Raw genomic sequence first — 57,671 nt, forward strand, 5'->3', positions numbered from 1 at the left:
CGCGCACTTCGCCGGTGGCGCTGGGTTCCTCCACGCTGGAATTCGTGCCCGGTCCGATTCGGGGTGGCGACTACCGCTTCGCCATCGGAAGCGCCGGCAGCTGCACGCTGGTGTTGCAGACGCTATTGCCGGCGCTGCTGCATGCGGATGGTCCGTCGACCGTGCAGGTCAGCGGCGGCACGCATAATCCGCTGGCGCCGCCCGTGCATTTCCTGCAGCGCGCGTACGGCCGCATCCTGGAAAAAATGGGGGCGCGGATCGACATCGAGCTGCTGCGCTTCGGCTTCTTTCCGGCCGGCGGCGGCGAGGTGCGCTCCACCGTGCAACCATGCGCACGCTTGCAGCCGATCGAGCTGCTGGTGCGTGGCGAACGCATCGACGGCCATGCGGAGAGTTTTGTCGCCGGCGTGCCGGCCGGCGTGGCCGAGCGCGAACTGGAACGCGTGGCGTCCGGCATGGGCTGGAGCGGCAAGCAGTTGCGCCTGCGTGGCCTGCCGGCAGAGCAGGGACCGGGCAATGTGCTGCTGCTGACCCTGGAGCACGAACACGTGACGGAAGTGTTTGCGTCGTTTGGCGAAAAGTCGGTGCTGGCCGAAACGGTGGCCAAGCGCCTGCTGAACGAGGTGCGGCGCTATCTGAAATCCGAGGCGGCCGTCGGCGAGCACCTGGCGGACCAGTTGCTGCTGCCGATGGCGCTGGCCGGTGGCGGCGCATTTACGGCCACCGCCATCTCGCAGCATGCGCTGACCAATGCCGATATCATCGCCCGCTTCCTGCCGGTCACCATACGCTTCGAGCAGCATCAACATGCCGCCCTGTGCACGGTGGAGCGTACGATTTAAAAGACATACTGCGCGCTGGTGCCCAGCAACCAGTTGCGGCCAGGGGCCGCTTCATAGTAGCGCTTGTTGCTGTCGCCGACGATGACCGAACCCACATAGGTCTTGTCGAACAGATTGTTCAGGCGCGCGAACTGCTTGAAGCGCCAGTTGCCCAGGCTTTGTTTGGCGTTCACGCGCACATTAAACACGGTGTAGCCGGGCGCCGGTTTTTCCTGGTTGCTGTCTTCCGCATACACCTGGTTGCTGGCTACGGTTTCAAACGCCGCGCCGTAGCGGTCGAGGTTATCCTTCCATGCCAGTTCCGCAAACAGGTTGGCGCTCGGCACGCCGGGCAGGCGGCTGCCCTTGGCGACGGCGCCAAACGCTTCGTCATACACGGCGTGCAGGCTGGTCAGCGCCCAGCGGGTCGTGAAGCCGTAGGGCAGGCTGGAGTCGAGCGACACTTCCACGCCCTGGCGCACGGTCTTGCTGGCGTTTTTATAGCTGGTGCGTCCACCGCTGGAAGCGTCGACCACCAGTTCATCGTCCGTATGGACCTGGAACACGGCCGCATTGACCCGCGTATTGTTGCTGATGCGCGCCTTGAACCCTGCTTCCAGGTTGGTGCTGGTGGCTGGCTTCAGCTTGAAATTGAAGCCGCTGCCGCTGCCCGAGTAAAACAGTTCGTTCAGGGTCGGCGCTTCGAAGCCGCGCGCCGCGCTGGCATACACATTCAAATTGGGATTGACCTGGTACAGCACACCCAGCACCGGCGTCGTATGGCTGAATTCCAGGCTGCCGCTGTCGTTACCGTTGCCGAGGTAATGGTCGTCCACCGCCACTTTCATCTTGCTGTGCCGCACGCCGGCGCTCAGCATCCACGGGCCGCTTTGCCATTCCGCCTGGATATACGGGTCGAGGCTGGACACTACATTCTGCTCGTCGCGGCGCAGCCTTCCCTTCAGGCCGAACACATCGCCGATATAGTTTTCATAGCCGGTGCGGTCGTCCTTCGAGCGGCCGTAGTCGATGCCGAAGGTGGTGCTGAGCTTGCCGCCCGCCAGCTGGTTAACATGGGTCCAGTTGGTGTCGATGCCATAGAAATCACGCTTGAAGTCGACCACGCCGCCCGAATGGGTGGCGGGCGCCTGGAAGCCCTTGGTGAATGCCTGGTACTGGATCACGTCGCGGTTGCCGCCATACGCCATCACGCGCAGGCGGTCGTCGCCGAAGCGCTGTTCATACGTGGCGCCGATCTGCTGGTGATCGATGCTCTTGCGCGTGTTGTAGCGCTCTGCCAGGGTGCGCTTCGGGTTTTGCGGGTCCGTGGCATCGATTTCGCCGGCGCGCGGGTCGCGTTCGAAGGTGGCCCAAGTGGCACCCAGCGGATCCTGCGTGCCGCCCTGGTGCAGGCTGTTGGCGACGATGGTCAGCTTGCTGTCGGCCGTGGGCTTGACGGTGATCTTGCCGAAGGCCTGTTCGCGCGTGGCGGCGCTGTGGTCGCGAAAGCCATCGGTGCGAAAGCGCGAACCGTCGAGCACATAGCCGATGCCGTTCGCTTCACCTTGCGCATTGAGGTCGACTTTATTGGTGCCGTAGCTGCCGCCGGTGACATTCAGCTCCACCGAGGCGGGGCCCTGGCCGTCCCTGGAAAACAGCTGGATCACGCCGCCCGAGTGGTTGCCGTAGATGGCCGAGAATGGTCCGCGCAGCACTTCGATGCGTTCGGCCGTGTCCAGGTTGAAGGTGGCCGCCTGGCCCTGGCCGTCGGGCATGCTGGCCGGGATACCGTCGCTGATCAGGCGCACGCCGCGCACGCCGAAGGCCGAGCGGGCGCCGAAGCCGCGCGACGAGATCTGCAAGTCCTGCGCATAGTTCTGGCGGTTCTGCACCACCAGGCCCGGGACAAAGGCCAGCGCTTCGGAGGCGTTGACGCGGATCTGGCCATCCTGGATGCGCGCGCTGTCGATGACGTCAATCGAGGCTGGCAGGTCGAAGCTGGGGTGGCCGATGCGGGTGGCGCTGACCACCACCACATCGGCTACCGGCAAGGTAGCGACTTGCGCGTCAGCCTCAAGCTCGGCCGCCAGGGCGCTGGCAACCGGCCAGGCGCCCAGCGCGAACAGGGCGGCGACGGCGTTCAAACGGAATCGGTACTGCTTCATGAATTCTCCAGTGAGTTGCGGCTAGTGTGCTGCGTGGTCGATGTCGACGCTGGTCTTGAGCCGCGGCGCGGCAGGCGGGCGGCTTTCGACAAAGCTGCGCACGGCCCAGATTTCCTGTGCCGTCAGCACATCGCGCCATGGCGGCATGTAGACAATGCCCGCGCGGACCTTGCCCGCCTTTACCGCCATCATAAAGTAGGCATCAACATCCTGCAGGCAGCGTGCCTGCAGTGCGCCGTCCTTCAGTTGCTGGCAAAAGGCGTTCAGGCGGCGCAGATCCGGCGCCTCGGCCGACGGCTGGGTCGCCTCGGCGCCGTGGCAGCGGGCGCAATTGGCCTGGAACACCTGCCTGCCCAGGTCGATGGCGGCCGGGTCGCCGCGCGAGGGGTTCGGTTCGGTGGCGCATACGGCAAATGGCAAGAACAGCAGCAGAAGAAAAAGTCGGTGCATGGCGAGGCTCCGGTTTTACCAGCCCGGCGGGCAGCCGGTGCAGCCCTCCAGGTTGGCGTCGGGGAAAATGGCAAAGCGCAGGATGGCGCGCTCGAGGTTGGCGTTTTTCAGGTTCGAGCCCCAGAATTTCGCTTCCTGCAGGTCGGCGTCGACCAGGCTGGCGCCCACCAGGCTGGCCAGGTTCAGGCGCGCCGCTTCCAGGCTGGCGCCGCGCAGGTCGGCGCCGTCCATGTCGGCCCGCATCAGCCGGCTCGTCTCCAGGTTGGCGCCGGCCAGGATGGCCTTCCTGAATGAGGCGCCCGGCGCATTGAGCGAATAGGCCATCGCCCCCGTCAGGTCGGCACCATCGAGCAGGGCACCGGCCAGGTTGGCGCTGCGCAGGTTGGCCCGCATCAGGCGCGCACCGCGAAAGTCGGCGCCGTGCAGGTCCTTGCCGACCAGGTTGGCGCCGCGCAGGTCGGCGTTGGCGCATTGCGCGTATGGCCACAGGTGGCAGCCATTGATGATGGTGACCTCGGGTGCGGCTTCGCCGTTGAGTATCTGTGCGAAGGCGGACTGCGGTGCCAGGCACAGGGCCCAGCACAGCAGCGCGCCGGTCGCCGCCAGGCGGACCGGCGCGGACCTCATTTGCTTGCCACCTTGTTTGCCACTTTGCTGGATGGCGCTTTCGGCAGCTTGAACACCCAGTAGCTGCCGCCCTGCGTCACCTGCTTGGTCAGCTCGGCCATGTCGCCGCCCCACAGCGGGACCGCGCCGCCATAGCCGCTCGACAGGCCGATATACTGTTCGCCATCCTGTTCCCAAGTGACGGGCACGGACACCACGCCGGAGCCGGTCTGGTACTTCCACAGTTCCTTGCCCGTCTTCGCGTCAAACGCTTTCACGAAGCCGTCCGAGGTTCCCGTGATCAGCAGGCCGCCGGCGGTGGTCAGAGTGCCGCCCCACAGCGGGAATTTTTCCTTGTTTTCCCAGACGATCTTGCCGGTCTTCGGATCTATGGCGCGCAGGGTGCCGATATGGTCTTCATACAGGCGCTTGATGCGGAAGCCCTGGCCCAGGTAGGCCGAACCGGCCTTGTAGTGGATCTGCTCGGTCCAGTAATCCATGCCCCAGTGGTTGGCGGGGATATAGAACAGACCGGTGTCCGGCGAATACGACATCGGCATCCAGTTGGTGCCGCCCAGGAAAGGCGGCGAGACGAAGACGGCCTTGCCCTTGTCGGCGCCCGCTTCCGGCAGCGGCGGGCGCTTGCCGTTTTCCACCGGCCGGCCGGTTTTCAGGTCGATGCTGGTGGCCCAGTTGATGCCGTCGACAAAAGGCCAGGCATTGATCAATGACGTCGGCTTGTTCGGATAGCCGGCGCCCAGGGCCAGTTTCGTGCGGTCGGTTACATAGAAATAGCCATTGCGGTCGGCGTGCGCGGAGGCCTTGACCAGCTTGCCCGTTTTGGCGTCCTTGTAGTCGAACAGCACCACCGAGTTATTGCCCGAAAAATCCCAGGCGTCGTTCGGCGTGTGCTGGTAAAAGCCTTTCAGCTCGCCCGTGCTGGCGTCGACATAGGCCTGGCCCGAGGTGAACAGGCTGTCCCAGTTGCGCGGGTCGTCGCCTTCCTTGGTGCGCTCCCAGGTATTCCAGGGCGCGGGGTTGCCGGCGCCGATGACGATGGTGTTGGTCTCCGGGTCGAACGACGCCGTCTGCCATGGCGCGCCGCCGCCGTGTTCCCACGCTTCGCGCAGCTTGCCGTCCTTGTCGCGCGGCCAGCTGGGCGCCTTGGCGTCGCCGGTCGGCGTGCCCGGTTTGCCGTCGGTGCGGCCCACATGGCCTTCGACCAGCGGCCGCGCCCATACTTCCGCGCCGGTGTCCGGATCGCGCGCGAACAGCCAGCCCTGGGCGCCGAATTCATCGCCCGAGTTACCGTGTATGAGCAGCACGCGGCCGCCTTTTTCGCGGATCACGAACGGCGCGCCCGTCATCGTGTAGCCCAGCTTCTGGTCGCCGAATTTCTCGTTCCACATCACCTTGCCGGTGTTCTTGTTCAGGGCCACCATGCGCGCGTCCAGCGTGCCGAAATAGACCTTGTCGCCATAGATGGCCGGGCCCCGGTTGACCACATCGCAGCACGGGCGGATATCGTCGGGCAGCCGGTGTTCATAGGCCCACAACTGCTTGCCGGTCTTGGCGTCCAGCGCGTAAATGCGCGAGTACGAGGCCGTCACATAGATGATGCCATCATGGACCAGCGCCTGCGCTTCCTGGCCGCGCTGCTTTTCGCCACCGAACGAGAAGGTCCAGGCAGGCACGATCTGATCGACATTCTTCGTGTTGATTTTTTTCGCCAGGCTGTGGCGCTGCGCTTTCAGGCCCAGGCCGTAACTGAGCACATTGGCGGTGCCCTTGTCGGCGTTGGCGATATCGTCCCAGGTGACCTTGGCGTCGGCCGCCGAGACGGCGCCGGCGATCAGGGCGAGGATGGCGAAAGCGATTGGACGTGGAAATACTGGCTGCATGCTGGTCTCCCTTGCTGGTTTTTATGGTTGGTCATGCGACGTGGTCGCTGATGACCAATTGAGCAACATGCATGCCAGGCTTTTTTCATGGCGCTGGTGGTGGCGTGTGCGCCGTCCTGCCACAGTCCTGGACGCCGCGTTGTCCTGTTTTGCAACAGGGTGGGCGGGCCGCCCGTGGCAGGCAGCTGCTGGCACAAGGGTTGCTGAAGCAGGGAACAAGGCCGTCTTGCGCCTTCTTGATAACGACAACAGGAGACCACCATGCATCAAGCACCACGCCGCCATTTTCTTTGCCAGCTGCTCGCCGTCGGCGGCATGGGCGCAGCCTCGCTCGCCGGCGCACAATCGACCGCGCCGAAAGTCGACGAGGACAGCGACCAGGCCAAGGCGCTCGGCTACCGCCACGATACGAACACGGTTGATAGCAAAAAATACCCGCAACACAAGCCGGCACAGCACTGTGCCAACTGTTCTTTCTTCCAAGGGAAAAAGGACGATGCCTGGGCGGGGTGCGCCATGTTCGGCCGCAAGCAGATTGCCGGGCCGGGCTGGTGCCTGGCGTGGGCCAAGCTTCCTGGTTAGAGCATAAAAAAGGCGCTGCCACGGCAGCGCCTCCCGGTGATGGATGGGCGGCCTTACAACGGCATCTCGCGCCGTGTTTCCAGGTAGGCCTTTACCGCCCAGATCGCCTCCTGGCTGAATACCCCCTCGAATGGCGGCATGTAGACGGCGCCATTGCGCGAGCGGCCATGGCGCACCGTGTCCAGCACATATTGATCGATCTCCTGCGCACAACCATCTTTTTTCTTGGCGTCGGGCAAGGCCGCACAGTCATTGTCGAGCTTGCGCAAGTCCGGCGCCATGCCGCCCGAGACGGCTTCCAGCCCGTGGCAGCGGGCGCAGTTCTGGGTGTAGGCGGCGCTGCCGATCCGTATCGCTTCCGCATTGTTACGGTATGGGTTTTCCGTGCGCCACTCGGCGCCCAATTGTGGCAGTGTGGACGTGTCGACCGCCTGCGGCGTCATATTGCCGTGGGCCCAGACGGCCGCGGCCGCCAGCATGCAGGCGAGGCCGCCGGCTGCAAGGCGCACCGTGCGCAGGCGCCGGATATTGCTGGTGGTAGAAATACGTGGGGTCATGATGGTCTCCGTTGTGGTTATGCGCTGATTGCGTCATGACCAGGGTAGCAATCGGTATGCCATCGCGCGCATCGCCATGCGCCTTGCCGCTGCGGCTGTTCCGTTGCTCAGAAACGGAACAGCTGCAAGACGCCGATGATCCCATTTGACGCAGCCTGCACGGCGGCACGTGACTATTGCCGCTGTTTGAAGGCTGGCACGGCATTTGCAAAACAAGAGATCAGGATCACCTGACACAACACTCCAAGGGCCGCCTCGCGGCGGCTTCATCGAAGCTAAAACCAACGAGAAAGAGGACGACATGAATCTGGCAGACATCAGCAAACTGGGCGTAGCCAATCCCTTCAAACAGCGCTACGACAACTATATCGGCGGCAAATTCGTCGCTCCCGTCAAAGGCGAATACTTCGGCAATATCACGCCGATCACCGGCCAGGTCTTCTGCGAAGTGGCCCGTTCCACTGCCGAAGACGTGGAGCTGGCGCTGGACGCCGCCCACGCCGCCAAGGAAGCGTGGGGCAAGACCTCGCAAACCGAACGCGCCAATATCCTCAACAAAATCGCCGACCGCATGGAAGCGAATCTGTCGCTGATCGCCACCGCCGAAACCATCGACAACGGCAAGCCGATCCGTGAAACCACGGCCGCCGACATCCCGCTGGCGATCGACCACTTCCGTTACTTTGCCGGTTGCATCCGCGCCCAGGAAGGTTCCGTTGCACAGATCGACTCGGAAACCTATGCCTATCACTTCCATGAGCCGCTGGGCGTGGTGGGCCAGATCATTCCGTGGAACTTCCCGATTTTGATGGCTGTCTGGAAGCTGGCGCCGGCCCTGGCCGCCGGCAATTGCGTGGTGCTCAAGCCGGCCGAGCAGACGCCGGCCTCGATCATGGTCTTGATCGAACTGATCGGCGACCTGCTGCCGCCCGGCGTGCTCAATATCGTCAACGGCTATGGCCTGGAAGCGGGCAAGCCGCTGGCATCCAATAAACGCATCGCCAAGATCGCATTCACCGGCGAGACGGGTACCGGCCGTTTGATCATGCAATACGCGGCGCAGAACCTGATACCCGTCACCCTGGAACTGGGCGGCAAGTCGCCGAATATCTTCTTTGCCGACGTGATGGACGCCGACGACGCCTTCTTCGACAAATGCCTGGAAGGCTTCGCCATGTTCGCGCTGAACCAGGGCGAGGTGTGCACCTGTCCGTCGCGCGTGCTGATCCAGGAATCGATCTACGAAGCCTTCATCGCGCGCGCCCTGGAGCGCGTGGCCAAGATCAAGCAGGGCAATCCGCTCGATGCGACCACCATGCTGGGCGCGCAGGCGTCGCAGGAACAGCTGGAAAAAATCCTCTCGTATATCGACATCGGCAAGCAGGAAGGCGCCGAAGTGCTGGCCGGCGGCGAGCGCAATACGCAGGGCGGCGACCTGGAACAGGGCTATTACGTGCGTCCTACCGTGTTCAAGGGCGACAACAGCATGCGCATCTTCCAGGAAGAGATCTTCGGGCCGGTGGTGTCGGTCACCACCTTCAAGGATGAAGCGGACGCGCTGCGCATCGCCAACGACACCTTGTACGGCCTGGGCGCGGGTCTCTGGACGCGCGACGGTTCGCGCGCCTTCCGCGTCGGCCGCGCCATCCAGGCCGGCCGCGTGTGGACCAATTGCTACCACCTGTATCCGGCCCACGCCGCGTTCGGCGGCTACAAGCAGTCGGGTATCGGCCGTGAAAACCACAAGATGATGCTGGACCACTACCAGCAGACGAAAAACCTGCTGGTGTCGTACAGCCCGAACGCGCTGGGTTTCTTCTAAGGAGTCATCATGACCATGGAACGCGTGACGGCCACCCCGGCCGCGCTCGACATGCTGGCCACCCTGCGCGGCAAGCATGGCCCGCTGATGTTTTTCCAGTCGGGCGGCTGCTGCGACGGCAGCGCGCCGATGTGCTACGCGGCCGGCGAGTTCAACCTCTCCGACACCGACGTCTACCTCGGCAATCTGGACGGCACGCCGTTCTACATGGGCATCGAGCAGTTCGCCTACTGGGAACATACGCAGCTGATCATCGACGTGGTCGATGGCAACGGCGGCATGTTCTCGCTCGATAACGGCACGGGCCGGCGCTTCCTCACGCGCTCGCGCCTGTTCACCGATGACGAGCTGGCGCAGCTGCAGCACCCCTCGAAGGGTGTGACGAACTAGTTTGTTGCCACCTGGGTCCGGAACTGCGCGGGCGTCATCTCCCCGCTCGCCCGGACGCAGTTTCAGCTGACGGCTGCGGCCGTCGGCTTTTTTTACGCCTGCCTGACCCTATTACTGGAGACCATGATGCCTACCATGGCGCGCTGCCGGCGCGCGATAACGCTCGCCTTGTGCCTGGCGGCGGGCGTGCTGGCGCTGCTGATCGGCGCCACCTCCGCCCATGCCGGCGTGATGACGCAGGCCGAACTGGCGCGCCGTTTTCCGGCGCCATTGACAGTCGGCGAGCGCGATGCGGAACTGCCGGTCTGGCCCCTGTTCCGCCAGGGAGGCAGTGGCGGCGAGCTGGCCGGTTATGTATTTGAATCGGTCGACCTGGCGCCCATCCCCGGTTTTTCGGGCGTGCCCGTCAATCTGCTGGTGGCGATCGATCCTTCCGGACGCTTTCTCGGCGTCGAGGTGCTGTCGCAGCATGAGCCGGTGTTCCAATATGGCCTGGGCGAAGCGCCGCTATTTGAATTCGTCAGGCAGTACCAGGGCATCTCGCTGAAACAGCATATCGGCATCGAGACCAATGGCCGGCGCGCGCATGCAGCCGATGCGTCGCGCGTACAGATCGACGGCATCTCCAAGGCGACCGTTTCGGTGCGCATCATCAATGAAAGCGTGCTGGCGGCGGCCTTGCTGGTGTCGCGCCGCAAGCTGGGGTTTGGCGCCGGCAAGGGCGCGGCCGGCATCGCCCGCGTGCGCACGGACCTGCCGGATGCAATCGGGTTCCAGCGCTTGCTCGAAGACGGGCTGGTACGCCATCTGCGCGTCACCAACGCTGAAATGGAAAAGCTGTACGCCGGCAGCGATGGCGCGCGGCTCGATGAAGAAGCGCTGCGCCAGCCGGATGATGTTTTTATCGACCTGTATCTCGCCTGCGTCTCCGTGCCCGGCGTGGCGCGCAGCCTGCTGACGGAAGCCAGCCTGGCAAAACTCAAGCCCTGGATAGAGCAGGGCGACCAGGCCATCCTCGTCATGTCGTCCGGCCGCCACCGCGTGCCGGGTGACGATTTTACGCGCGGCGGTATACCCGAGCGGCTGCTGCTGCGCCAGCATGAACTGGCGATCGACATGCGCGACCTCGACCTGGACCTGAAACTGCTGCCCGGTATTTCCGTTCCCGCGGACGCCAGCCTGACGGTCTTTCGCGTGCCTGCCGAGGCCGGCCTCGACCCTGGCGCCGCCTTTGACTTTACGGTACCGGTCACGCGCAGCAAGGGCCAGTTCTATCCGGAGCGCATAGTGCGCCAGCTGCCGGTCAGCTATCGCGTGCCGTCGCGCTTCCTGATCGCCGCGCCGGGCGATACCAGCTGGCATGCGGCATGGATGGACCGGCGCGGCGATCTGCTGATCCTGCTCGTCGGACTGGCCGTGCTGGCGCTGGCGTTGTCCATGCCGCGCAAGCTGAGCAGCGATGGTCGCCGTTTCGGCTGGTTCCGTTTTGCGTATCTGTTATTTACCATCGGCTTTATCGGCTACCATGCGCAGGCGCAGCTCTCCATCGTCAATCTGACCGGCATCGTGCAAGCGCTGGTGGCCGGCCGCAGCCTGTCATTCCTGCTGCACGATCCGATGACGGTGGCATTGTGGGCCTTCGTGCTGGTCTCGCTGCTGCTGTGGGGACGAGGCACATTCTGCGGCTGGCTATGTCCGTTCGGCGCGCTGCAGGAGTTGACCGGCAAGCTGGCCAGGTGGTGCAAGCTGCCGCAAGTGAAAATAAGCCGCACAGTGGATAAACGTCTCAAGCGCGTCAAATACGGTGCGCTGGCGCTGATCGTCGCCAGCGCGCTGACAGGGTTGGCCATCGATACGCTGGTGGAGCTGGAGCCGTTCAAGACGGCCATTACCCTCAACTTCGTGCGCGCCTTGCCATATGCGGCGTATGCGCTGGCGCTGCTGGCGGCCAGCGCCTTTATCCACAAATTCTTTTGCCGCTATCTGTGTCCGCTGGGCGCGGCGCTGGCGCTGCTGGGACGTTTTCGCCTGCTCCACTGGCTGCCGCGCCGCAGCGAATGCGGCACGCCGTGCCAGACCTGCCGCCATCGCTGCGACTACCAGGCGATCAAGCCCGATGGCGCGGTTGTGTATGCGGAATGTTTCCAGTGCATGGACTGCGTGGTGATCCACGAAAGCGAGCAGCGCTGCGCACCGCGCCTGCTGGAACTGAAGCGCGCCCGCACCATCCCCATTCATGCCGATCCAGGAGGTGCCACATGAAACGCCGCAGTTTCTTGAGCGCCTCGCTGGGCGCCATCGCCGCAGGCAGCTGCGCCTGGCCGCGTCATGCACCCGTGCATACCGGTATCGCACTGGCTTTTGGCACCACCATCCAGATCGCGCTCGTGCATGAGGACGAGCAGGTGGCGCGCATGGCGATCAGCGACGCGCTGGCGGCGGCGCAGCGGGTCGACCGCCTGATGAGCATTTACCAGCCGGCCAGCCAGGTCTACCAACTGAACCGCGATGGCGTGCTGCATCGACCCGATCCGCAGTTGCTGGCGGTGCTGGCGCAGGCGCGCGCATTGTCGCAGCTGACGGACGGCGCCTTCGATATCACCGTCCAGCCTTTGTGGCGCGCCTGGCGCGAGGCGGTCGCGCGCGGCGCCTTGCCGGCCCCGGCGCAGCGGCGGCAGGCCAAAGCGATGGTGGACTGGCGCCAGCTTGTTTTCGATGAGCGGCGGGTAGTCCTGGCGCCCGGCATGGCGATCACCCTCAACGGCCTGGCGCAAGGGTATGCGGCCGATATGGCGCTGGCGGCGGTGCAGGCGCATGGCATCCGGCATGCGCTGCTCGATACGGGCGAATTCGTGGCGCGCGGACGCAAGCGCGCGCATCAACCGTGGGCACTCGGCGTGCGCGATCCGCGCGACGATCAGGCGCTGGCGGCGACCCTGTTCATCAACGGCTGCGGCGTGGCGACCTCGGGCGATTACGAAAGCGTATTTACGCCCGATTATCTGCACCACCATATCTTCGATCCTGCGGCGGGGGACTCGCCGCAGGAACTGGCCAGCGTGACCGTGATGGCGCCGACCGGCATGCTGGCCGATGGCTTGTCGACCGCCTGCATGGTGCTGGGCCGTGAAAGGGCGGCGCTGCTGGCGGCCAGCCTGCCCGGCGTCGACCTGCTGGCCATCGACAAGCAGGGCCGCGAATGGCGTTCACCCGGTTTTCCACCGGAAGCATCATGAATGGCGCGCTACAATGGCTACCTACTTCAGGCCGGGAATTTTCCGATAAATCGTATTGCGCGATACGCCCAGCGCGCGCGCCGTGGCCGAGACATTGCCGCCGTTCGCCGCCAGCGACTTCGCGATCACCGACTGTTCCATCTCTTCCAGGTTGGCGCCCTGGGCCAGCAGGCGGTCGGTGCCGGCCTCAATGCCCGCTGCGGTATCCGGATGTTGTTCGATATCGTCGAGGAAGTCGTCGGGCATATGGCGCAGGCAGATTTCCGTCTCGTCGCCGGCCATCACGATGGCGGTGCGCAGCAGATTGGTCAGCTGGCGGAAGTTGCCGGGCCAGCGGTGCTGGCGGAACAGCGCCAGGATTTCCGGCGACACGTGATGGCGGCCGTGTTCCGCTTCCGTCGACAGGATTTTCTTCACCACGGTTTCCAGGTCGGTGCGCTCGCGCAGCGGCGGCAGCTTGACCACCAGGCCGTTGAGCCGGTAATACAGATCCTCGCGGAACAGGCCGCGTGCCATGCGCTCGCGCAGATTGTGGTTGGTGGCGCAGATCAGTTCCACGTTGACGGGAATCGACTTGTCGCTGCCCAGCGGCGTGACCATGCGCTCCTGCAGCACGCGCAGCAGGCGTGCCTGCAGGCTGAAGGGCATGTCGCCGATCTCGTCGAGGAACAGCGTGCCGCCATTGGCCTGCAATATCTTGCCGATCGCGCCTTTCTTGCGCGCGCCGGTAAACGCCCCGTCCTCGTAGCCGAACAGTTCGGACTCGATCAGCGTTTCCGGAATCGAGGCGCAGTTGACGGCCACGAAAGGACTCATGGCGCGCGGTGAATCGTTATGGATGGCCTGCGCCAACAGTTCCTTGCCGGTGCCCGTTTCGCCCATGATCATGATGGGGATATCCTTGCCCAGCACGCGCGTGACCTTGTCGATCACCAGTTCCAGCTGCGGATCGCCGGTGCGCAGGTAGCGCAGGCCGGACAGGCGCCGCGCCTGGGCCGCAGCCTGGTTGGCGGCGACGACGGGCCTGTCATTGCTCAGCGATTGCTGGAACACGTTGTTGGCCAGCCGTAGCTGGGCGCGGCCATACACGCGCACGCCATTGTGCATGCACAGGGTCAGCAGGCCGGGCGCGGCGGTGCGGTAGTGCTCATACAGGGCCGAGACGGGCAGGCCGAACAGCGAACTGAAGGTATGCGACTGCAGCGCGGAAAACGGCAGTCCCAGCTGGAACAGGCCATTGCGGTTGGCGGCCAGGAAGCGTCCACCCGGGCTGAACGACGCAATCCCCTCCATCAGGGTACCGATGAATTCGGGCCGGGTATGAAAGTGCAAGGTAATCGAGTCCTCGAAAGTGGCCGAGAACAGCTGGTTTTCGATCATCAGCGCCGACATGCGCACCAGCGCCATGGTGTGCTTGTGAAAGCTGCGCTGGTCGCCGGACACATCAAGCACGCCGATCACATTGCCCAGGTGGTCGGTAATCGGCGCGGCCGAGCAGGTCAGAAAATGGTTGGCGGCCAGGTAGTGCTGGTCGGCATGTACGAGAGTCGGCGATTTTTCCGCGATTGCCGTGCCGATCGCATTGGTGCCCTTGCTGGCCTCCGACCAGGCCACGCCAGGCTGCAGCGCGACCCGGCTGGCTTTTTCCAGGAAGTCGTCGTCGCCCAGCGAATGGACGATCACGCCGGTGGCGTCCGTCAAGATCACCATATTGTGGGTATTGACGATCTGCTGGTACAGCGTCTCCATGGCCGGCACGGCGTGCGCGTGCAGCAGCCGGTTCTGCTCGATCAGCACCGTCAGGTCGCTGCGCGCCAGCGGGCTGAAGTCGGCCACCGATTCCGGTCGCAAGCCATAGTCGACCGAGCGCCGGTGTGAAGTCTCGATAATCAGCGGCATATTGTCCGGCCAGGCGGACGCCGGCGTCGACCTGTTCAGATCTGTAGCAGTAGGACGGTGCATGATGGTCTCTTTGTCTCGGTTGGCCGTCGCTCCTGGGCGCGGCTCTGTGTATACCTGCACTGGTGTTCCATAATGTAGCACCTGTGCCGGAAGGGAGCAAAAGCAGCCTTGGCCGCTGTTGCTGTACTGGTAATAAGCAAAGCGAGTGCCAGCTCAAAATAGTCCTTGCGGTGGTGGCGGTAGCTGGCTATAATTCGCCCCCTCGCTGAACGACGCATGCAAATGCAGAGTGAAGAGAGAAAAAAGAAGGTGTTGACGGATTTAGCGAAATGCTTCATACTCTTCCTTCTTCGCAGCTGACAAACACAACGCTTTGTCGATAGCGCGAAACGTAGCACCGAATACCGTTCTTTAACAATTAACAGTCGATAAGTGTGGGCATTTGATGAAGTGCAGCAGTGATCTTCGGATTGCTGTAAAACTTAAAATATCAAATGTTCACAAGAAATAATGAAATAGGATACTTCTTCGGAAGTAGCCTGTCAGTTTTTTGAGTGAGCAAACACCTCGCAATGCGAGGGGTTTGAACCGATTAAAAGGTTCGACCATGCCGGTAAAACGGCAAAGTAACAGAGATTAAACTGAAGAGTTTGATCCTGGCTCAGATTGAACGCTGGCGGCATGCCTTACACATGCAAGTCGAACGGCAGCACGGAGCTTGCTCTGGTGGCGAGTGGCGAACGGGTGAGTAATATATCGGAACGTACCCTGGAGTGGGGGATAACGTAGCGAAAGTTACGCTAATACCGCATACGATCTACGGATGAAAGTGGGGGATCGCAAGACCTCATGCTCGTGGAGCGGCCGATATCTGATTAGCTAGTTGTTAGGGTAAAAGCCTACCAAGGCATCGATCAGTAGCTGGTCTGAGAGGACGACCAGCCACACTGGAACTGAGACACGGTCCAGACTCCTACGGGAGGCAGCAGTGGGGAATTTTGGACAATGGGCGCAAGCCTGATCCAGCAATGCCGCGTGAGTGAAGAAGGCCTTCGGGTTGTAAAGCTCTTTTGTCAGGGAAGAAACGGTGGGAGCTAATATCTCCTGCTAATGACGGTACCTGAAGAATAAGCACCGGCTAACTACGTGCCAGCAGCCGCGGTAATACGTAGGGTGCAAGCGTTAATCGGAATTACTGGGCGTAAAGCGTGCGCAGGCGGTTTTGTAAGTCTGATGTGAAATCCCCGGGCTCAACCTGGGAATTGCATTGGAGACTGCAAGGCTAGAATCTGGCAGAGGGGGGTAGAATTCCACGTGTAGCAGTGAAATGCGTAGATATGTGGAGGAACACCGATGGCGAAGGCAGCCCCCTGGGTCAAGATTGACGCTCATGCACGAAAGCGTGGGGAGCAAACAGGATTAGATACCCTGGTAGTCCACGCCCTAAACGATGTCTACTAGTTGTCGGGTCTTAATTGACTTGGTAACGCAGCTAACGCGTGAAGTAGACCGCCTGGGGAGTACGGTCGCAAGATTAAAACTCAAAGGAATTGACGGGGACCCGCACAAGCGGTGGATGATGTGGATTAATTCGATGCAACGCGAAAAACCTTACCTACCCTTGACATGGCTGGAATCCTTGAGAGATCAGGGAGTGCTCGAAAGAGAACCAGTACACAGGTGCTGCATGGCTGTCGTCAGCTCGTGTCGTGAGATGTTGGGTTAAGTCCCGCAACGAGCGCAACCCTTGTCATTAGTTGCTACGAAAGGGCACTCTAATGAGACTGCCGGTGACAAACCGGAGGAAGGTGGGGATGACGTCAAGTCCTCATGGCCCTTATGGGTAGGGCTTCACACGTCATACAATGGTACATACAGAGCGCCGCCAACCCGCGAGGGGGAGCTAATCGCAGAAAGTGTATCGTAGTCCGGATTGTAGTCTGCAACTCGACTGCATGAAGTTGGAATCGCTAGTAATCGCGGATCAGCATGTCGCGGTGAATACGTTCCCGGGTCTTGTACACACCGCCCGTCACACCATGGGAGCGGGTTTTACCAGAAGTAGGTAGCTTAACCGCAAGGAGGGCGCTTACCACGGTAGGATTCGTGACTGGGGTGAAGTCGTAACAAGGTAGCCGTATCGGAAGGTGCGGCTGGATCACCTCCTTTCTAGAGTTTGCACGAAGCAGTAATGCTTCACCATCAAATGTTCACACTTATCGGCTGTTAATAAAGAAGAACAGCATTTGGGGCTGTAGCTCAGCTGGTTAGAGCACCGTGTTGATAACGCGGGGGTCGTTGGTTCGAGTCCAACCAGCCCTACCAGTTTCTGTAGTATCTCAGGGGGATTAGCTCAGCTGGGAGAGCACCTGCTTTGCAAGCAGGGGGTCGTCGGTTCGATCCCGTCATCCTCCACCAAGACTTTGAAAGTGCAAACGTAAGCCAGTCAACAAGACTGTGGTTTAGGTTTGATCTTTTAGCGATCATTGCTGTTTCGTTCTTTAACAATCTGGAAGAAGTAAAGATTATTTATTGATCAAGTCTATGCGTGCAGGAATGCATGAGGCGACTTGATGGGTAATGATTGTATGTATCAACAAACAAGCAACAACGTTGTACTTTCTTATCCCTGTAGCGCTCTTTGCTCACTTCGGTGAACAGAGGCTAACGTTATAGGGACAAGCGAATAAGTGCACATGGTGGATGCCTTGGCGATTACAGGCGATGAAGGACGTAGTAGCTTGCGATAAGCTGCGGGGAGTGAGCAAACACACTTTGATCCGCAGATTTCCGAATGGGGCAACCCACCCTTTTAGGGTATTGCATACTGAATACATAGGTATGCAAGGCGAACGCGGCGAACTGAAACATCTAAGTAGCTGCAGGAAAAGAAATCAACCGAGATTCCCAAAGTAGCGGCGAGCGAAATGGGAAGAGCCTGTACGTGATAGTCGGACCGATAACAGAATTCTCTGGAAATAGGAGCCATAGCGGGTGATAGCCCCGTATGTGAAATCGGACCGGTGGTACTAAGCGTACGACAAGTAGGGCGGGACACGTGACATCCTGTCTGAATATGGGGGGACCATCCTCCAAGGCTAAATACTCGTAATCGACCGATAGTGAACCAGTACCGTGAGGGAAAGGCGAAAAGAACCCCGGAAGGGGAGTGAAATAGATCCTGAAACCGTGTGCATACAAACAGTAGGAGCGGACTTGTTCCGTGACTGCGTACCTTTTGTATAATGGGTCAGCGACTTACATTCAGTGGCAAGGTTAACCATATAGGGAAGCCGTAGAGAAATCGAGTCCGAATAGGGCGATCAGTCGCTGGGTGTAGACCCGAAACCAAGTGATCTACTCATGGCCAGGATGAAGGTGCGGTAACACGCCCTGGAGGTCCGAACCCACTAATGTTGAAAAATTAGGGGATGAGCTGTGGGTAGGGGTGAAAGGCTAAACAAACTTGGAAATAGCTGGTTCTCTCCGAAAACTATTTAGGTAGTGCCTCAAGTATCACCATCGGGGGTAGAGCACTGTTATGGCTAGGGGGTCATTGCGACTTACCAACCCATTGCAAACTCCGAATACCGATGAGTGCGAGCTTGGGAGACAGACGTCGGGTGCTAACGTCCGGCGTCAAGAGGGAAACAACCCAGACCGCCAGCTAAGGTCCCAAAGATTGGCTAAGTGGAAAACGAAGTGGGAAGGCTAAAACAGTCAGGATGTTGGCTTAGAAGCAGCCATCATTTAAAGAAAGCGTAATAGCTCACTGATCGAGTCGTCCTGCGCGGAAGATGTAACGGGGCTAAGCCAGTCACCGAAGCTGCGGATATATAGCAATATATATGGTAGGAGAGCGTTCTGTAAGCCTGCGAAGGTGTCTTGTAAAGGATGCTGGAGGTATCAGAAGTGCGAATGCTGACATGAGTAGCGATAATGGGGGTGAAAAGCCTCCACGCCGTAAGCCCAAGGTTTCCTGTTCAACGTTCATCGGAGCAGGGTGAGTCGGCCCCTAAGGCGAGGCAGAGATGCGTAGCTGATGGGAAGCAGGTTAATATTCCTGCACCGTCGTATGATGCGATGGGGGGACGGATCGCGGAAGGTTGTCTGACTGTTGGAATAGTCAGTTTCTGTCTCATAGAAGGCGCTTAGGCAAATCCGGGCGCAGGATTCAAGGGGATGGGACGAGTGAACTTGTTCACGAAGCAATCGGAAGTGGTTCCAAGAAAAGCCTCTAAGCTTCAGTCATACGAGACCGTACCGCAAACCGACACAGGTGGGCGAGATGAGTATTCTAAGGCGCTTGAGAGAACTCGGGAGAAGGAACTCGGCAAATTGGTACCGTAACTTCGGGAAAAGGTACGCCCCGGTAGCTTGATTGGTTTACTCCATGAGGGTGAAAGGGTTGCAATAAACTGGTGGCTGCGACTGTTTAATAAAAACACAGCACTCTGCAAACACGAAAGTGGACGTATAGGGTGTGACGCCTGCCCGGTGCTGGAAGATTAAATGATGGGGTGCAAGCTCTTGATTGAAGTCCCAGTAAACGGCGGCCGTAACTATAACGGTCCTAAGGTAGCGAAATTCCTTGTCGGGTAAGTTCCGACCTGCACGAATGGCGTAACGATGGCCACACTGTCTCCTCCCGAGACTCAGCGAAGTTGAAATGTTTGTGATGATGCAATCTACCCGCGGCTAGACGGAAAGACCCCATGAACCTTTACTGTAGCTTTGCATTGGACTTTGAACCAATCTGTGTAGGATAGGTGGGAGGCTTTGAAGCGGGGACGCTAGTTCTCGTGGAGCCAACCTTGAAATACCACCCTGGTTTGTTTGAGGTTCTAACCTTGGTCCGTTATCCGGATCGGGGACAGTGCATGGTAGGCAGTTTGACTGGGGCGGTCTCCTCCTAAAGTGTAACGGAGGAGTTCGAAGGTACGCTAGATACGGTCGGACATCGTGTTGATAGTGCAATGGCATAAGCGTGCTTAACTGCGAGACTGACAAGTCGAGCAGGTACGAAAGTAGGACATAGTGATCCGGTGGTTCTGTATGGAAGGGCCATCGCTCAACGGATAAAAGGTACTCTGGGGATAACAGGCTGATTCCTCCCAAGAGTTCATATCGACGGGGGAGTTTGGCACCTCGATGTCGGCTCATCACATCCTGGGGCTGTAGCCGGTCCCAAGGGTATGGCTGTTCGCCATTTAAAGTGGTACGTGAGCTGGGTTTAAAACGTCGTGAGACAGTTTGGTCCCTATCTGCCGTGGGCGTTGGAAATTTGAAGGGGGCTGCTCCTAGTACGAGAGGACCGGAGTGGACGAACCTCTGGTGTACCGGTTGTCACGCCAGTGGCATTGCCGGGTAGCTAAGTTCGGAAGAGATAACCGCTGAAAGCATCTAAGCGGGAAACTTGCCTTGAGATGAGATTTCCCAGAGCCTTGAGCTCTTTGAAGGGTCGTTCGAGACCAGGACGTTGATAGGCTGGGTGTGGAAGTGCAGTAATGCATTAAGCTAACCAGTACTAATTGCCCGTACGGCTTGTCCCTATAACCTTAGCAGGTGCAGAGGATAAGACGGTACAACGTTGCGTGTGTGTTGATACGACATTCATTACCCTAATCTTTGCTTCTTCCAGATTCATGACGCTGCTGCCCAACCGGGAGCAACCGTCATTCCAAGTTATGCCTGATGACCATAGCAAGTTGGTCCCACCCCTTCCCATCCCGAACAGGACCGTGAAACAACTTTGCGCCGATGATAGTGCTGCAACCAGTGTGAAAGTAGGTTATCGTCAGGCTTGTTATTCGCAGTAAGAGAAAAACCCCGATCAGTGATGATCGGGGTTTTTTTTCGTCTGGTGGTTTCACGCCGCTCAATCAAAAGACGAAAAAAAGCCCTGCGCTGCGCGCAGGGCCTCGTCGTTTCAAGCAGCAGATCAGAAGTGGTACGCCACTTTGATCACGCCGTAGTTCACGCCGCTGTTTGGTTTCTTGTAGCCGCCATTTGAAAAGTGCTGGATCTTGGCGCTGACTTCCCATTTGTTGTCGAACACATAGCCGATGCCGGCATGGTCGCCAAACTGGAAGTGGGTCGACAGGCGGTCGTCGTCGTTGTCATACAGCTTCGACAGCATGTGCACGCCGATACCCGCTTCCGCATAGAAGCCCAGTTTATTCGTGTTTTCAAAGCGGAAGACGGGAGTGAAGCCCAGGTCCCACAGCCTTTGATGCTGGCCAGGAACATTGCGATAGCTTTTGCCATCCCAGCCGCCGATGCTTGCATCCCAGTAACCGCTCAGCTGGGTGCCGTTCGATACAAACCAGGCCTTGTCCCAGTTCGAGGTGACGCCGGCGCGCACCATCTGGATTTTGACGCCCTTGGCGTATTCGCCATACACGGAGTCGATCAGCTTGTCATCAGCGGCAAAGCTGGAAGTGGCAGCCATCAGCGCGGCGGCGGCCGCGACACAGGTGAGGAGATTCTTCTTGAAGAACATAGAGGCTTTCATCGTAAAATTGGCCGTTAGGCTTGTCTTGTTTGCACAGGCATGCGTCTTGCTGCCGTTTTCGCCACTCGATATTCAGAGGTTCAATTGACATTCTCTACAAAAATCGCATTTCTCGGTACTGGCCTGATGGGGGATCCAATGGTCCGGCGCCTGCTGCAGGCTGGTTATTCTGTCACAGTTTGGAATCGCACGCACAGCAAGGCCCAGCTATTGCGCGCGGCCGGGGCCGATGCACCTGAATCGCTGATGGATGCCGTCGCTGGCGCGCAGGTCGTGATCTCGATGCTGGAAGCGGGCCCTATCGTCGCGCACGTAATGCAGGACGCCTTGCCGGCCCTGGCGCCGGCGACGCTATGGGTCGACATGAGTTCCACTAAACAGGCTGAAGCACAACAATTCCACGCTGCGCTGCAGGCCGCCGGCCACGCATTCATCGATGCGCCCGTCTCGGGTGGCGTGGGTGGCGCGCAGGCCGGCAGCCTGGCCATCATGGCCGGCGGCAGCGCGGAAGATTACGCCAGGATGGAAGCGATATTAACGGTGATGGGCCGGCCGACCCTGGTGGGTCCTGCCGGCAGCGGCCAGGTCGCCAAGCTGTGCAATCAATTGATCGTCGGCGCCACCCTGAATATCGTGGCGGAAGCGTTGCTGCTGGCCCAGGCCGCTGGCGCCGATGCGGCGGCTGTGCGCACGGCGATACGCGGTGGTTTTGCCGAAAGCCGCATCCTGGAGGTGCATGGCCAGCGCATGCTGGAACGCAATTTCGTTGCCGGCGGCCAGGTGAAAAGCCAGGTCAAGGACATGCACAATATCCTGGCGGCGGCCGAGGCGGCCGATATCGCTCTGCCGCTAACCGAGCTGGTGACGCGGCGCTACGAGTCCATCGCCGAGACCCATGCGACGGCAGACCACGCCGCCGCCCTGCTGGCCCTGGAAGCCATCAATCCCGGCCAGCGGCTGGGGAATGGCCCGGATCAACTCAGCTGACGAAATTCAAGCGAGCGGCAAGCTGGTTTCGGCCAGCTTGACCCAGAAACTGGCGCCGATCGGCAGCAGGTTGTCATTGAAGTCATAACTGCCATTGTGCAGCACGCAAGGGCCCAGGCCGTGGCCGCCGTCGCGGTGATCGCCATCGCCATTGCCGATAAAGATGTAGCAGCCGGCTTTTTCCTGCAGGAAGAACGAGAAATCCTCGGCGCCCATGGTGGGCTCGACGTTGTCATTGACCTTGTCGGCGCCGACCACCTGTTTCATGACTTCCACGGCAAACGCGGTTTCCCTGGCGTGGTTGACCAGCGGCGGATAGTTGCGCTTGAAATTGAAGTCGACTTCGGCGCCAAAGGCGGCGGCCGTATGCACGGCGATGTCGCGCATGCGCTCTTCGATCAGGTCGAGCACTGGCGTGGTAAAGGTGCGCACGGTGCCGATCAGGCTGGCGTCGTCGGGGATCACATTGGTGGCGCTGCCGGCATGGATCTGCGTGATCGACAGCACGGCCGTATCGAGCGGGCTCTTGTTGCGGGTAATCACGGTTTGCCAGCTTTGCGCGATCTGCACCGCCACCATCACCGGGTCGATACCCTTGTGGGGCTGGGCCGCATGCGCGCCCTTGCCTTTGACGGTGACGTGAAATTCATTGCTCGATGCCATCATTGGTCCGGCCACCACGCTCAGCGTGCCGACGGCGGCGCCTGGCCAGTTGTGCATGCCGTAAATGGCTTCCATCGGGAATTGGGTGAACAGGCCGTCGGCGATCATTTCGCGCGCGCCGGCGCCGCCTTCTTCGGCCGGCTGGAAGATCACATACACGGTGCCGTCGAAATGGCGGTTGTGCGCCAGATGATGGGCGGCGCCCAGCAGCATGGCCGTGTGGCCGTCGTGGCCGCAGGCGTGCATCTTGCCGGGGTGGCGCGACGCATGTTCAAAGGTATTCATTTCCTGCATCGGCAGGGCGTCCATGTCGGCGCGGATGCCGATGGCGCGGTTCGAGGTGCCGTTCCGGATAATGCCGACCACGCCGGTGCGGCCCAGGCCGCGCACGACGGGGATGCCCCATTCGGCCAGCTTGGCGGCGACCACGTCGGAGGTGCGCTGTTCCTCGTAGCATAATTCCGGATGGGCGTGCAGATCGCGGCGGATACGTCGCAGCTCGGATTGAAACGCCAAGATGGGTTCAACTAGTTTCATCGTATTCTCCTGTAGATGCAGGCGCGCATCAGTGTACGGCACGCCGGGACGGGCACGTTTGATCGAAAACATGCGCGGGGTTGGGGCCATTGTAGCCCGTGTCCAGCTTGTAAATCCAGCGCACAGCTTGCTACCGGGGCGCCGGCTGGCTTACAGTATCGGCTTTCCCTGACGCTTTCTGGATTGCACCATGACCACCACACAAGTGCGCGCGACCTGCCCGCTCGATTGCCCCGATACCTGCGCCTTGCTGGTAACGGTGACCGACGGGGTAGCCACCGCAGTCAAGGGCGATCCCGAGCATCCGACCACGGCCGGCGTGCTGTGCACCAAGGTATCGCGCTTTACGGAACGCACCTACCATGCGGACCGGCTGTTGCATCCGCTGCGCCGGGTGGGAAAGAAGGGCGAAGGCAAGTTCGAGCGCATCAGCTGGGACGAGGCGCTGGACATTATCGCCGCGCGCCTGGCACCGATCGCGGCGCGCAATCCGCAGGCGATTTTGCCTTACAGCTATTGCGGCACCATGGGCCTGGTGCAGGGCGAATCGATGTCGTCGCGCTTTTTCAACCAGCTGGGCGCCTCCCTGCTGGACCGCACCATCTGCGCCTCGGCCGGCGCCACCGGCTACCGATATACGGTGGGCGCCAGCATCGGCACCGACATGGAACAGTTTCAGCATGCAAAGCTGATCATTATCTGGGGCGGCAATCCGATTGCGTCGAACCTGCATTTCTGGATGCGAGCCCAGGAAGCCAAGCGCAACGGCGCGACGCTGATCGCGATCGACCCCTATCGTTCGCTGACGGCCGAGAAATGCCAGCAGCATATTGCCCTGCTGCCCGGCACCGATGCGGCGCTGGCCCTGGGGCTGATGCATGTGCTGATCGCGGAAGACCTGGTCGACCACGACTATATCGACAACCATACCCTGGGCTACGAGCAACTGAAACAGCGCGCGCTGGAATGGACGCCCGAGCGCACGGCCGAGGTATGCGGCATCAGCGTGAGCGAAGTGGCGGACTTGGCGTGCCTGTATGGCCAGGCCTGCCGCAGCGGTGACGGTGTGGCGATCCGCGCCAACTACGGCGTGCAGCGGGTGCGTGGTGGCGGCATGGCGGTGCGCAATATCGCCTGCCTGCCGGCGCTGACGGGCGCCTGGCGCCATGCGGCCGGCGGCATGCAGCTGTCGAGCTCGGGTTCCTTCCCGGTCAACCGCAAGGCGCTGCAGCGGCCCGATCTGATGAAGGGCACGCCGCGCACCATCAACATGAGCACCATCGGCGACGATCTGCTGAAAGCAAGCTCGCCCGAGTTCGGCCCGCAGGTGGAAGCCGTGATCGTCTACAACTCGAATCCGCTGGCGGTGGCGCCCGAGTCGTCAAAAGTGGCGCAGGGTTTTGCGCGCGAGGATTTGTTCACGGTGGTGCTGGAACACTTCCAGACCGATACCGTCGACTATGCCGATATCGTGTTGCCGGCCACCACCCAGCTCGAACACGTCGATGCCCATTCGACCTATGGCCACCTGTACATGATGGCCAACAATGCCGCCGTGGCGCCGCTGGGCGAAGCCAAGGCCAATACGGAAATCTTCCGCCTGCTGGCGCAGCGCATGGGCTTTGACGATCCCTGCTTCCGGGACAGCGACGACGCGCTGGCGGCACAGGCGTTTGACGCCACCGACGCGCGTGCCGTGCATTTCGACTGGGAATCGCTGAAGCGGACCGGCTGGCAAAAGCTGGCGATGCCCGAGGCGCCGTTTGCCCACGGCGGTTTCCCCACGCCGTCAGGCAAATGCGAGTTTTACTCGCAGGCCATGCTGGACGCCGGTCTCGACCCGCTGCCCGCGTATATTGCGCCGTATGAGTCGCCGGCCAGCAATCCGACCCTGGCGGCGCGTTTTCCGCTGGCGATGATCTCGCCGCCGGCGCGCAATTTCCTCAATTCCACGTTTGTGAACGTGAAAAGCCTGCGCGCGGCCGAAGGCGAGCCGCACCTGGACATGCATCCCGAGGACTGTGCCGCGCGCGGTATCGCCGCCGGCGACATGGTGCGCATCTTCAATGACCGCGGCAGTTTCGTGGCCAAGGCGCGCGTGACGGACAAGGCGCGGCGCGGCCTGGTGGTGGGGTTGTCGGTGTGGTGGAAAAAGCTGGCCAGCGACGGCAAGAATGCCAATGAAGTGACCAGCCAGCGCCTGACCGACATGGGCCGCGCGCCGACCTTCTACGATACGCTGGTCGAAGTGGAAAAGGCCGCCTGACATGGCGCGCCTGCCCGCCACCGCAGTGCTGGGCATGTGCTTGCTGCTGGGCGGCTGCACGCAGCTGCGCTATTACACGCAAGCGGCGCAGGGGCAATATTCGCTGTGGTCGTCCGCGCGCCCGATCGATGCTTGGCTGAACGACCCGATCACCGAGCCGCGCCTGAAAGCGCGCCTGCAGAAGGCGCGGCAGATACGCCAGTTTGCCGTGACCGAACTGGGCCTGCCCGACAACGGCAGCTATAAAACCTATGCTGCCGTGCAACGCCCCTTCGTGCTGTGGAATGTGGTCGCCACGCCGGAACTGTCCCTGCAGCCGCTGCAATGGTGCTTCCCGATCGCCGGCTGCGTCACCTACCGCGGCTATTACGACAAGGACGAGGCGCAAGCCTATGCGGAGACTTTGCGTGCCCAGCATTACGATGTGCAGGTGGGGGGCGTGCCCGCCTATTCCACCCTGGGCTGGTTCGACGACCCGCTGCTGTCGACTTTTATCAACTACAACGACGCCGAACTGGCGCGCATGATCTTTCATGAGCTGGCGCACCAGGTGGTGTATGTGCCCGGTGACTCGGCCTTCAACGAATCGTTTGCCGTTGCCGTGGAAGAGGCCGGCGTGCAGCGCTGGCTGGCGCACGACGGCAATCAGGCGATGCAGGTGGCTTATCTGCAATATACAAACCGGCGCCACGATTTTTTGACCCTGCTGCGCAAGTACCGCGCGCAACTCGATCTGCTGTACCGGAGTGGCGCCAGCGATGCGGACAAGCGCGTGCGCAAGGCGCTGGTGTTTGCCGCTTTACAAGATGAGTACCAGGTATTGAAGCAGCACTGGGGTGGTTATGCCGGTTATGACCGCTGGTTCGAGCAGCCTTTGAGCAATGCCCACCTCGCTTCGGTCGCGACCTACGATCAATTTTTGCCGGCCTTCAAAAAATTGCTGGAAGAAAAAAAGAACTTTCGTGCTTTTTATGCTGCAGTGCACACAATGTCTCTGCTGGACCAGTCCGAGCGTCGCCAGCGTCTGCAGCACAGCCTGCCCCTTGAGCCTTAAAGATTGTCAGGTTTGCCAAGCTGCCAGTTCCTGCAACGCTGTATTTTCTATGCTGCATTGCAGCACAAAATACCCCTGGAGTTCCTGTTCTAATCCTGCTGAAAGCGCTTGCATGGAAGCCGTGCGCCCGATAGCATCGCGTTAGTAGCATGGAGCAATTGCTCTTCAGAATGCTCATCATGACTGCAGGACAACGTATCCGCAGCAGTAATCAGCGCCGGTCCAAGCACCCCGGCTCCCCCGTGATTATTCGAGACAAGAGGCACAGCATGGAAAAAATTTGGCTGAAGTCGTATCCGCCCGGCGTACCCGCCGACATCGATCCCGATCAATATCGTTCGCTGGTGCACTTGCTCGAAGAAGCGTTTACAAAATATGCGGATCGCAATGCCTATGTCTGCATGGACAAATTTTTGACCTATGCCGAACTCGATACCTATTCGCGCCAGCTGGGCGCCTTTCTGCAAAGCCGGGGCCTGAAAAAGGGTGCCAGGGTGGCGCTGATGATGCCCAATGTGCTGCAGTATCCGGTGGCGATCGCGGCCGTGCTGCGTGCCGGCTACACGGTGGTCAATGTCAATCCGCTGTACACGCCGCGCGAGCTGGAACACCAGCTCAACGACTCGGGCAGCGAAGCGATCATCGTGCTGGAAAACTTTGCCCATACGCTGGAGCAAGTGCTGGGCAAGACGGCCGTGAAACATGTCATCGTCGCCAGCATGGGCGAGATGCTCGGTGGCCTGAAGGGCGCCATCGTCAATTTCGTGGTGCGCAATGTCAAGAAGATGGTGCCCGCGTTTTCGCTGCCGAACGCCATGCGCTTCAAGAGCGCGCTGTCGCTCGGCAGCCGCATGAAACTCACGCCGGTCGAACTGCATATCAACGAGCCAGCTTTCCTGCAATATACGGGCGGCACCACCGGCGTGTCGAAAGGCGCCACGCTCAGCCACCGCAATGTGATCGCCAATGTGCTGCAGTCGGAAGCGTGGTCGTCGGCCGCGCTGGACCCGGACAACAAGGAGCAGATGACCATCGTGTGCGCCTTGCCGCTGTACCATATCTTTGCGCTGACGGCCTGCGCGCTGTGGGGCACGCGCGTCGGCGGCCTGAATATCCTGGTGCCGAACCCGCGCGATATCCCCGGCCTGATCAAGGAGCTGGGCAAGTACAAGTTCAACCTGCTGCCAGCGGTCAACACTTTATACAATGCGCTGGTGAATCACCCCGACTTTGCGCGCCTCGATTTCTCGGGCCTGAAGATCGCCAATGGCGGCGGCATGGCGGTGCAGAAATCGGTCAACGACAAGTGGCAGCAGGTGACGGGCGTGTCGATCATCGAAGGCTATGGCCTGTCGGAAACGTCCCCGGTCGCCACCTGCAACCGCGCCGACAGCACGGTGTTTTCCGGTACCATCGGCCTGCCGATTCCGTCGACCGAAATCGCCATCCTCGACGACGATGGCAATGAAGTGGCGCTGGGCCAGACCGGCGAAATCGCCATCCGCGGCCCGCAGGTGATGAGTGGCTATTGGAACCGTCCCGATGAAACGGCCAAGGTCATGACGGCGGACGGCTACTTCAAGTCGGGCGACGTGGGCATCATGGACGAACGCGGCTATGTGAAGATCGTCGACCGCAAGAAGGACATGATCCTGGTGTCCGGCTTCAATGTGTACCCGAACGAACTCGAAGGCGTGATCGCGGCCCACCCGGGCGTGCTCGAATGCGCGTGCGTGGGCGTGCCCGACGAACATTCGGGCGAAGCCGTGAAAGTGTTTGTGGTGCGCAAGGACCCGAACCTGACGGTGGAGACCCTGATGGCATATTGCAAGGAACAATTCACGGGCTACAAGCGGCCGAAATTCATCGAATTCAGGGATGAACTGCCTAAGACCAACGTCGGCAAGATTTTGCGCCGCGCCCTGCGCGACGAACAAAAAGTATCGGCTTAAAACACCGGGAGGCGCCAGGGCGGCGCGTCCCTTTACAGATAAAGATGAGGCAAGATGGACAAGATTTGGTTGAAGTCGTACCCGGACAGCGTTCCGCACGAGATCGATTGCACGCAATACCGTTCCGTGACGCATTTGCTGGAAGAGTCGTTCCAGAAATATGCGGATCGCAATGCTTTCGTGTGCATGGATAAATTCCTCACCTACCGCGAACTGGACAAATTGTCGCTGCAGATGGGCGCCTGGCTGCAAAGCAAGGGGCTGTCGCCTGGCGCGCGCGTGGCCATCATGCTGCCGAACGTGCTGCAGTATCCGGTGGCGATGGCGGCGATCCTGCGCGCAGGCTATACGGTGGTGAACGTCAACCCGCTGTACACGCCGCGCGAATTGCAGCACCAACTGGTCGACTCGGGCAGCGAAGCGATCATCGTGCTGGAAAATTTCGCCACCACGGTCGAACAGGTGCTGGCGCATACGCAGGTGAAACACGTGATCGTCGCCACCATGGGCGACTTGCTCGGTGGCCTGAAAGGCACCGTCGTCAATTTCGTGGTGCGTAAAATCAAGAAAATGGTGCCGGCCTTCCATCTGCCGGGCGCCATCGGCTTCAACAAGATGCTGGCCGAAGGCGCGCGCCTGAAGCTCAAACCCGTGCAGCAGGGCCATGACGATATCGTTTTCCTGCAATACACGGGCGGCACGACGGGCGTGTCGAAAGGCGCGATGCTGCTGCACCGTAACGTGATCGCCAATGTGCTGCAAAACGAGGCCTGGATTGCGCCGGTGATGACGAAAGAGATGCGCGCCACCTCGATGGGGTTCGTGTGCGCCTTGCCGCTGTATCACATCTATTCGCTGACGGTCAGCGCGCTGATGGGCATGCGCCTGGGCGGGCTGAACGTGCTGGTGCCGAACCCGCGCGACATTCCCGGTTTTGTGAAGGAACTGGCCAAGTACAAGATCGTCGTCTTCCCGGCCGTTAATACCTTGTATAACGCCTTGCTCAACAATGAAGAATTCGCCAAGCTCGATTTCTCCAGCTACAAAGTGTGCAACGGCGGCGGCATGGCCCTGCAGCGCAATGTGGCCGAACGCTGGCTGAAAGTGACCGGTTGCCCGCTGATCGAAGGCTATGGCATGTCGGAAACCTCGCCGGTGGTCACCGGCAACCGCGTCGACATCACCGAATTCACGGGCACCATCGGCATGCCGATTCCGTCGACCGATGTCACCATCATCGACGACGATGGCGTGGAAGTGCCGCTGGGCCAGCCTGGCGAGATCGCCGTGAAAGGCCCGCAAGTGATGGCCGGCTACTGGCAGCGCCCCGATGAAACGGCGAAATCGATGACGGCCGACGGCTACTTCAAGACCGGCGACGTCGGCATCATGGATGAGCGCGGCTATGTGCGCATCGTCGACCGCAAGAAGGACATGATCATCGTCTCGGGCTTCAATGTGTATCCGAACGAAGTGGAAGACGTGGTCGCGTCCTGCCCCGGTGTACTGGAGTGTGCCTGCATCGGCGTGCCGGATGGTAACTCGGGCGAGGCCGTGAAAGTGTTTGTGGTGCGCAAGGATCCGAACCTGACGGTGGAGCAGATCCGCGAACACTGCAAGCATGAACTGACGGCGTATAAAAAGCCGAAATACATCGAGTTCCGCGACGAATTGCCGAAGACGAATGTCGGCAAGATCCTGCGCCGTCAGTTGCGCGACGAAAAAAAGGTGGCTTAAGCAGCCGCCGACATGGCCGTGCCCGCCGCCAGATTTGGCCTGGCGGGCAGGCCAAAGCAGGGACGCAGCCAGTGCACCTTGCTGATGACCAGCGAGGTGAGTCCCCAGCAGATCGCCACCGTGCCCGCCAGGATCAAGAGGGGTTCGATCACCGGAGCCAGCCTCAAGGGCACCAGCCAGTAGGCCAGCAGCAAGATCGCGCTCTGGTGCAGGATATACCAGGGGTAGACGGCCTGGCGTGCCCATGGCAGCCAGGTAAATGGGCGGTTCAGCAGGGTGTGCGACCAGCCCAGGATGGCGCAAATCGCCAGCCACATGTACAGATTGCGCATCGGCCAGGAACCAAGCGATGCCCAGGTCAGCAGGTCTTCCGAATACACCAGGTCAAAGCCGAGATACACGGCAAACGCGCACGGTGCCATCAGCAGCGCGTGCCAGCGCAGCCGCGCCAGTTCCTGCCACACTCCCTTGTCATTGCCCAGCCACCAGCCATAGACGAACATGGTGAAATAGATGGCGTGCGCGTACCAGTCTTTTACCAATGCATGGGTTTCCGGATAGCGCAGCTTCAGGAAGACGGTGGCCGCCAGCGCCGGCAGGGCGGGCAAGACCAGCAGGCGCCAGCCGCGCAAGCCCGTGAACAGCGGCCTCATCTTGATGAGCAGCGGTTGCAGCGCCACCAGCACGATGGTGTACAGCAGCAGATACACCAGGTACCACAGATGATTCCAGGTAAAACTGGTTTTCCAGCCCGTAAAGGCGCCGGCCGGCCAGGCGTGGTGGCCAAAATAATCGAGCAGGAACTGCCCGTAGCCTGGCGCCACCAGGCCATTGCTGACGCCTTCGCAGTAGGGCTGCACGGGCACCACCACCAGCACGCCAAACAGCAGCGGCGGCAGCAGGCGCCGGACCCGGCGCCACAAAAAGGCGCCGCGCGACGACTGCGTCATCATGGCGCACGACACGCCGGAAATGATAAACACGATTTCCATGCGCCAGCGGTTGATGAAGACCATCGGAAAGTGCAGGGTCTCCGTCAAGTAGGTGCTTTTCATATGGAACTCGGCACCCGCCAGGTACAGCATGGCCGTGTGGTAGACGATCAGCAGGCTGAAGACAAGAAAACGCAAGGCGTCGATATCGTGACGGCGGGATGGCAGTGACATGGTTGGTGGCTCATGGTGATGGGATGAGCCAGCATAGGCAGCGTGGCCCGGGCCAACCAGCAAAAAGTGACGAACCGAAGGCTGCTTGTGACCAGTGGCGAACCCGGGACGGCCGGTGGATCGTACAATCAGGCAACTAATTTTATGTCTGCCACCATGAGCGTGTCTTCCACCGAGTTATTGCAACGTTATCAGCGCTGGCGCCGGATTGCCGAGCCGGGTTTCTGGATCGTCCTGTCTCTGCTGCAAACCTCGCTCAACTGCTGGATCAGCTGGCTCGATCGCGTCCGTACGCATGTCGATACGCCGTTCTGGGAAGTGGCGGTGTGGGAATGGAGCAGCAACCTGGTCTTGCTGGCGCTGGTCCCCGCGGTGATTTTTGCCAATCAGATGCGCACGCTGCAGCTGGTATTCCAGCGCCAGAACCTGCGCTGGCACCTGGCGGCGTCCATCGTCTACAGCCTGGTGCATGTGCTGGCGATGGTGGCCTTGCGCAAGCTGGTGTACTGGAGCCAGGGCGGCGACTACGATTTCGGCGACTGGTGGCAAGAATTCCCGTATGAATATATCAAGGATGTGCGCACTTACTTCTCAATCCTGCTGTTTGTCGCGTTTTACCAGTTGCTGCTGCGGCGCTGGCAGGGCGAAGCCACCTTGCTCGGCGAACCGGACCAAGGACCGGCGGTGGAGCCGGTCGAGCAACCCGAGCGGTTTTTGGTGCGCAAGCTGGGCAAGGATTTTTTGTTGCCGGCGGCGGAGATCGAATGGATACAGGCCTGGGGCAATTATGTGAACCTGCATGTGCGCGGCCACGACTATCCGCTGCGCTCGACCATGGCCGCCATCGAACGACGGCTGGACGGCAAGCGTTTTGTGCGCGTGCACCGCAGTTACATCGTCAACCTGGCTTTCGTGCACAGCATCGTGCCGCTCGAGTCGGGCGATGCGCGGGCCATGCTGACGACCGGTGGCGAGGTGGCCGTCAGCCGGCGCTACCGCGAAGCGCTGAAGCAAGTCTCGATGGCCTGATCAGCTTTCCTGCAAGCCGGCCTTGCCGTCCCTGACGGTAAAACTGGCCAGCGTGGCGATGCGGGACGCGCTGTCGCGCACATTGTCCAGGCCCTGGAAGCAGGTGGTGGTTTTCGTCGGCGTGAGCTCCATCAGCATATAGCCGCGCTTGTCGCTGCGGCCGTAGCGGATATGCGGATTCATCGCCACGTAGTCGTCGGTGCGCGACTGCGGGCGCGAACTGGACGTGATCGAGGTGCCGCAAAACTCGGTGGCCAGCAGCGGGTTGGCGCGCGAGACGGGCCGCATGGCGTCGCGGCTCAGCTCGGTCGCATAGAAAGTATGCACGTCGCCCGACAGCACCAGCGGATTGCGTGCGCCGCTGGCCTGCAGGGTGTCCAGCAACTGCTGGCGCGCCATCGGATAGCCATCCCAGCCGTCGGTCCAGATCCGTTCGTCGCCGGGCCGCGTGATCGGCACCTGGCTCGATTGCGCCATCAGGGTCTGCTGGGCCAGGATATTCCAGCGCGCCGGCGATTTTTCCAGCCCCTCCTGCAGCCACCGTTCCTGCGCGGAACCCAGCATGGTACGGTCCGGCTTCATCAAATCGGGGCAGCTGCGCGTGGTGACGGAATTCGAGCCGCCCCGGTTCGGTTTCGGGCAGGCGTGGTTGGCGCGGTACTGGCGGTCGTCGAGCACGTGAAAACGCGCCAGATGGCCCCAGTCGTAGCGCTGGTAGATGCGCATGTCGACAAAGCCACGCCGGCCCAGCGGCAGCAGGCGCAGCGGCATATGTTCATAAAAGGCCTGGTAGGCGGCCGCGCGGCGCTGCAAGAAGGTGGTGGTCAGCAGCTCGTCGCGCTCGTTGCCGTAGTCGTTGGCCACCTCATGGTCGTCCCAGGTGACAATCCACGGCGCCACCAGATGGGCGCCCTGCAGGTCCGTATCGCTTTTATATTGCGCATAGCGGGCGCGGTACTGCTCCAGGGTAAAACTCTCGTCGCGGCGCACGGCCCGCTGCGGGTGCTGCAATTGATAGGCGCCCCATTCATAGATATAGTCGCCCAGGAACGCGATCAGGTCGGGCGCGGCCGCGGCGATATGCCGATGCGCCGCATAGCTGCCGAATTCCCAGTGTTGGCACGAGGCCACCGCCAGTTTCAATGAGGCCGGCATGGAAGAGGGCACAGGTGCGGTGCGGGTGCGTCCGACGGGGCTGACGGCGTCGCCAAAGATAAAGCGGTACCAGTACCAGCGCCCGGGTGCCAGGCCCGTGACATCGACATGCACGCTGTGCGCCAGTTCTGGCGTGGCCACCGCCTGGCCCTTGGCAACGATGCGCCGGAACGCCTCATCGCCGGCCACTTCCCAGCGCACGCTCAAGGCGATGGCCGGCGTGGCGCCAGCTTGCAGCGGGTCGTAGTTGATGCGGGTCCACAGCACCACCGCGTCGGGCAGCGGCGAGCCGGAAGCGACGCCGAGCGCAAACGGATAGCCGGCGCCATTCAGGCGGGTGGCCGCGCTGGCGCCGGAGCCGGCCAGGGAACCGGCGGTGGCCGTCAGCGCGGCGAGGCGTGCAGCGCTGGCGAGAAAAATGCGGCGCTGGCTATCCATGGAATTGCTTATTGCGACAGCAAGGTTTCAATCGGCGGCACCTGGCGCGGCTTGCGGTCGGAATCGGTGGCGACATAGATCAGCGTGGCTTCCGTGACCTTCACGATGCACGCTTGCAGGCGGTTGCGCTCGGCATAGACTTCCACGTTGACGGTGATCGAGGTATTGCCGACCTTGACGATCTCGGCATAAAAAGACAGCAGATCGCCGACGAACACGGGATTTTTGAAGACGAAGGAATTGACGGCGATGGTCGCCACCCTGCCGTTGGCGCGCCGCGTGGCCGGCAGCGAGCCGGCGATATCGACTTGCGACATGATCCAGCCGCCGAACACGTCGCCGTAGACATTGGCGTCCGAAGGCGCGGGCATCATGCGCAGTTCGGGCATTTTTCCGGCGGGCAGGCCGGAGGCGAGGCAGTTGTCGGGGCGGGCGGGGGAGGTGCTCATCGTTTATTCTCATGAAAGGCTACAATTGTCCCGATTGAACCATAAAAAGCCGACTTTCGCCATGCGCCGCTCCCAGACTACCCCCCCACCTCGCCCGCCAGCCGCCGCCAGCCGCAGCGATTTTGCCACCCTGAAAACGCTGTTGCCCTACCTGTGGGTCTACAAATGGCGCGTGCTGCTGGCGCTGCTGTGCCTGGTGGGCGCCAAGCTGGCCAATGTGGGCGTGCCGCTGATCCTGAAAAAACTGGTCGACGCCATGACCATCACGGCGGCCCATCCGCAGGCGCTGCTGGTGCTGCCGGTCGCCCTGCTGGTGGCCTATGGCTTGCTGCGCGTGTCGACCACCCTGTTTACCGAATTGCGCGAATTTTTATTCGCCCGCGTCACGCAGCGCGCCGTGCGCACGATTGCGCTGCAGGTATTTCGCCACCTGCATGCGCTGTCGCTGCGCTTTCACCTGAACCGCCAGACGGGTGGCATGACGCGCGATATTGAACGCGGCACGCGCAGCGTCGGTTCGCTGATTTCCTACACCCTGTTCAATATCCTGCCGACCCTGGTGGAAATTACCCTGGTGCTGGTCTATCTGGTGCTGCATTACGACATCTGGTTTTCCATCATCACGGCGGTGGCGCTGGTGTCGTATATCGCGTTTACGGTGCTGGTGACGAACTGGCGCACGCACTTCCGCCGTACCATGAACGACCTCGATTCGAAGGCCAATACGAAAGCCATCGACTCGCTGATCAACTATGAAACCGTAAAATACTTCGGCAATGAGGACTACGAGGCGCGCCGCTATGACGAGGGCTTGCAGCGCTATGAATCGGCGGCCGTCAAGTCGCAAACCTCGCTGTCACTGCTGAATACGGGCCAGTCGCTGATCATCGCCACCGCCGTCACCTTGATCCTGTGGCGCGCCACGGTGGGCGTGATCGCCGGCACCATGACCCTGGGCGACCTGGTGCTGGTCAATGCCTTCATGATCCAGCTGTATATTCCGCTTAATTTCCTTGGCGTGATCTACCGCGAAATCAAGCAAAGCCTGGCCGACATGGAGCGGCTGTTTTCGCTGCTCGACGAGAACCGCGAAATCGCCGATACGCTTGAAGCAAAACCGCTGGCCACACAGGGCGCATCCGTGCGTTTTGCCCATGTCGATTTCAGCTACGAGACCAAGCGCCAGATCCTGTTCGACGTCGACTTCCAGATCGCCGCCGGCACCACCACGGCGGTGGTCGGCCATAGCGGTTCGGGCAAGTCGACCCTGTCGCGTTTGCTGTTCCGCTTCTATGAAGTCAACGGCGGCGCCATCACCATCGATGGCCAGGATTTGCGGGCCATCACCCAGGACAGCCTGCGCGCGGCGATCGGCATCGTGCCGCAGGATACGGTGCTGTTCAACGACACCATCGAATACAACATCGCCTATGGCAAGCCGGGCGCCAGCAAGGAGGCCATCGTGGCGGCGGCCAAGGCGGCGTCGATCCACGACTTTATCGAAAGCCTGCCGGACGGCTACGCGTCGATGGTGGGCGAGCGCGGGCTGAAACTGTCGGGCGGCGAAAAGCAGCGCGTGGCGATTGCCCGCACCCTGCTGAAAGACCCGGCGATTCTGATCTTCGACGAGGCCACCTCGGCGCTCGACTCGAAAGCGGAGCAGGCGATCCAGGCGCAGCTGAAAGACATCGCGAAAAACCGCACGACCCTGGTGATCGCGCACCGCTTGTCGACCGTGGCCGATGCGCAGCAGATCCTGGTGCTGGACCATGGCCGCATCGTCGAACGCGGCACGCACCCGCAGCTGCTGGCGGCGAACGGCCTGTATGCGCAGATGTGGCAACGCCAGCAGGCCGGCCAGCTAGAGGAAGAGGAAGCCGAGTCGCAGGGCGAGCCGGGTGAATTGAGCCTGGCCAAATAAGTGCGTCGCCGGAAAACAGTAGGATAAATGCTACAGCGATGGCACTTCGCTGGTGCGCGGCATCCCTATTCCGGTGAAACTGACTCTCAATCGAAGAAAAGGGCTGGTATGGCACTGAAAATGAAATAAAATTAATCCATTGGTGGCGTCTGCACCCCAGTTGTTTCGTCCAGGCCTGGCCTGGTTTGTCCGCTCAGGAGAATCCATGAAATTGACCAAAATTATCGCCACACTGCTCAGCGTCGGTGTCATCAGCAGCATGTCGCCAGCCCAGGCCCAGGAATTGACGGGTACCTTGGCCAAAATCAAAAAAGCCGGTTCCGTCACGCTCGGCGTGCGCGACGGCTCGGTGCCGTTTTCCTATCTGGATGACAAGCAGCAGTACCAGGGTTATTCCATCGACCTGTGCATGAAGGTCGTCACCGCCCTGCAAAAACACCTGGGCCTGAGCGAACTGAAAGTGGTGATGAGCCCTGTCACTTCGGCCAACCGCATCCCGCTGATGGCCAACGGCACCATCGACCTCGAATGCGGTTCGACCACCAACAACCTGGAACGCCAGCAGCAGGTGGCATTCGCGCCGACCATGTTCGTGATCGCCAACCGCGTGCTGGCCAAGAAATCGTCGAACATCAAGAGCCTGGAAGACTTGCGCGGCAAGACCCTGGTCGCCACCGCCGGCACCTCGACCGTCAAGCAGATGACGATTTTGAACAAGGAAAAAAACCTGGGCATGAATATCGCGATTGCCAAGGATCATCCTGAATCGTTCCTGATGCTGGAAACCGGGCGCGCCGTTGCCGAAGCGAATGATGACATCCTGCTCGCCTCGCAAGTGGCCAATTCGAAGAACCCGAACGACTACGAAATCACCAAGGAAGCGCTGTCGGTCGAACCGTACGGCATCATGATGCGCAAGGGCGACCCGGCCTTCAAGAAAGTGGTCGACGATGCCTTGATCCGTTTGTACAAGAGCGACGACATCAACCGCATTTATGCGAAATGGTTTACCTCGAATATTCCGCCTAAAAACATCAACCTGAATTTCCCGATGCCGCCGCAACTGAAGGCGGTCTTCGCGAAGCCGACCGACTCGGGCGACCCGGCGGCCTACGCGGCCGTGCCGGAAGCGCAGAAGACGTCGGACAAAAAGAAAAAATAACAGGACTGCGTGAAAAACCGGGAGGCGCAAGCCTCCCGTTTCATTTGCGTGCGGCGGCCAGCACTGGCCGCCGTTTGATGGCTGCATGGGAAGGATGAACATGAATTACAACTGGAATTGGCGCATCTTCTGGGAGACCTCTCCCGATGGTGTCGGCACGTACATGGACACCTTGTGGTCCGGCCTGACCTGGACCCTGGCGACCGCCGGCGCGGCCTGGATCATGGCCCTGATACTGGGCCTGGTGATCGGCACCATACGCACCCTGCCCAACAAATGGCTGGTCGGCGTGGCCAATGCCTATGTCGAACTGTTCCGCAACGTGCCGCTGCTGGTGCAGATGTTCCTGTGGTATTTCGTGATGCCGGAACTGCTGCCGGCCGAGCTGGGCGCCTGGGTCAAGTCGCTGCCGAACGCGCCCTTCGTCACGGCCGTGCTGTGCCTGGGCTTTTTCACCTCGTCGCGGGTGGCGGTGCAGGTCACGACCGGTATCGAAGCGCTGCCGCGCGGGCAAAAGCTGGCCGGCACGGCGCTGGGATTGACCCTGCCGCAAACCTACCGTTTCATTTTGCTGCCGATGGCCGCGCGCGTGATCATGCCGCCGCTGACCAGCGAATTTTTGAATATCATCAAGAACAGTTCGGTGGCTTTGACCATCGGCCTGGTCGAACTGACGGCCAGCGCGCGCGCCATCCAGGAGTTCTCGTTCCAGGTGTTCGAAGCGTTTTCGGCCGCCACCATCATCTATATCGCCGTCAACCTGCTGGTGGTGATCCTGATGGCGCTGATCGAGAGAAAGATCCGTATCCCCGGCTTCATCGTTGCCGGTTCCAAGTCGGGAGGACACTGACATGTTCGGTAATTTCGACTTCGATGTCATCTCGCGTTCCTGGGTCTATCTGTTCCAGGTGGGCATGCTGTTTACCCTGAAACTGACGGCGCTGGCGATGGTCGGCGGCATCGTGCTGGGCACCCTGCTGGCACTGATGCGCTTGTCCAGCAACCGCATTCTGTCGGGCGTGGCGTCGAGCTACGTCAACCTGATCCGCTCGATCCCGCTGGTGCTGGTGATTTTCTGGTTCTACTTCCTGGTGCCGTATATCGCGGCCTGGATCATCGGCGCCGAGGAGCCGGTCAAGGTGGGCGCGTTCTCGTCGGCCCTGATCACCTTCATCATGTTCGAAGCGGCCTATTACTGCGAGATCATGCGCAGCGGCATACAGTCGATTCCGCGCGGCCAGGTCTGGGCCGGCCAGGCGCTGGGCATGAATTATTACCAGACCATGGCCAATATCGTGCTGCCGCAGGCGTTCCGCAACATGATCCCGGTGCTGCTGACGCAAACCATCGTGCTGTTCCAGGACGTGTCGCTGGTGTACGTGCTGTCGATCCCCGATTTCGTCGGCGCCGCCTCGAAGATCGCCCAGCGCGATGGCCGCCTGGTGGAAATGTATGTGTTCGTGGCCGTCGTGTATTTCGTGCTGTGCTATGCCCTGTCGTTCCTGGTCAAGCGCCTGCAAAAGCGCGTCGCCATCATCCGTTAATCCTGGCAGCCCGGCGCTGACGTCTACAGAAAGAAAATGATGATTGAACTGAAAAATGTAAGCAAATGGTATGGCCAGTTCCAGGTCCTGACCGACTGCAGCACCGAAGTGTCGAAGGGCGACGTGATGGTCATCTGCGGCCCGTCCGGTTCCGGCAAGTCGACCCTGATCAAGACCGTCAATGGCCTCGAACCGATCCAGCAGGGGCAGATCATGGTCGACAATATCGCCGTCAACGATCCGAAGACCAATCTGTCGAAACTGCGCGCGCGCATCGGCATGGTGTTCCAGAACTTCGAGCTGTTTCCGCATCTGAGCATTCGCGAAAACCTGACCATCGGCCAGATCAAGGTGCTGGGCCGCAGCGCCGACGAAGCCAACGCCAAGGGCCTGAAATACCTGGACCGCGTGGGCCTGCTGTCGCAGCAGGACAAATTCCCCGGCCAGCTGTCTGGCGGCCAGCAGCAGCGCGTGGCGATCGCCCGCGCGCTGGCTATGGATCCGATCGCCATGCTGTTCGACGAGCCGACCTCGGCGCTCGACCCGGAAATGATCAACGAAGTGCTCGACGTGATGGTGGGCCTGGCGCAGGAAGGCATGACGATGATGGTCGTCACGCACGAGATGGGCTTTGCCAAGCGCGTGGCCAACCGCATCGTCTTCATGGACCAGGGCAAGATCATTGAAGACTGCAGCAAGGATGAGTTTTTCACCACCACGCGCTCGGACCGCGCGCGCGATTTCCTGGCGAAAATCATTCATTAAGCTCTGTTTTTTTCCAGCAAAAACGGCCGGCATCCACCGGCCGTTTTTGCGTTAACAGCATGCCTGCGCCTGCTTTGCCGCAAGGCGTGACGGGATAGTCGGCCTACGCTCGATCAGTGCCTCATATTTTTCTTCCCTTTTATACTTATAAAGGTATAATTCATGAAGATCACCCATAAACCCTTGTACTGGGTCGGCGCCACGAAGAAAGAATTGATGGCCTTGCCTGTCGAGATCATTTCGTTCTTTGGCCATGCGCTCGATCTGGCCCAGCGCGGCGACAAGCACGACAGCGCCAAGGTATTGCGTGGCTTTGGCTGCGCCGGCGTACTGGAAATCGTCGAGGACGATGCCGATGGCACCTACCGCGCGGTGTACACGGTGAAATTTGACGAGGCGGTGTTCGTGCTGCATTGCTTCCAGAAAAAGAGCAAGAGCGGCATTGCGACGCCGAAACAAGAAATGGACATCGTGCGCGCCCGCTTGCGCGCCACGCAACAACTGATCGAGGAGCTGCGCCGTGAAAAAACATATCGTTGATGGCATCGAATTCGAGCAATCGAGCGGCAACGTATTTGCCGACCTGGGCCTGCCCGACGCCGACAAACTGCAAATCAAATCCGGCCTGGTGGGCGAAATCAGCAATGCCATCCGCAAGCTCGAACTGACCCAGGAGCAAGCCGCACGCCGCATGGGCATCGTGCAGCCGAAAGTATCGGGCATGCTGCGCGGCGACTTTTCCGGCCTGTCCGAGCGCAAGCTGATGGATTGCCTGAACCGCCTGGGCTACGACATCGAAATCCATGTCAAGCCGACCGGCCATCCCGTCGGGCACCTGAAACTGGCCATCGCCCAGGCCGGGTAAGGCAGCCTTGCGGCTGGTAAAATGGCGCCATCCGCAATCACCGCCCGAGAGCTGCCGCCATGTCCACACCCGATCACACCCCGACCACCGTTCCCTCGTCGCTGACCATCACGCGTCCTGACGATTGGCACTTGCACCTGCGCGATGGCGCCGTCATGGCCAGCGTCTTGCCGCACAGCGCACGCCAGTTCGGCCGCGCCATCGTGATGCCGAACCTGAAACCGCCCGTCACCACCACCGCCGACGCCACCGCCTACCGCGAGCGCATCCTGGCCGCCGTGCCGGAAGGCGTGCAGTTCGATCCGCTGATGGTGCTGTACCTGACCAACAACACCTCGCCTGACGAAATCCGCCGCGCGCAGGACAGCGGCATCGTTCAGGCCGTGAAACTGTATCCGGCCGGCGCCACCACCAATTCCGATTTGGGCGTGAGCGACCTGAAAAACTGCTACAAGGTGCTCGAAGTGATGCAGGAAGTGGGCATGCCCTTCCTCGTGCACGGCGAAGTGACCGATCCCGAGATCGATATCTTCGACCGCGAAGCCGTCTTTATCGAACGCGTGATGCGCCCGCTGCGCAGCAGCTTTCCGGCCCTGTCGGTGGTGTTCGAGCACATCACCACCAAGGATGCGGCGCAGTACGTGGCCGAGGCCGAAGGTCCGATCGCCGCCACCATCACCGCCCACCATTTGCTGTACAACCGCAACGAGCTTTTCAAGGGCGGCATCCGTCCCCATTACTACTGCCTGCCGATCCTGAAACGCGAGGAACACCGCCTGGCATTGATGACGGCGGCCGCCAGCGGCGACGAGCGTTTCTTCCTCGGCACCGACTCGGCGCCGCATGCGCAGGGCGCCAAGGAAATGGCCTGTGGCTGTGCGGGCTGCTACACGGCCCTGCACGCGATGGAACTGTATGCCGAAGCGTTCGAACGGGCCGGCGCGCTCGACAAACTGGAAGCGTTCGCCAGCTTCCACGGCCCGGCCTTTTACGGTGTGCCGCGCAATACCGACACCATCACCCTGAAACGCGAAAGCTGGACCTTGCCTGCTTCGCTGCCGCTGGGCGACAGCCACGTGATTCCGCTCAATGCCGGCGAGCAGATCAACTGGAAGATGGTGTAAGCACCGATGCTGCCATCGATAGACTGGACCCGCCCCTGGTATGCCACGGTGCTGCCGGCGCGGGGGCGGCTGGATTTGCAGCGCCACACGGTGATCGAGGCGTTGAATCTGCAGGCGCGCGCGCTGGACTTGCGCAATCCGTCCGGCCTGCCGCTGGGTTTCGTGCCGCAAGCCGACCTGCCCGAGGGCGTGGCGTATGAGGAATTCATCGGCGCCACCGGCGGCGTGCCCACGCGCGACAACCTGCACGACTTTTTCAACGCGCTGGTGTGGCTGACCTTTCCGCTGATCAAGCGGCAATTGAATGCCTTGCAGGCGGCGCAGATCGCCCTGTCGGGCGTGGGTAAATCGCGCGGCCCGGCGCGCGATGGCGCGACGATTTTCGATGAAAATTCGGCGCTGCTGGTGCTGCGCGACAGCCAGGCCGGCCACGCACTGGAGGCGGCCTTGCGCGCGCATGACTGGCAGCGCGTGTTTGTCGAACAGCGCGGCCAGTTTGCTGCCAAAGGCGACGCCGACGTCTGGCTGTTCGGCCATGCGCTGATGGAAAAACTGGTGGCGCCCTACAAGGCCATCACGGCGCATACCCGCATCGTGTTTGCCGGCGACGTCTACTTTGCGCTGGACGATATGGCGCGGCGCGCCTGGCTCGATGCAAGGGTGGCGCAGGACCTGGCGCAGCAAGGCTTGAGCACGGCCGATTTCACGCCCTTGCCGGTGCTCGGCATTCCCGGCTGGTGGGCAGAGCAGGACGCGCAGTTTTACGGAGACACGACGGTTTTTCGCCCGAAGCGCAAAGCCGCATGATAATCAACGCGCAGCAGCGCGAAAGGACAGGCATGGAGCAGGTGATACGGTGGGGCATACTCGGTACCGGCAAGATCGCCCAGGCGATGGCGGCGGCCTTGCGCGACGTACCCGGCGCGCAACTGGTGGCGGTGGCCTCGCGCACGCCGGAGAGCGCCGAGCGTTTTGGCGCGCTATGCGATGCGCCGCGCCGCCATGCTTCCTACCAGGCGCTGGCCGATGACGCCGGCGTCGACGTGATCTATATCGCCACGCCGCACACCCTGCATGCGGAAAATGCGCTGATGTGCCTGGCCGCCGGCAAGCATGTGGTGTGCGAAAAGCCGTTCACCATGAACGTGCGCGAAGCCCAAGGCGTGATCGAACTGGCGCGCGAGAAAAAACTGTTTCTGATGGAAGCCATGTGGAGCCGCTTCCTGCCGGCGGTGCAGGAAGCGCGGCGCCTGATCGCCAGCGGCGCGATCGGCCAGGTACAGCAACTGCAGGCCGATATCGGCTTTGTCGCCAATTTCCCGCCCGAGCACCGCTTGCTGAATCCCGCGCTGGGCGGCGGCGCGCTGCTCGATATCGGCATCTATCCGCTGTCGATGGCGGCCTTTTTTCTGGGCCCCGTGACGCAGGTGCGGACCCTGGCCGAAATGGGGCCGACCGGCGTCGACGAGCAGGCCGTGTTCAGCCTGCTGCATGAAGGCGGCGGCAGTTCCTCCTGCGCCTGCAGCATGCGCGTCTTGAGCCCGACCGAACTGACGATCACCGGCACCCTGGGCCGCATCCGCCTGCCGGGCCGCTTCTACAAACCGAATCACCTGATCATCGAGCCGATGGACGGCGAGCGCCGCGTGGTCGATGCCCCGTTTATCGGCAACGGCTACACGCACGAGGCGATGGAAGCGATGCGCTGCATCCGCGCCGGCCTGCCGGAAAGCCCCTTGATGCCGCATGCGGAAACGCTGGCGCTGATGGACGTGCTCGACACCATGCGCGCGCAGGTCGGGCTGGTCTACGACGCCGACCACGCCACGGCGGCCGCATGAACACCGCATCGCGCCCCAGCCTGAAAACGATATTGATCGCCAGCGGCGTCGTGCTGACTCTGGCGATGGGTGTGCGCCACGGCCTGGGCTTCTGGATGCAACCGATCTCGCAAGCCAATGGCTGGACCCGCGAAACCTATTCCCTGGCAATGGCCCTGCAAAACCTGATGTGGGGCGTGTTCGGGCCGTTCGCCGGCATGGCGGCCGACCGCTTCGGCACCATGCGCGTGGTGATCGTCGGCGCCATCAGCTATATGGCCGGCCTGGTATGGATGGCGCTGGTGACCGACCCGACCCTGTTCATCGTCGGCTCGGGCGTGTTCATCGGCCTGGCGCTGGCGTGCACCGCGTTTGGCGCCATCAGCGGCATCATCGGGCGCAGCGCGCCGCCGGAACAGCGCTCGTGGGCCTTCGGCATCTCGTCGGCGGCCGGCTCCTTCGGCCAGTTCCTGATGATGCCGATCGAGCAGCAGCTCATTTCCGCCGTCGGCTGGCAGAACGCGTTTTATGTGCTGGCCGCGCTGGTGGTGGCGGCCATGATACCGATGGCGTTCTACCTGCGCGAGCCGCCCGTCACGCACAGCGGCGGCGCGCAGCAAAGCGTCGGCGCGGCCTTTGGCGAGGCGATCGGCAACCGTTCGTTCTGGCTGCTGCTGGCCGGTTATTTCGTCTGTGGCTTCCAGCTGGTCTTCATCGGCGTGCACTTGCCGGCTTACCTGAAGGACCAGGGCCTGATGAACCCGAATATTGCGGTGACGGCGCTGGCGCTGATCGGCCTGTTCAATATTTTCGGCTCCTACTATGCGGGCAAGCTGGGCGGAAAATTCGCCAAGCGCCATCTGTTGTCGGCGATCTATGTATCGCGCGCGGCCGTCATCGGCCTGTTCCTGCTGGCGCCATTGTCGGCGTGGACGGTGTACCTGTTTGCGGCCGGCATGGGCGTGCTGTGGCTGTCGACCGTGCCGCTGACGAACGGCATCATCGCCGGCATCTTCGGCGTCAAGCATCTGTCGATGCTGGCCGGCATGGTCTTCTTCTCGCATCAGGTGGGCAGCTTCCTCGGCGCCTGGCTCGGCGGTTTCCTGTACGAGCGCATGGGCAACTACAGCGCTGTGTGGATCATCACCATCGGCCTGGGCCTGCTGGCCGCCCTGATCAACCTGCCGATCGACGAACGCGCTGCACGGCGTGCGGTGGCGGCGTGATGAATCGCCGGCACCTCTGGCTGTGGCGCGTGGCGGGCGCGGTGGTGCTGGCCTTTGTGTTCATGGCGTATCTGCGGCCAGACTTCATGCTCGACCTGGCGAACCGCTTCTGGATGTGTTTGTAGAATACATGCATGACAAAGAAATCCCTTGACCACGGCATCATGGCGTTTGGCGCCGACGATATCGCCGGCTGTTTCGATAGCGGCACCCTGGGCCGTGGGCGCGGCTATGCGCAGCGCGGCATGGTGCTGTCTGTCACGGCCGGCGATGGGGTAATCAAGGGCAGGGTCAGCGGTAGCGGCGGGCAAAGCTACCGCCAAACGATACGGCTCAAGCCCGCCGCGCGCGGCGTGCGCGTCGATGGCGATTGCAGCTGTCCCATGGATCACAATTGCAAGCATGTGGTGGCCGTTTTGTTGCGTTACCTGGAACTGGCGCCGGCGCCGTCCACCCCTGCCGGCAAAGACGGCATGTCGCCGCAGCTGGGCGCATGGCTGCGCAAGATGGCGCAGGCCCTCGCGCCCCAGCCTGCCGCCAGGCGCGTTGGCGCCACCGCACAGCCCATGTACCGGCTGGTGTATGTGCTGATGCCCAAGCCGGGCGGCCAGCTGCATCTGTGCTTGTGCCGTGCCCGGCTGGGTGCGGGCGGCATGATCGCCTCGGCGGCGGTAGTGAACAATTTGTCCGATATACGCGACTATCCGCCGGCGTATGTCACGCCGGCGGACAGTTATGCGGCCCATCTGTTTTTCCTGCTTTGCGGCAATGACCAGCACAGTGCATCAGCTGAAATCAGTGGCGCCATCGGTGCCGAATTGCTGCAGCGTTTGCCTCAAGAACAGCGTCTGTTCCGCGCGGCCACGCACGACGACTTGAAAAACGGCAGGTTGACACCGCTGCTGGCGGCCGATACGCGCCAGGCGCGCCTGGCCTGGATCGGGCAGGAAGACGACAGCGTGACGCTGCGCTGGCAGACGGACGATGGCGCGCCGCTGGAACATGTGCTGGCGACACAGCCGGCGCTGTTCGTGCACGGCGCGGAAATCGGCCCGTTGACCTTGCCCGACAGCCTGGCCGGCATGGCGCCGCTTGAGCTCCAGGCGCTGGTGGCCAAGGCGCCGCGCGTGGCCGAAAAGCAGCGTGCGCTGCTGGTGCGCGAGCTGGCCGCGCAAGGGCTGGAGCAGCTCATCGCGCCGCCGCCGCCGCCGTTGCGCAATATCGTCCGGCGTGACATCGCGGCACGCCCTTTCCTGCTGCTCGGCAGTGTCGACAGCGATACCGCCGGCGCGCCGCCGCACGACTTCGCGCTGCTGGCGTTTGATTATGACGGCGTGCGCGCATCCACCGACACGGCGCAAAAGCTGCAGCGTCATGCTTCCAGCGGCAAGGAGACCATCAAGCGCGATGCCAGGGCGGAGCGGGCCGCCATGGCCACTCTGCGCAACAGCGGATTTGCCGCCGCCGCCGCGTCGCCGCTGCACGCGATGGCCGGCGTGCTGCAACTGCCCGGCCAGGCCGCCTGGATCGATTTCGCGGCGCATGGCGTGCCGGCCTTGCGCCAGCAGGGCTGGCTGATCGAATACGGCCCCGGCTACCGCTACGACCTGGCGGCGATCGATGAATGGTATGCCGACGTGGCCGAAGAGGGCGAGGGCGGCAATGCCTGGTTCGAGCTGGAGCTGGGCATCGTGGTGGGCGGCCAGCGCGTGCCCTTGCTGCCGGTGCTGCTGCAACTGATACGGGCGGTGCCCGACAGCTTCAATCCGCAGGCGCTGGCCTTGCACGACGATGCCGAACACCTGATGGCCAGCCTGCCTGGCGGCGCCAGGGTGGCGCTGCCGTGGAGCCGCGTCAAGCCGATTCTGCATGCCTTGGGCGAGCTGTATTTCAAGGACCACATCGGCGCCGGCATGCGCCTGCCGGTGCTGGACGCGGCGCGCCTGGCCGAACTGGAAGCGGGCGCGCAACTGCGCTGGACCGGCGGTGAACGGCTGCGCCAGCTGGGCGCCAGGCTGCGCGCCTTCGACGGCATCGCCCCGGTTGCCGCGCCGGCCGGCCTGCAGGCGGCGCTGCGTCCTTACCAGGCCGAAGGCGTGGCGTGGATGCAGTTCCTGCGCGAGTACGACTTCGCCGGCATCCTGGCCGACGACATGGGGCTGGGCAAAACCATCCAGACCTTGTGCCACATCCTGCTGGAAAAGGAAGCGGGACGATTGATCGCGCCGGCGCTGGTGGTGGCGCCGACCAGCTTGATGGGCAACTGGCAGGCCGAAGCCAGGCGCTTTGCGCCCGGCTTGCGGGTGCTGCTGCTGCACGGCGCACAGCGCGTCCAGCACTTCGAGACGATGGGGCAATACGATCTGGTGCTGACCACTTATGCGCTACTGCCGCGCGACGAGGAAACGCTGCGCGGCCAGCGCTTCCACTTGCTGATCCTCGACGAATCGCAATACATCAAGAACAGCCGCTCCAAGGCGGCGCAAACGGCCGGCCTGCTGCAGGCCTCGCACCGCCTGTGCCTGACCGGCACGCCGCTGCAGAATCACCTGGGCGAACTGTGGTCGCAGTTTCACTTCCTGATGCCGGGGTTGCTGGGCGACGAAAAAAGCTTCAATGGTGAATTTCGCAAACCAATAGAAAAGCTGGGCGACAGTGCGCGCAACGCCTTTTTGATCCGCCGCATCAAGCCTTTCCTGCTACGCCGTACCAAGGACAAGGTGGCGGCCGAATTGCCGCCCAAGACAGAGATGGTGCGCGAAGTCGAACTGGCCGGCGCCCAGCGCGACCTGTACGAAACGGTGCGCCTGGCGATGGATGCGAAGGTGCGCGCGGCGATCGCCGCCAAGGGCCTGGCGCGCAGCCAGATCGTGATCCTGGAAGCCTTGCTCAAGCTGCGTCAGGTATGCTGCGATCCGCGCCTGGTGGCCGGCGCGGGCAAGAAAGGCGCGGCGCCGTCGGCCAAGCTGGCCGAATTGATGGAGATGCTCGAAGCGTTGCTGGCCGAAGGGCGCAAGGTGCTGGTGTTTTCGCAATTTACCAGCATGCTGGCGCTGATCGAAGCGCCGTTACGCGAGCGCGGCATCGCCTATGCTTTGCTGACCGGCGACACGCGTGACCGCGGCGCGCAGGTCGACGCATTCCAGCAGGGCGCCGTGCCGGTCTTCCTGATCAGCCTGAAAGCGGGCGGCGTGGGGCTGAACCTGACGGCCGCCGATACCGTCATCCATTACGACCCCTGGTGGAATCCGGCGGCCGAAAACCAGGCCAGCGACCGCGCCTGGCGCATCGGCCAGGACAAGCCGGTGTTCGTCTACAAGCTGATCGCCAGAGGGACGCTGGAAGAAAAAATCCAGGACATGCAGCGCCGCAAGGCCGAGCTGGCCGATGCGGTGCTGGCCGACGGCCAGTCGCAAACGCTGGCCGTCACGCACGACGATCTGCAGGCGATTTTCGCACCCTTGTCCGCTGCTGCCTAGACTTTCAAAAACTCTTCCTTGTTGCCCAGCCAGCGCGCCAGGTGGGCTTCCACCGTGGCGGCGCTGGCGGGCGAAGTGGCGTGCAGCAGGTCGTGCGCCACGTCGCGCGCCTGGTCGACCAGCCATTGATCGGTTTCCAGGTCGGCGAAGCGCAGCATGGCCTGGCCGGACTGGCGCGCGCCGAGAAATTCGCCGGGGCCGCGGATTTCCAGGTCGCGGCGGGCGATTTCAAAGCCGTCGGTGGTTTCGCGCATGGTCATCAAACGCTGGCGCGCCACGCCGCCCAGCGGGCCCTGGTACAGCAGCAGGCAGACGCTGGCCGCCGAGCCGCGCCCGACGCGCCCGCGCAGCTGGTGCAGTTGCGACAAACCAAAACGCTCGGCGTGCTCGATCACCATCAGCGAGGCGTTGGGCACGTCGACGCCCACCTCGATCACGGTGGTGGCCACCAGCACCTGCAGCTGGCCGGCGATAAAGGCGTCCATCACCTCCTGTTTTTCGGCCGGCTTCAGGCGGCCGTGCACCAGGCCCACCTGCAGCGCGGGCAGCGCTTCGGCCAGCATCATGTAGGTGTCGGTGGCCGTTTGCAGCTGCAGCGCTTCCGACTCCTCGATCAGCGGGCAAACCCAGTACACCTGCCGGCCTTCCAGCGCGGCCGCATACACGCGCGCGATCACCTCGTCGCGCCGGTTCTGGTCGATGGCGCGCGTGACGATCGGGCTGCGCCCGGGCGGCAGCTCGTCGATCACCGACACTTCCAGGTCGGCGTAATAGGTCATGGCCAGCGTGCGCGGAATCGGCGTGGCCGACATCATCAGCTGGTGCGGCACGGCCGCGCTATCGCCCTTGTTGCGCAGGGTCAGTCGCTGGCCCACGCCGAAGCGGTGCTGCTCGTCGACGATCACCAGGCCCAGTTTCGAGAACTGGACGTTGTCCTGGATCAGCGCGTGCGTGCCGATCACCAGCTGCGCCTCGCCCGATTCGATCAGCGCCAGCGCCGCCGTCTTTTCCTTCTTTTTCAGGCTGCCGGTCAGCCAGGCCACCTTCACGCCCAGCGGCTCCATCCAGGCGGCGATCTTGCGGAAGTGCTGTTCGGCCAGGATCTCGGTCGGCGCCATCAAGGCCGCCTGGTAGCCGCTGTCGATCGCCTGCGTGGCGGACAAGGCCGCCACCACCGTCTTGCCGCTGCCGACGTCGCCCTGCAGCAAACGCTGCATCGGATACGGCTGGCGCAGGTCGGCGCGGATTTCATCGAGCACGCGCGCCTGCGCGCCCGTCAGACTGAACGGCAGCGCAGCCTGGAAGGCATGCGACAGGCTGCCGATAAAGGGCAGGGCGGCGGCGCCCTTCGAGCGGCGCGCGCGCTGGGCGCGTTTCAGCGACAGCTGCTGGGCCAGCAGTTCATCGAACTTCATGCGCACCCAGGCCGGGTGCGAGCGGTCCATCAGCGCGCTCTCGTCGATCTGCTGCGGCGGGTAGTGCAGCAGGCGCACCGCCGCCTGGAACGGCGACAGCTGCATCTGGCGCAGCAGGGATTCCGGCAAGGTATCGGTCCAGTCGATGCGTTTCATCGCTTCGGCAATCTCGCGCCGCAGCACATGCTGCGACAGGCCTTCGCCGGACGGATACACGGGCGTCAGGGCGGTCGGCAGCGGCGCGCCCTCGTTCACCACTTTATACACGGGGTGGACCATCTCGGCGCCGAAGAAGCCGTGCTTGAGTTCGGCGCGCGCGCGCACCCGCGTGCCTTCGGCCAGCTGTTTCACCTGGCTGCCGTAAAAGTTCATGAAGCGCAGCAGCAAATCACCCGTTTCATCGGCGATGGTGACCAGCAACTGCTTGCGCGGCTTGAAACTGACTTCGCACTTGGTGACCACGCCTTCCACCTGCCACGACTCGCCGCCGCGCAGGCAGGCGTCGCGTATCGTATACACCTTGGTTTCATCTTCGTAGCGCATCGGCAGGTGCAGCACCAGATCCATATCGGTACGCAAGCCCAGCCGGGCCAGTTTCGTTTCCGTGCTGACCACTTTTTTGACGGCTTTTGGCTTCGGTGCTGGCTTGGCTGCGGGCGGCAGATCTGGCGTTGCGGACTTGAAATCAGGCATATAAGAGATTTTGTTGCCGCTAGCGTAAAATAGAGGGTTGTCCGGCACACCCTGTGCGTACCGCGCAGAGAATCTTGCGGCGGATTATTGTAATGCCTGTATAGGCGCACAGTATAGTGCCACACGCCGCATTGCGCACTCCTAATCATTGTTGACGTATTTTTCAAGCAAAACGCATGTATTCGCTTTCCGATTTCGATTTCAATTTGCCGCAAGAAAATATTGCGCAAACTCCTTTGGCCGAGCGCAGCGCCTCGCGCCTGTTGCACCTGGACGGCGACGCCGTGGTGGACCGCAGCTTTGCCGATATCCTCAATCTGCTGCAAGCCGGCGACCTGCTGGTGATGAACGACACGCGCGTGCTGAAAGCGCGTTTCTTCGGCGTCAAGGAAAGCGGCGGCAAGATCGAGGCCCTGGTCGAGCGCGTGCTCGATGAGCGCACCGTGCTGGCCCAGGTGCGCGCCTCGAAGTCGCCGCCACCGGGCTGCCGCATCCGTCTGGCCGACGCCTTTGACGTGACGGTCGGCCAGCGCGCCGGCGAATTCTTCACCTTGCACTTCGAAGCCGACGTGTTCGAGCTGATCGAGGCGCATGGCCGCCTGCCGCTGCCGCCGTATATCGAGCACGACGCCGACGAGTTCGACGAAACGCGCTACCAGACCGTGTTCAACAAGGTGCCGGGCGCCGTCGCCGCGCCGACGGCCGGCCTGCATTTCGACCAGGCCCTGCTCGACCAGCTGAAAGCCAAGGGCGTCAATTTCGCCTATGTGACGCTGCATGTGGGCGCCGGCACCTTCCAGCCGGTGCGCACCGAAGTGTTATCTGAACACAAGATGCATACCGAGTGGTACACCATGCCGCAGGACACCGTGGACGCCGTGCGCGCCACGCAGCAGGCTGGCCGCGACGTGGTCGCCGTTGGCACCACCAGCCTGCGTGCGCTGGAGTCGGCCTCGCAAAGCGGCCAGTTGCAAGCGGGCAGCGCCGACACGGCCCTGTTCATCACGCCCGGCTATGCATTCAAGACCGTCACGCGCCTGATCACCAATTTCCATTTGCCGAAATCGACCCTGCTGATGCTGGTGTCGGCCTTTGCCGGCTATGAGCCGATCCGCCATGCCTATGCGCATGCGATCGCCCAACACTATCGTTTCTTCAGCTATGGCGACGCGATGCTGCTGACCACGCAATCGCGCGCGCCCCTGAACATCACCCCTTCCGTGAAAGACTGACATGCTGGAATTTACCCTCCTCAAGACCGATACAAGCGGCTTGACCAAGGCCCGCCGCGGCACCTTGAAACTGAACCATGGCGTCGTGCAGACGCCGATCTTCATGCCAGTGGGCACTTACGGTTCCGTCAAAGCCATGTCGCCGCTGGAACTGAACGAAATCGATGCACAGATTATCCTCGGCAACACGTTTCACTTGTGGCTGCGTCCGGGCAATACCGTCATGGAAAAATTTGGCGGCCTGCACGGCTTCATGGGCTGGAACAAGCCGATCTTGACGGACTCGGGCGGTTTCCAGGTGTTTTCCCTGGGCGCCATGCGCAAGATCACGGAAGAGGGCGTGCATTTCAATTCGCCCATCAACGGCGATAAACTGTTCCTGTCGCCGGAAGTGTCGATGCAGGTACAGCGCGTATTGAATTCCGACATCGTGATGCAGTTCGACGAATGCACGCCGTATGAAATCCAGGGCCGTCCGGCCACCTTGGAAGAAGCGGCCAAGTCGATGCGCATGTCGCTGCGCTGGGCCCAGCGCTCGAAAGATGAATTCCACCGCGGCGAAAATCCGAACGCGCTGTTCGGCATCGTCCAGGGCGGCATGTTCGAGATGCTGCGCGACGAGTCGCTGGCCAAGCTGGAAGAGATCGATTTCCCCGGCATCGCCATCGGCGGCCTGTCGGTCGGCGAGCCGAAGGAAGACATGATGCGCATGCTGGCCCACGTCGGCCCGCGCCTGCCGGCCAACAAGCCCCATTACCTGATGGGTGTCGGCACGCCGGAAGACCTGGTGGCCGGTGTCTCGAACGGCATCGACATGTTCGATTGCGTGATGCCGACGCGTAATGCAAGGAATGGCTGGCTGTTCACGCGGTTTGGCGACATCAAGATCAAGAACGCCAAGTACAAGGAAGACCAGGCGCCGCTGGACGAAACCTGCGGCTGCTACGCCTGCCGCAATTTTTCGCGCGCTTACCTGCACCATCTGCACCGCTCGAAGGAAATCCTCGGCGCGCGCCTGAACACCATCCACAACCTGCATTACTACCTGGATCTGATGCGCCAGATGCGCGAGGCGCTCGATGAAGACCGTTTCCATGCATTTACCTTGCAGTTCCATGCGGAACGGGCACGCGGAACTTAAGAAATCCTTAGAGCAAGGACAACATCGGCGTGGCCGTATGTTTTCTGTCTTGCCGCTTGGTGGGGGCGGGAAAGCATTGCATAATGCCTTTTTAGCCCCATTTGAAGCTGCCATGCCGCCATTCAGGCAAGGTGGACGACAGCCGATGCTAGAATACAGCGCTATTTTTCCAAACTGATTAGAACTGGAGTCACCGTGTTTTTCATTTCCAACGCTTACGCGCAAGCCCCTACCGATGCCCTGGGCCTCGGCGGCAACCTGACCAGCTTCTTGCCGCTGGTATTGATGTTCGTGGTCATGTATTTCCTGATGATCCGCCCACAGCAAAAACGCGCCAAAGAACAACGGGCGATGATGGACGCGCTGGCCAAGGGTGACGAAGTCGTTACCGCCGGCGGCATGCTGGGCCGTGTCGTCAAGGTCGTGGACGCCTACGTCACCATCGAAGTGGCCACCGCGACCGAGATCACGGTACAGAAGAGCTCCATCACCACCTTGCTGCCTAAAGGCACCCTGAAGGCGCTGTAATTACCGCTGTAGTTATGTGACATGGGCGGCTACCCGCCGCCCGATGTGCTGCCTGCGACGCCTCCGACGCTCAACACTGAACGCTGAATCAATATGAATCGCTACCCTGTCTGGAAATACATTCTCATCGCCGTCGCCTTATTGCTGGGCATACTGTATACGGTACCCAATTATTTCGGTGAATCGCCGGCGTTGCAAGTAACCAGCGGCAAGTCCACCGTCAAGGTGAGCAGCGAGCTGATGACGCAAGTCGAGCAGGTATTGACGAAAGAAAACGTCAAGTCGGAGGCCATCACCTATGACGGCGTCGGCAACCTCGCCTCCGTGCGCGTGCGTTTCGCCGATCCCGATACCCAGTTCAAGGCCAAGCTGGTGCTGGAAAAGGACCTGAATACCGATCCGGCCGACCCGACCTATGTGGTGACGGTCAACCTGCAGGCCAATACCCCGCACTGGATGCAAAAGCTGCATGCGCTGCCGATGTACCTGGGCCTCGATTTGCGCGGTGGCGTGCATTTCCTGATGCAGGTCGACGCGAAAGCCGTGCTGACCAAGAAAGTGCAGGGCATCCAGTCCGCCTCGCGCAGCATCTTGCGTGACAAGAATATCCGCCATGCCGGCATCGACCGCGTGGGCGACAGCATTGAAATCAATTTCCGCGACGCCGACACCCGCCTGAAGGCCAAAAATACCCTGTCCGACCAGATGAGCGACCTGGCGTTTGCCGATACCGGCAGCGGCAGCGACCTGAAACTGATCGTGACCCTGAAACCGGCCGCGCTGAAAGCCACCGTCGATGAAGGCGTGAAACAGAATATCTCGACCCTGTCCAAGCGCGTCAACGAGCTGGGCGTTTCCGAGCCGCTGATCCAGCAGCAAGGCCCTGACCGCATCGTGGTGCAAATGCCGGGCGTGCAGGACGTGGCCCGCGCGAAAGCCATTATCGGCCGTACCGCCACCCTCGAAGTGCGCCTGGTCGACGAGACCATCGTGCCCGGCACCGAGCTGTCGAGCGCGATCCCGTTCAATTCCGAACTGTTCACCGTCGGCAAGGGCGTACCTGTCGTGCTGTCGAAAGACGTGATCCTGACGGGCGACTATATCTCCAGCGCCACCGCCAGCTTCGACCAGAACCAGCAGGCAGCCGTATCGATCGACCTGAACGGCGATGGCGGCCGCAAGATGCGCGAAGCGACCCGCGAGCGCGTGGGCAAGCGCATGGCCATCGTGCTGTTTGAAAAAGGCAAGCCGGAAGTATTGTCGGTCGCCACCATCCAGCAGGAACTCGGTTCGCGCTTCCAGATCACCGGCATGGGCGGCGCCGAAAACGCCAACGAACTGTCGCTGCTGCTGCGTTCGGGCGCCCTGTCGGCACCGATGACCGTCATCGAAGAACGCACCATCGGCCCGCAACTGGGTGCGGAAAATATCGCCAAGGGTTTCCATTCGACCATGTACGGTTTCCTGGCGATCGCCATCTTCATGATCATCTACTACATGATGTTCGGCGCTTTCAGCGTGCTGGCCCTGGCCTGCAACCTGTTGCTGCTGATCGCCCTGCTGTCGATGATCCAGATTACCCTGACCTTGCCTGGTATTGCCGCGATTGCGCTGGCGCTGGGCATGGCGATTGACGCCAACGTGCTGATCAATGAACGTATCCGGGAAGAACTGCGCGCCGGCAGCACGCCGCAGGCGGCGATCTCCGCCGGTTTCGACCGCGCCTGGGCCACCATCCTGGACTCGAACGTCACCACCCTGATCGTCGGCGTGGCCCTGATGGCCTTCGGCAGCGGTCCGGTGCGCGGCTTTGCCATCGTGCACTGCCTGGGCATCCTGACCTCGATGTTCTCGGCCGTGTTCGTCTCGCGCGGCGTGGTCAATCTCTGGTATGGCCGCAAGAAAAAGCTGACCTCGCTGTCGATCGGCACGGTCTGGGTCCCTGGCATCAGCAAATAAGCGGCCCGGACTTGCAATAGCGTCATAGCGAAAGCGTCCGGTGGCCCAGCCGCCGGACGCACAGAATAGAACTCAGAGGATTTCATGGAATTTTTCCGGATCAAAAAAGATATTCCCTTCATGCGCCACGCGTTGATTTTCAACGTGGTTTCGGCACTGACATTTGTCGCCGCCGTCTTCTTCCTGTTCCACAAGGGCTTGCACCTGTCGGTCGAGTTCAAGGGCGGCACGGTGATGGAGGTCAAGTACCCGAAAGCGGCCAACCTGGAAGGCATCCGCGGCACGCTGATCAAGATGGGCTATGAAGAGCCTGGCGTGACCAGCTTCGACACGGCGCGCGACGTCATGATCCGCCTGCCGGTGGAAAAAGGCGTGTCCGCCGCGAATACCTCGCTTCGCGTGTTTGAAACGCTGTGCAAGGTCGAGCAGGGCAGCACCAAGGCGATCGATACCGTCACCGAAAAAGGCGAGCACGTGTTGAAGAGCGCTTGCGTGGATGCGGCCGGCAATGAAGCGCTGGTGATGCAAAAGGTGGAATTCGTCGGCCCGCAAGTGGGCGAGGAACTGGCGCAGAACGGCCTGAACGCCCTGGTGATGGTGATCATCGGCGTGATGATCTACCTGGCCATCCGTTTCGAATGGAAATACGCGGTCTCGGCGATTTTCGCCAACCTGCACGACGTGGTGATCATTTTGGGCTTCTTCGCCTACTTCCAGTGGGAATTCTCGCTGACGGTGCTGGCGGCGATCCTGGCCGTGCTCGGCTACTCCGTCAACGAATCGGTGGTGATCTTTGACCGTATCCGCGAAAACTTTCGCAAGCAGCGCAAGGCATCCGTGCATGAAGTGATCGACAATGCGATCACCAGCACCATTTCGCGTACCATCATCACCCACGGCTGTACCCAGATGATGGTGCTGTCGATGCTGTTCTTCGGCGGCCAGACCCTGCATTACTTCGCCATCGCGCTGACCATCGGTATCTGCTTCGGTATTTACTCGTCGGTGTTCGTGGCGGCGGCGATCGCCATGTGGCTGGGCGTCAAGCGCGAAGACCTGATCAAGCCGGTCAAGGAAAAAGACGAAACCGACGGCGCCGTGGTGTAAGCCAGCGTCAGTATTTGAATTATCGGAACGGTCACCGCAGGTGGCCGTTTTTTTTTATAGGTGAGGGCATCATGAGCCGCAGCGGCCGCTTGTTTTTGTTGATGGACGCCATGCGCGCCAAGCGGGTGCCGGTGACGGCGGCGCAGCTGGCGCAGCAGCTGGGTGTCTCCGAACGCACCATCTACCGCGATATCCAGACCCTGGCCGAGCTGGGCGCGCCCCTGCAGGGCGAGGCCGGCGTCGGCTATCTGTTGCGCCGCGGCGCCTTTTTGCCGCCCCTGATGTTCGATGCCGATGAACTCGAAGCGCTGGTGCTGGGCGCGCGCTGGGTGCGGCGCCAGGGCGATGCGGCGCTGGCCCAGGCGGCCAGCAAGGCGCTGGCAAAAATCGCCACGGCCTCGCCGCGCGATTTACGCGACAGCATGGCCGACACCAGCTTGTGGGTGCCGCTGGGCAAGGCCGCCGACGATGGCGCGCCGGCCGACCGTTTCGTGCAGCCGGTGCGCGAGGCGATCCGCCATGAATGCAAGCTGACCCTGGGCTACCAGGACGAGCACGGCAATGCCACCGCGCGCACCGTCTGGCCGTTTGCGCTGGCGTATTTCGAAGGCAAGCGCTTGCTGGCCGCCTGGTGCGAACTGCGCGGCGATTACCGCCATTTTCGCATCGACCGCATCGCCAGCGTCGACAGTGGCGAACGCTATGCCAAACGCCGCCATGAACTGCTGACAGTATGGCGCAAGATGTACGATATCGAGCCGGAAACGTAAGCGCTTCTCCTGACAAAAACTGTCAGTGCCGGCTCGTACCATGGTGGCTTCTTCACTGACCGGAGCCATCATCATGCGCCTGTATCACAACCCCATGTCGTCCAACGCCCGCCGCACCCTGATGACGGCGATCCACCTCGAGCTGCCGGTGGAGCTGGCCGAAGTCGACCTGATGAACATGGACGACCGCCGCCGCCTGGCCGAGCTCAACCCCAACGTCAAGGTGCCGGTGCTGGCCGATGGCACCTTCTTGCTGTGGGAATCGTGCGCCATCATGCAATACCTGGCCGGCAAGGCACCGGGCCAGACCGTGTATCCCGAAGAAGCCCAGGCGCGCGCCGACGTCGACCGCTGGATGTTCTGGTGTTCGCAGCATTTCGCGCCGGCCATAGGCGTGCTGACCTGGGAACGGGCATGGAAGGGCATGACGGGCTGCGGCGATGCCGATCCTCTGGAGGTGGCGCGCGGCGAGCGCGAACTGGCCGAATGCGCGTTCGTGCTCGACAACCACCTGGCTGGCCGCAGCTGGGTCTGCGGCGAC

Annotated in this window: 44 protein-coding genes, 2 tRNA genes and 3 rRNA genes (2 of these 49 only partly in view); 37 read left to right on the forward strand and 12 right to left on the reverse strand. The window is 61.6% G+C overall.

What is annotated here, in order from left to right:
* Positions 1-842, forward strand: partial view of an RNA 3'-terminal phosphate cyclase gene (gene rtcA / locus Q8L25_RS05935; protein ID WP_308923993.1) — the 3' portion only. 181 nt of this gene lie to the left of the window's left edge; the window shows 842 of its 1,023 coding nt (coding positions 182-1,023); its start codon lies off the left edge, out of view; the stop codon is at positions 840-842.
* Here the strand turns inward: rtcA and Q8L25_RS05940 are convergent.
* Genes Q8L25_RS05940 through Q8L25_RS05955 form a run of 4 tightly spaced genes read right to left on the reverse strand, consistent with a single transcriptional unit; the run spans position 839 to position 5,943 of the window.
* The gene (locus Q8L25_RS05940; protein WP_308923994.1) at positions 839-2,986 is read right to left on the reverse strand and encodes a TonB-dependent receptor; all 2,148 of its coding nucleotides are present in this window, start codon (positions 2,984-2,986) and stop codon (positions 839-841) included. The genes rtcA and Q8L25_RS05940 overlap by 4 nt on opposite strands.
* Before the next feature lie 21 nt (positions 2,987-3,007).
* Complete coding sequence (locus tag Q8L25_RS05945; RefSeq protein ID WP_308923995.1) at positions 3,008-3,436, reverse strand: c-type cytochrome; 429 nt, start codon at positions 3,434-3,436, stop codon at positions 3,008-3,010.
* A 15-nt stretch (positions 3,437-3,451) separates the two neighbouring features.
* A complete protein-coding gene (locus Q8L25_RS05950; protein ID WP_308923996.1) occupies positions 3,452-4,063 on the reverse strand; it encodes a pentapeptide repeat-containing protein in 612 nt (203 codons plus the stop codon).
* Positions 4,060-5,943, reverse strand: a complete 1,884-nt coding sequence (locus Q8L25_RS05955) for a methanol/ethanol family PQQ-dependent dehydrogenase (RefSeq protein ID WP_308923997.1) — start codon at positions 5,941-5,943, stop codon at positions 4,060-4,062. The genes Q8L25_RS05950 and Q8L25_RS05955 overlap by 4 nt, the downstream gene beginning before the upstream one ends.
* Positions 5,944-6,204: 261 nt before the next feature.
* Between Q8L25_RS05955 and Q8L25_RS05960 the strand changes: the two genes are divergently transcribed.
* Positions 6,205-6,525, forward strand: a complete 321-nt coding sequence (locus tag Q8L25_RS05960; protein WP_308923998.1) for a high-potential iron-sulfur protein — start codon at positions 6,205-6,207, stop codon at positions 6,523-6,525.
* A gap of 53 nt (positions 6,526-6,578) precedes the next feature.
* On the opposite strand, the gene pedF is transcribed toward Q8L25_RS05960, so the two are convergent.
* Complete coding sequence (pedF, locus tag Q8L25_RS05965; RefSeq protein WP_374694234.1) at positions 6,579-7,082, reverse strand: cytochrome c-550 PedF; 504 nt, start codon at positions 7,080-7,082, stop codon at positions 6,579-6,581.
* Between the two features lie 301 nt (positions 7,083-7,383).
* Here pedF and adh point away from each other — a divergent pair, with 301 nt between their 5' ends.
* The 4 genes from adh (at position 7,384) to Q8L25_RS05985 (ending at position 12,530) form a co-directional block, all read left to right on the forward strand.
* Positions 7,384-8,904, forward strand: a complete 1,521-nt coding sequence (adh, locus tag Q8L25_RS05970; RefSeq protein ID WP_308923999.1) for an aldehyde dehydrogenase — start codon at positions 7,384-7,386, stop codon at positions 8,902-8,904.
* Between the two features lie 9 nt (positions 8,905-8,913).
* Positions 8,914-9,294, forward strand: a complete 381-nt coding sequence (locus Q8L25_RS05975) for a DUF779 domain-containing protein (RefSeq protein WP_308924000.1) — start codon at positions 8,914-8,916, stop codon at positions 9,292-9,294.
* 123 nt (positions 9,295-9,417) lie between these two features.
* Positions 9,418-11,556 (forward strand): 4Fe-4S binding protein, encoded by a 2,139-nt coding sequence (locus Q8L25_RS05980; protein ID WP_308924001.1) that lies wholly within the window; start codon positions 9,418-9,420, stop codon positions 11,554-11,556.
* Complete coding sequence (locus Q8L25_RS05985) at positions 11,553-12,530, forward strand: FAD:protein FMN transferase (protein WP_308924002.1); 978 nt, start codon at positions 11,553-11,555, stop codon at positions 12,528-12,530. Before Q8L25_RS05980 ends, Q8L25_RS05985 begins: the two co-directional genes overlap by 4 nt.
* A gap of 21 nt (positions 12,531-12,551) precedes the next feature.
* On the opposite strand, the gene Q8L25_RS05990 is transcribed toward Q8L25_RS05985, so the two are convergent.
* Positions 12,552-14,492 (reverse strand): sigma-54-dependent Fis family transcriptional regulator, encoded by a 1,941-nt coding sequence (locus tag Q8L25_RS05990; protein WP_374694235.1) that lies wholly within the window; start codon positions 14,490-14,492, stop codon positions 12,552-12,554.
* 578 nt (positions 14,493-15,070) lie between these two features.
* On the opposite strand from Q8L25_RS05990, the gene Q8L25_RS05995 reads away from it, so the two are divergent.
* From Q8L25_RS05995 to rrf, 5 genes are all read left to right on the forward strand, one after another.
* Positions 15,071-16,601, forward strand: a 16S ribosomal RNA gene (locus Q8L25_RS05995).
* Positions 16,602-16,680: 79 nt separating this feature from the next.
* Positions 16,681-16,757 (forward strand) — tRNA-Ile (locus Q8L25_RS06000).
* Between the two features lie 17 nt (positions 16,758-16,774).
* Positions 16,775-16,850: transfer RNA gene (locus Q8L25_RS06005), tRNA-Ala, on the forward strand.
* 258 nt (positions 16,851-17,108) lie between these two features.
* Positions 17,109-19,984, forward strand: a 23S ribosomal RNA gene (locus Q8L25_RS06010).
* Between the two features lie 138 nt (positions 19,985-20,122).
* Positions 20,123-20,235, forward strand: a 5S ribosomal RNA gene (gene rrf / locus Q8L25_RS06015).
* The 16S, 23S and 5S rRNA genes sit together here with 2 tRNA genes alongside, the layout of an rRNA operon.
* A gap of 138 nt (positions 20,236-20,373) precedes the next feature.
* Here rrf and Q8L25_RS06020 read toward each other — a convergent pair.
* Positions 20,374-20,934: an acyloxyacyl hydrolase gene (locus Q8L25_RS06020; protein ID WP_374694291.1), complete on the reverse strand. Its 561-nt coding sequence runs from the start codon at positions 20,932-20,934 to the stop codon at positions 20,374-20,376.
* A gap of 150 nt (positions 20,935-21,084) precedes the next feature.
* On the opposite strand from Q8L25_RS06020, the gene Q8L25_RS06025 reads away from it, so the two are divergent.
* A complete protein-coding gene (locus Q8L25_RS06025) occupies positions 21,085-21,933 on the forward strand; it encodes an NAD(P)-dependent oxidoreductase (protein WP_374694236.1) in 849 nt (282 codons plus the stop codon).
* Positions 21,934-21,939: 6 nt separating this feature from the next.
* On the opposite strand, the gene Q8L25_RS06030 is transcribed toward Q8L25_RS06025, so the two are convergent.
* Complete coding sequence (locus Q8L25_RS06030; RefSeq protein WP_308924005.1) at positions 21,940-23,133, reverse strand: M20 aminoacylase family protein; 1,194 nt, start codon at positions 23,131-23,133, stop codon at positions 21,940-21,942.
* A 190-nt stretch (positions 23,134-23,323) separates the two neighbouring features.
* On the opposite strand from Q8L25_RS06030, the gene Q8L25_RS06035 reads away from it, so the two are divergent.
* From Q8L25_RS06035 to Q8L25_RS06050, 4 genes are all read left to right on the forward strand, one after another.
* Complete coding sequence (locus Q8L25_RS06035; RefSeq protein WP_308924006.1) at positions 23,324-25,399, forward strand: molybdopterin oxidoreductase family protein; 2,076 nt, start codon at positions 23,324-23,326, stop codon at positions 25,397-25,399.
* A gap of 1 nt (position 25,400) precedes the next feature.
* Positions 25,401-26,453, forward strand: a complete 1,053-nt coding sequence (locus Q8L25_RS06040; protein ID WP_308924007.1) for an aminopeptidase — start codon at positions 25,401-25,403, stop codon at positions 26,451-26,453.
* 269 nt (positions 26,454-26,722) lie between these two features.
* Positions 26,723-28,405, forward strand: a complete 1,683-nt coding sequence (locus Q8L25_RS06045; RefSeq protein ID WP_308924008.1) for a long-chain fatty acid--CoA ligase — start codon at positions 26,723-26,725, stop codon at positions 28,403-28,405.
* A 54-nt stretch (positions 28,406-28,459) separates the two neighbouring features.
* A complete protein-coding gene (locus Q8L25_RS06050; protein WP_308924009.1) occupies positions 28,460-30,142 on the forward strand; it encodes a long-chain-fatty-acid--CoA ligase in 1,683 nt (560 codons plus the stop codon).
* On the opposite strand, the gene Q8L25_RS06055 is transcribed toward Q8L25_RS06050, so the two are convergent.
* Positions 30,139-31,308, reverse strand: a complete 1,170-nt coding sequence (locus tag Q8L25_RS06055) for an acyltransferase family protein (protein ID WP_308924010.1) — start codon at positions 31,306-31,308, stop codon at positions 30,139-30,141. The two genes, Q8L25_RS06050 and Q8L25_RS06055, sit on opposite strands and share 4 nt — an antisense overlap.
* 144 nt (positions 31,309-31,452) lie before the next feature.
* Between Q8L25_RS06055 and Q8L25_RS06060 the strand changes: the two genes are divergently transcribed.
* The gene (locus Q8L25_RS06060; protein WP_308924011.1) at positions 31,453-32,337 is read left to right on the forward strand and encodes a LytTR family DNA-binding domain-containing protein; all 885 of its coding nucleotides are present in this window, start codon (positions 31,453-31,455) and stop codon (positions 32,335-32,337) included.
* Here the strand turns inward: Q8L25_RS06060 and Q8L25_RS06065 are convergent, their stop codons facing one another.
* Together Q8L25_RS06065 and Q8L25_RS06070 are read right to left on the reverse strand one after the other, a co-directional pair.
* Entirely contained in the window at positions 32,338-33,930 is a 1,593-nt protein-coding gene (locus Q8L25_RS06065; protein WP_308924012.1) for an alkaline phosphatase D family protein, read from the reverse strand.
* 8 nt (positions 33,931-33,938) lie between these two features.
* A complete protein-coding gene (locus tag Q8L25_RS06070) occupies positions 33,939-34,379 on the reverse strand; it encodes an acyl-CoA thioesterase (protein ID WP_308924013.1) in 441 nt (146 codons plus the stop codon).
* Positions 34,380-34,440: 61 nt separating this feature from the next.
* Between Q8L25_RS06070 and Q8L25_RS06075 the strand changes: the two genes are divergently transcribed.
* From Q8L25_RS06075 to Q8L25_RS06135, 13 genes are all read left to right on the forward strand, one after another.
* Positions 34,441-36,300 (forward strand): ABC transporter ATP-binding protein/permease, encoded by a 1,860-nt coding sequence (locus tag Q8L25_RS06075; protein WP_308924014.1) that lies wholly within the window; start codon positions 34,441-34,443, stop codon positions 36,298-36,300.
* A 205-nt stretch (positions 36,301-36,505) separates the two neighbouring features.
* A complete protein-coding gene (locus tag Q8L25_RS06080) occupies positions 36,506-37,462 on the forward strand; it encodes an amino acid ABC transporter substrate-binding protein (RefSeq protein WP_308924015.1) in 957 nt (318 codons plus the stop codon).
* A gap of 100 nt (positions 37,463-37,562) precedes the next feature.
* Positions 37,563-38,312: an amino acid ABC transporter permease gene (locus Q8L25_RS06085; RefSeq protein WP_308924016.1), complete on the forward strand. Its 750-nt coding sequence runs from the start codon at positions 37,563-37,565 to the stop codon at positions 38,310-38,312.
* 1 nt (position 38,313) lies between these two features.
* Positions 38,314-39,006 carry an ABC transporter permease subunit gene (locus Q8L25_RS06090; RefSeq protein WP_308924017.1) on the forward strand — a complete coding sequence of 231 codons (693 nt, stop codon included), beginning with the start codon at positions 38,314-38,316 and terminating at the stop codon, positions 39,004-39,006.
* A gap of 39 nt (positions 39,007-39,045) precedes the next feature.
* Entirely contained in the window at positions 39,046-39,771 is a 726-nt protein-coding gene (locus tag Q8L25_RS06095; RefSeq protein WP_308925662.1) for an amino acid ABC transporter ATP-binding protein, read from the forward strand.
* 162 nt (positions 39,772-39,933) lie between these two features.
* A complete protein-coding gene (locus Q8L25_RS06100; RefSeq protein ID WP_308924018.1) occupies positions 39,934-40,311 on the forward strand; it encodes a type II toxin-antitoxin system RelE/ParE family toxin in 378 nt (125 codons plus the stop codon).
* Complete coding sequence (locus tag Q8L25_RS06105) at positions 40,292-40,636, forward strand: helix-turn-helix transcriptional regulator (protein ID WP_308924019.1); 345 nt, start codon at positions 40,292-40,294, stop codon at positions 40,634-40,636. The genes Q8L25_RS06100 and Q8L25_RS06105 overlap by 20 nt, the downstream gene beginning before the upstream one ends.
* Positions 40,637-40,695: 59 nt before the next feature.
* Positions 40,696-41,760 carry a dihydroorotase gene (pyrC, locus tag Q8L25_RS06110; RefSeq protein WP_308924020.1) on the forward strand — a complete coding sequence of 355 codons (1,065 nt, stop codon included), beginning with the start codon at positions 40,696-40,698 and terminating at the stop codon, positions 41,758-41,760.
* A 6-nt stretch (positions 41,761-41,766) separates the two neighbouring features.
* Positions 41,767-42,567 (forward strand): DUF3025 domain-containing protein, encoded by an 801-nt coding sequence (locus Q8L25_RS06115; RefSeq protein WP_308924021.1) that lies wholly within the window; start codon positions 41,767-41,769, stop codon positions 42,565-42,567.
* A gap of 32 nt (positions 42,568-42,599) precedes the next feature.
* Positions 42,600-43,601, forward strand: coding sequence for a Gfo/Idh/MocA family oxidoreductase (locus tag Q8L25_RS06120; RefSeq protein WP_308925663.1), 1,002 nt, complete (start codon positions 42,600-42,602; stop codon positions 43,599-43,601).
* Complete coding sequence (locus Q8L25_RS06125) at positions 43,598-44,806, forward strand: MFS transporter (RefSeq protein ID WP_308924022.1); 1,209 nt, start codon at positions 43,598-43,600, stop codon at positions 44,804-44,806. Before Q8L25_RS06120 ends, Q8L25_RS06125 begins: the two co-directional genes overlap by 4 nt.
* Positions 44,806-44,931, forward strand: a complete 126-nt coding sequence (locus Q8L25_RS06130) for a hypothetical protein (protein ID WP_308924023.1) — start codon at positions 44,806-44,808, stop codon at positions 44,929-44,931. Before Q8L25_RS06125 ends, Q8L25_RS06130 begins: the two co-directional genes overlap by 1 nt.
* 9 nt (positions 44,932-44,940) lie before the next feature.
* Positions 44,941-48,285, forward strand: coding sequence for a DEAD/DEAH box helicase (locus Q8L25_RS06135; RefSeq protein ID WP_308924024.1), 3,345 nt, complete (start codon positions 44,941-44,943; stop codon positions 48,283-48,285).
* On the opposite strand, the gene recG is transcribed toward Q8L25_RS06135, so the two are convergent.
* Entirely contained in the window at positions 48,282-50,393 is a 2,112-nt protein-coding gene (gene recG / locus Q8L25_RS06140) for an ATP-dependent DNA helicase RecG (RefSeq protein ID WP_308924025.1), read from the reverse strand. The two genes, Q8L25_RS06135 and recG, sit on opposite strands and share 4 nt — an antisense overlap.
* Before the next feature lie 176 nt (positions 50,394-50,569).
* Between recG and queA the strand changes: the two genes are divergently transcribed.
* From queA to Q8L25_RS06175, 7 genes are all read left to right on the forward strand, one after another.
* Positions 50,570-51,625, forward strand: a complete 1,056-nt coding sequence (queA, locus tag Q8L25_RS06145; protein WP_308924026.1) for a tRNA preQ1(34) S-adenosylmethionine ribosyltransferase-isomerase QueA — start codon at positions 50,570-50,572, stop codon at positions 51,623-51,625.
* A gap of 1 nt (position 51,626) precedes the next feature.
* Complete coding sequence (tgt, locus tag Q8L25_RS06150; RefSeq protein ID WP_065307109.1) at positions 51,627-52,766, forward strand: tRNA guanosine(34) transglycosylase Tgt; 1,140 nt, start codon at positions 51,627-51,629, stop codon at positions 52,764-52,766.
* Positions 52,767-52,961: 195 nt separating this feature from the next.
* On the forward strand, positions 52,962-53,294 hold the full coding sequence (yajC, locus tag Q8L25_RS06155) for a preprotein translocase subunit YajC (protein WP_308924027.1): 333 nt from the start codon (positions 52,962-52,964) through the stop codon (positions 53,292-53,294).
* A gap of 93 nt (positions 53,295-53,387) precedes the next feature.
* A complete protein-coding gene (gene secD, locus Q8L25_RS06160) occupies positions 53,388-55,253 on the forward strand; it encodes a protein translocase subunit SecD (protein ID WP_308924028.1) in 1,866 nt (621 codons plus the stop codon).
* Between the two features lie 84 nt (positions 55,254-55,337).
* A complete protein-coding gene (secF, locus tag Q8L25_RS06165; protein ID WP_308924029.1) occupies positions 55,338-56,360 on the forward strand; it encodes a protein translocase subunit SecF in 1,023 nt (340 codons plus the stop codon).
* A gap of 71 nt (positions 56,361-56,431) precedes the next feature.
* Positions 56,432-57,130, forward strand: a complete 699-nt coding sequence (locus tag Q8L25_RS06170) for a YafY family protein (RefSeq protein ID WP_308924030.1) — start codon at positions 56,432-56,434, stop codon at positions 57,128-57,130.
* A 40-nt stretch (positions 57,131-57,170) separates the two neighbouring features.
* Positions 57,171-57,671 carry the 5' portion of a glutathione S-transferase family protein gene (locus Q8L25_RS06175; protein ID WP_308924031.1) on the forward strand. Its footprint extends 150 nt past the window's final position, so 501 of the gene's 651 nt are visible here — the first part of the coding sequence; its start codon is at positions 57,171-57,173; the stop codon falls past the right edge of the window.

This window comes from Janthinobacterium sp. J1-1 (assembly GCF_030944405.1).
Classification (GTDB): Bacteria; Pseudomonadota; Gammaproteobacteria; order Burkholderiales; family Burkholderiaceae_D; genus Janthinobacterium.

What these genes read in the sequence shown, in the direction of transcription:
- Q8L25_RS05940 (WP_308923994.1), bottom strand. Translation starts at nt 2,986, where the DNA reads ATGAAGCAGTACCGATTCCGTTTGAACGCCGTCGCCGCCCTGTTCGCG.
- Q8L25_RS05945 (WP_308923995.1), bottom strand. Translation starts at nt 3,436, where the DNA reads ATGCACCGACTTTTTCTTCTGCTGCTGTTCTTGCCATTTGCCGTATGC.
- Q8L25_RS05950 (WP_308923996.1), bottom strand. Translation starts at nt 4,063, where the DNA reads ATGAGGTCCGCGCCGGTCCGCCTGGCGGCGACCGGCGCGCTGCTGTGC.
- Q8L25_RS05955 (WP_308923997.1), bottom strand. Translation starts at nt 5,943, where the DNA reads ATGCAGCCAGTATTTCCACGTCCAATCGCTTTCGCCATCCTCGCCCTG.
- Q8L25_RS05960 (WP_308923998.1), top strand. Translation starts at nt 6,205, where the DNA reads ATGCATCAAGCACCACGCCGCCATTTTCTTTGCCAGCTGCTCGCCGTC.
- pedF (WP_374694234.1), bottom strand. Translation starts at nt 7,082, where the DNA reads ATGACCCCACGTATTTCTACCACCAGCAATATCCGGCGCCTGCGCACG.
- adh (WP_308923999.1), top strand. Translation starts at nt 7,384, where the DNA reads ATGAATCTGGCAGACATCAGCAAACTGGGCGTAGCCAATCCCTTCAAA.
- Q8L25_RS05975 (WP_308924000.1), top strand. Translation starts at nt 8,914, where the DNA reads ATGACCATGGAACGCGTGACGGCCACCCCGGCCGCGCTCGACATGCTG.
- Q8L25_RS05980 (WP_308924001.1), top strand. Translation starts at nt 9,418, where the DNA reads ATGATGCCTACCATGGCGCGCTGCCGGCGCGCGATAACGCTCGCCTTG.
- Q8L25_RS05985 (WP_308924002.1), top strand. Translation starts at nt 11,553, where the DNA reads ATGAAACGCCGCAGTTTCTTGAGCGCCTCGCTGGGCGCCATCGCCGCA.
- Q8L25_RS05990 (WP_374694235.1), bottom strand. Translation starts at nt 14,492, where the DNA reads ATGCACCGTCCTACTGCTACAGATCTGAACAGGTCGACGCCGGCGTCC.
- Q8L25_RS06020 (WP_374694291.1), bottom strand. Translation starts at nt 20,934, where the DNA reads ATGTTCTTCAAGAAGAATCTCCTCACCTGTGTCGCGGCCGCCGCCGCG.
- Q8L25_RS06025 (WP_374694236.1), top strand. Translation starts at nt 21,085, where the DNA reads ATGGTCCGGCGCCTGCTGCAGGCTGGTTATTCTGTCACAGTTTGGAAT.
- Q8L25_RS06030 (WP_308924005.1), bottom strand. Translation starts at nt 23,133, where the DNA reads ATGAAACTAGTTGAACCCATCTTGGCGTTTCAATCCGAGCTGCGACGT.
- Q8L25_RS06035 (WP_308924006.1), top strand. Translation starts at nt 23,324, where the DNA reads ATGACCACCACACAAGTGCGCGCGACCTGCCCGCTCGATTGCCCCGAT.
- Q8L25_RS06040 (WP_308924007.1), top strand. Translation starts at nt 25,401, where the DNA reads ATGGCGCGCCTGCCCGCCACCGCAGTGCTGGGCATGTGCTTGCTGCTG.
- Q8L25_RS06045 (WP_308924008.1), top strand. Translation starts at nt 26,723, where the DNA reads ATGGAAAAAATTTGGCTGAAGTCGTATCCGCCCGGCGTACCCGCCGAC.
- Q8L25_RS06050 (WP_308924009.1), top strand. Translation starts at nt 28,460, where the DNA reads ATGGACAAGATTTGGTTGAAGTCGTACCCGGACAGCGTTCCGCACGAG.
- Q8L25_RS06055 (WP_308924010.1), bottom strand. Translation starts at nt 31,308, where the DNA reads ATGTCACTGCCATCCCGCCGTCACGATATCGACGCCTTGCGTTTTCTT.
- Q8L25_RS06060 (WP_308924011.1), top strand. Translation starts at nt 31,453, where the DNA reads ATGTCTGCCACCATGAGCGTGTCTTCCACCGAGTTATTGCAACGTTAT.
- Q8L25_RS06065 (WP_308924012.1), bottom strand. Translation starts at nt 33,930, where the DNA reads ATGGATAGCCAGCGCCGCATTTTTCTCGCCAGCGCTGCACGCCTCGCC.
- Q8L25_RS06070 (WP_308924013.1), bottom strand. Translation starts at nt 34,379, where the DNA reads ATGAGCACCTCCCCCGCCCGCCCCGACAACTGCCTCGCCTCCGGCCTG.
- Q8L25_RS06075 (WP_308924014.1), top strand. Translation starts at nt 34,441, where the DNA reads ATGCGCCGCTCCCAGACTACCCCCCCACCTCGCCCGCCAGCCGCCGCC.
- Q8L25_RS06080 (WP_308924015.1), top strand. Translation starts at nt 36,506, where the DNA reads ATGAAATTGACCAAAATTATCGCCACACTGCTCAGCGTCGGTGTCATC.
- Q8L25_RS06085 (WP_308924016.1), top strand. Translation starts at nt 37,563, where the DNA reads ATGAATTACAACTGGAATTGGCGCATCTTCTGGGAGACCTCTCCCGAT.
- Q8L25_RS06090 (WP_308924017.1), top strand. Translation starts at nt 38,314, where the DNA reads ATGTTCGGTAATTTCGACTTCGATGTCATCTCGCGTTCCTGGGTCTAT.
- Q8L25_RS06095 (WP_308925662.1), top strand. Translation starts at nt 39,046, where the DNA reads ATGATTGAACTGAAAAATGTAAGCAAATGGTATGGCCAGTTCCAGGTC.
- Q8L25_RS06100 (WP_308924018.1), top strand. Translation starts at nt 39,934, where the DNA reads ATGAAGATCACCCATAAACCCTTGTACTGGGTCGGCGCCACGAAGAAA.
- pyrC (WP_308924020.1), top strand. Translation starts at nt 40,696, where the DNA reads ATGTCCACACCCGATCACACCCCGACCACCGTTCCCTCGTCGCTGACC.
- Q8L25_RS06115 (WP_308924021.1), top strand. Translation starts at nt 41,767, where the DNA reads ATGCTGCCATCGATAGACTGGACCCGCCCCTGGTATGCCACGGTGCTG.
- Q8L25_RS06120 (WP_308925663.1), top strand. Translation starts at nt 42,600, where the DNA reads ATGGAGCAGGTGATACGGTGGGGCATACTCGGTACCGGCAAGATCGCC.
- Q8L25_RS06125 (WP_308924022.1), top strand. Translation starts at nt 43,598, where the DNA reads ATGAACACCGCATCGCGCCCCAGCCTGAAAACGATATTGATCGCCAGC.
- Q8L25_RS06130 (WP_308924023.1), top strand. Translation starts at nt 44,806, where the DNA reads ATGAATCGCCGGCACCTCTGGCTGTGGCGCGTGGCGGGCGCGGTGGTG.
- Q8L25_RS06135 (WP_308924024.1), top strand. Translation starts at nt 44,941, where the DNA reads ATGACAAAGAAATCCCTTGACCACGGCATCATGGCGTTTGGCGCCGAC.
- recG (WP_308924025.1), bottom strand. Translation starts at nt 50,393, where the DNA reads ATGCCTGATTTCAAGTCCGCAACGCCAGATCTGCCGCCCGCAGCCAAG.
- queA (WP_308924026.1), top strand. Translation starts at nt 50,570, where the DNA reads ATGTATTCGCTTTCCGATTTCGATTTCAATTTGCCGCAAGAAAATATT.
- tgt (WP_065307109.1), top strand. Translation starts at nt 51,627, where the DNA reads ATGCTGGAATTTACCCTCCTCAAGACCGATACAAGCGGCTTGACCAAG.
- secD (WP_308924028.1), top strand. Translation starts at nt 53,388, where the DNA reads ATGAATCGCTACCCTGTCTGGAAATACATTCTCATCGCCGTCGCCTTA.
- secF (WP_308924029.1), top strand. Translation starts at nt 55,338, where the DNA reads ATGGAATTTTTCCGGATCAAAAAAGATATTCCCTTCATGCGCCACGCG.
- Q8L25_RS06170 (WP_308924030.1), top strand. Translation starts at nt 56,432, where the DNA reads ATGAGCCGCAGCGGCCGCTTGTTTTTGTTGATGGACGCCATGCGCGCC.